We start from the raw sequence: 57671 nt of genomic DNA, 5'->3' as shown, positions 1-57671 counted from the left end.
AAACACTGACCATGATCGCGCGCACCATCAGCCCGCCGCTGAACAGCGTCTCGTACGCCTTGAACGTCGGGTGCGACGGCCAGAGCACGTACCCGCCGGCCTTGATGATGTCCTGGTCGCTGGCCAGCGAGGTCGAGATCACCACCATGATCGGGACGATGATCGCGACCGCGAAACCACCGAGCACGAGCGCCTTGATGATCTGGTACGCCGGTGCCGGCCGCTCCTTCCAGATCGGCCTCACGACTCTCCTCCTCTTTTCTGGAAGATCCCTGGTTCGCCGAGCCGATGAGCGAGCGCGTTCGCACCCCACAGCAGCAGCGCGCCGATGACCCCCTTGGCCAGCCCGGCCGCGGCTCCACTGCTCCAGTCACCACCGACCACGCCGGCGTAGTACGTGAAGGTGTCCAGTACTTCGGCAGCACCCGGCCCGACCGAGTCGCGTTGCAGGATGAACTGCTCGAACCCGACGCTGAGGATGTCGCCGATGCGCAGGATCAGCAGCAACACGATGACGGTGCGCATCGACGGCAGGGTGATGTGCCAGAGCCGCCGCCAACGACCCGCGCCGTCCGCCGCGGCAGCCTCGTACAGGGAGACGTCCACCGCCGACAGCGCGGCGAGGAAGATGATCATCGCCCAGCCGGCGTCCTTCCAGACCAGTTGCGCGACGACGAGCAGCGGGAAGGTGTCCGGGTTCGTCATGAACGGGATCGGGTCGAACCCGGCCTGCCGGAGCAGGTTGTTGACGAACCCGGCACCACCGAGCGACTGCTGGAACAGCGCGATCACGAGCACCCAGGACAGGAAGTGCGGCAGGTACGCGATGGTCTGGAAAGCACGCCGGATCCTGTTGCTGACCAGGGAATCCACGATCAGCGCCATCGCGAGCGGTACCGGGAAGAACAGCACCAGCTGCACACCGGCCAGGATCAAGGTGTTGCGCAGCGCGTCCCAGAAGTCCGGGTTGCCGTACAGGTTGATGAAGTTCTGTACGCCGTTCCACTCGCTGTGCATGATGCCGAGGTACGGCTGGAAGTCCTGGAAGGCCACTACGTTGCCGAGCACCGGCACGTAGAAGAACACCAGCAGGAACAGCACCCCGGGCACCATCAGGACCAGCATCTGCCAGTCCCGCCTGAGGCGGATCTTGAACGGCAACTGCTGTGCCATACTGCGCTGTTTTTTGGGTGAGCGTGGTGGCGCTCCCACTGGTTGCTTGCGTTCCTCGGTAACTGCTGTCATCGGCGGACTCAGGATCCGGTGACCGGCGCGCCGGCCGGGAGTACGGCTTCGAACTCACCACGCATCTTGTCGCCGCCGCCGCTCTTCCAGCGCTTCAGCGCCTCGTCGTACGCGCCGATCTTCTGCCGGCCGGTGACGATGTCGACGATCGTGTCGCGGAACGCCGCGGTCAGCTTCGTGCCGACCTTGCTGCTGGTATCGGAGTACGTGCCCGCGGTCGGGTTGCGCATCGCGAACTCGAGCAGCTTCTGCTCGGTGGCGTGGATCTTCTTGGTGTCCTCGGGGAACGCCGGGTTGAAGATCACGCTCTCCGGCGCGGTCATGATCTGCAGCGCGCTGACCAGGCCAGGCGCCTGCTGGTTGCCGGCCGCGTTGAGCACCGGGTTCTTCTTGGCGTCCAGGGTGTACTGCTGGCCCGCGGTACCGAAGTTCTTCTGCAGGTACTCCTTGGTGCCGAACGGCGCGGACAGGTAGTTGATCAAGGCAAGGAGTTCGCGGATGCGGCCCTCGTCGGTCTTCTTGAACGGGGTGAAGCCGACCGTGCCGTAGCCCATGTCGTAGACCGGCTTGGCCTTGCCGTCGTGGCCGAACGGGATCAGCGTGTCGACGAACAGGGTCGGGTCGGCGGCGCGGAAGTCGGCGGTGGCGCGCGGACCGACGGTGACCTGGGCCGCAATCTGGCCGTTGGCGGTCTTCGGCGTCGCGTCGGCGAGGTTGAGGTCGGGGTAGAAGACCTTCGCCGCCCAGAGCTTGGCGGCGTACTCGACGGCGGCCCGGTAGTTGTCCGTCTCGTACAGGTGGGTCAGCGACCGGTCCTGGTTGACCCGCCACACGTTCGGGGCGCCGAACCACTCACCGAACATGTGCAGCATGTTGATGATCGCGGGCTCGAGCGCGTAGTTGGTACCGCGCGTGAGTTCCTTGCACTTGGCAAAGAACTCGTCGGCCGTCTTGCACTGCAGGCCGCCGACCTTGGCCCAGGTCTTCGGGTTGCCCATCATCACCTGGCCGAACGGGGTGGACGGGATCGGCGCGCCCCAGATCTTGCCGTTCACGACCGCGGTCCGCCAGGAGGCCGGCTTGAGCGCGGCGAGGTTCGGGTACTCCAGCACGGCGTCGCCGGACAGGTACTTGGTTAGGTCCTGGAACTTGGCTTCGAGCATCGGGCCGACGTTGGGGATGCCCTGGTTCGGGGGCAGCCACATCAGGTCGGGCAGCGAGTCGCCGGCCAGCAGGGTGGCGAACTTCTCCGGGTAGCCGGGGTCGGTGCCGATGGTCAGCTTGAGTTCGCCACCGAGCGACTGGTTTAGCGCCTGCCACATCGGGTTGCTGCCCATCGGGGGCGGCGGCGTCGCGAAGGTCTCCGTCAGCGCGGTCACCGCACTCTTCAGCGGCGGGCTCTGGACGCTGGCGATCGCGTTCTCGGGGAACTGCAGGAAGCCTGGTTCGAGCCCGGACTCGGCACCCGGCAGGTCCGGGGTCAGCCCCTCGAACGCCTTGTACGTCGGCAGCTTCACGTCGCCCGACGCCTTCGCGCCGCCACCGGTCGACCCGCCGTCACCACACGCCGCCAGCGTCGACCCGAGGGCCACCGCCCCCACCGCGGCACCACCCAGCTCCAGGAACCTCCGCCGCCCGAACCTGCTCTCCATAGCCTGCCCTCACCTCTACTCGGCACCTGCTTGACGATTGCACTCTGACCGTTTGTGATCTGTCTTTGCGTAAACCACTCACTAACGATCACTTAAACGTTAACCGGGACCGTAAACCCCACACCCGCCCTCCCGCAACCCCCAACTCGCTTCCCACCATCCGCCACTTTGAGCACCGGCCAGGCAGCCGCCGCCGCAAACCGTGGCCGGGCGGTGCCCAAAGTCCGCTCGGAGCCGACGGACCGGGCTGCGGCGACCTTGGGCACCGGGTGGGCGGCTGGGGCCGTGAAGTGTGACTGGGCCGTGCTCAAGGTGGGGCGGGGAGGATTTACGGAGTGGCAACAGGGCGGCAATGTGGGGTGAGTGGGGCGGCATCAGGCTGGGGACCATGGATCAGCTCCGCAGGGCGAGTGGGCACGGCGGCGCAGGCGCGCCCCGCGGGGCGGGTGGGCTTGGTGGCGCGGGTGGGCTAGGTGGTCCGGGCGCGTCCCGCAGGGCGGGCGGACTCGGTGGGGCGGGTGCGCGTCGCAAGGCGGGTGGGCTTGGTGGGGCGGATGCGCGTCGCAAGGCGGGTGGGCTTGGCGGGGCGGGCGTGCTTCGCAAGGCGGGTGGGCTTGGTGGGGCGGGGGCGCTTCGGAGTACGGTTTCGGCTGGTACTGCGTGTGACGTGTGTGGGCGGATGCCGCATCCGGCGCGGCTTCGGTTGACGCTGGCCAAGCTCGCGGCGATCTTTCCGGTGGAGCTGGCTCTGCATGCGGCGATCATCGCTATCCATCCGCCGTACCTGGTCACGGTGAGCCTGCTGGCGATCACCACCACCGCGCTGGCGATCTGGGTGATCGAGCCGTCGACGATGCGGCTGCTGCGAACCTGGCTGCACGCGCCCGGTCATCGGCTCCGGCGGCACACCCACGCGGGACTGGAGCAAGCGCCGTCGCTCTGGCGGATCCGGGTCACGCTCGACGACCGGGCCGGTGACCTGGAGCAGCTCACCCACGGGCTTGCCGAGCTGGATGCCAACATCCTGGGGCTGCACGTCCACCCGGTGCACGACGGCGTACGGGATGAGCTGGTCGTCTCCACGCCGGAGGGCGTCGGGCCGGACGAGTTGCTGGAGATCGTCGCGGCGGCGGGTGGGCGCGAGGTGCACGTGTGGGCGACTACGACGCTGGCCCTGGTCGATGGGCAGACGACGGCGTTGAGTTTGTCAGCGCAGGTCGTCGCGGATCCGGCGGAGCTTCCGCACGCGGTGGCCGAGTTGCTCGGTGCTCAGCTGATCACTGACCCGAAGGAGTACGAGGGCAAGGCGCTGCCGCCAGACGGGACGATCCTCAAGATCCCGTCACCGTGGAGCGGGCTCTATGTCTTCACGCGCCCCGGCGAACCGTTCACGCCAGCCGAATCAGCCCGCGCCCACCGCCTCGCCCAAGTCGCCGAGACAGCCCGAGCGCTCAGCGCCGGCAAGGGCTAGAACCCGCCGGGACCGCAGTCGGGTGCAGCCGCGGGACCGGATCAACCTGCCGATCGCGCTAGACGTTGTCAGCCGCGGTCGGTGACCTCAGCGGTGTCAGCCGCGGTCGGTGACCTCAGCGGCGTCAATCGCGGTTGGTGACCTCAGCGGTGTCAGTCGCGGTTGGTGACCTCGAAGGCGACGATGGCGGCGGCTACGGCGACGTTCAGGGACTCGACGCCCGCGTGCAGCGGGATCTGGAGGTCCTCGTCGGTGCCGACCGTGATGCCGTTCGTCTCGCCGCCGAGCACGAACACCGAGCGTGGCGCCAGCTCAGCCTTGAACAGCGACTTCCGCGAGCGGGCCGAGAGGCCGTAGACGCGGTACCCCGCCTCGGTGAGGAGGTTGACGGCTGCCTTGGCCGTGGCGACGTTGACGATCGGCGCCTGGAACGCGACTCCGGCGGAGGCCTTGATCACGAGCGGGCCGACGTGCGGAGTACCGGCTCGGGGGAGGATGACGCCGTCGATGCCAGCGCCCGTCGCGGTGCGCAGGATCATGCCGACGTTGCCGGGGTTGGTGACGCCGTCGAGCAGGAACACGTTCGTCGGCCGCTTGCCGCGGGCGCGAACGAACTCGGCCAGGGGTGTCATCCGGGGCGCGTCGACGTCGGCGACCACGCCCTGGTCGTGCTTGCCGTTGCCGGCCAGCCACTTCACCCGGGACGCCGTCGCGCGCTCGACCGGCGTACCGGTTCGCTTCGCGGCTTTCAGGATGTCGTCCAGCGTCTGGCCGCCCGAGTTGTCCGCGACCACCACCTTCGCCACCGACAAGGCGGGATCGTTCAGCGCCTCGAGCACCGGCTTGCGCCCGAAGATGGTGATCCACTTGTCCCGGGGAGAGAGCTTCTCCCGCGCCTCCTGATCCACCGTCGTACCGTACCGCCGCGCCTCCCCGGCCCTAACGCCCCGGTCGGCAGGGCTGCTCAGTCGACGCCCGGCCGGGCACTGCGGAAGAGAGCCAGACCAGCCACGCTGAGGATCAGGAACCAGCCGCCCAGCACCCAGGTCAGTACGGTCAACCAGCCCGGCGAGCCATGGATGCCATCGGCCGTGAAGCCCAGCAACAGGATCGAGGCCAGCAGACCGAGTCCTGGGCCGCTCTCACTGCGCACCCTGCTGAGAAAGCAGGCCACCAGACACGGGCCGGCCAGCACCACGCCCGCAAAGACGACGAAGATCGTCAGGAACCCGTGCGGATTACAAGCCGTCCCTGGATCGCACTCGGCCCCTCTGGTGTGCTGGACGATGATCAGCAGCAGCACGATGAAGACCGCCATCACCGCCGAGCTGATGGTATGCAGCCGCCAGATCCAGGTGCGCATGGCTGTCAGCCGAGGACCGGGCGCATGAAGCTCCGGTCGTAGCGGATCACGCAACCGGTGTCGGCGCGGAACTTGTCGAGCTCGATGAAGTCCGGATGGGTGCCGAACAGCGTCCGGTACTGCTCGTACGCGGCCAGGCTCGGGAAGCTGAACAGCGCGAGCGCCTTGTCGCTGGACCCCTCGGACGGCAGGAAGTACCCGTGATGGCTGCCGCCGTGCTCGTTGACCAGCGCGATCCAGCGGGTGGCGAACTCCTCGAAGGCGTCGAGCTTGCCCGAGTCGACGACGTACTCCACAACACAGGTGATCATGGTCAGCAGCCTGTCACGCCGAGGGGGGCCAGGCAGGTGTGTTTCAAAGCACGTGGCTCAGCTCTTGCGAGCGGGATCGCTGGCCTTGCCGTCCAGCCACAGGGTGTCCGACGCATCGCGGTGCACCCCGGTCGACCCGACGTGCTTGGCGCTGATCTTCGGCCCGTTCTTGATCACGTGCACGAGCGCCATCGCATGCCCGCGCCCCAGGTCGTAGTCCTCCTTCAGCCAGTCCGCGACCGCTCCCGCCTTCGTGTCCGGCCCCTCGAACCCACGCTCCCGCGCCAGCTCGACCAGCGCCCGCGGGGTCAGCCCGGTCTTCTCCTCGATCTTGTCCAGGTACGCCTGAAACGACATCTCGTTCACCTCTCGCCTGAGCGGCCCGATCGGCCGCCACACCCCAGCGTCGAACTTCCCACCCCGAAATCGACACGACTCACAAAACGGCTCACAACAACGTTCAACCGAGGTGAAAGACCCCACGGACGCAGTACTGCGAATGCTCACCCAGCGAGCAGCCAACTCGGTCGTCGTCGGCTCGTCGCGCGACGAATTCTCGCTGGCCTCAGCCGCCAAGATCGCCGACGCCTGGGAGGCGGCGGACGGCGTAGTACTCGACGTGGTCGACTGGCCTGAGCACGCAGCCTCTTGGCTGCGGCAGGCCCGCCGGTTCCTCGCCGGCGGTCCCGACGCCTGGGTAGTGATCACCGACTCGCCAACCGGCTGGCTCCAACTCACCCGCCGACTCGACTCAACCACCTGGGATCCGGCCAGGACCATCGTCGTCGAGGCGAGTCAGAGGCGCGTCAGCCGGGTGAGCTGGCTCGCGTAGTCGCCGGTCAACTCAAGGGTGAGGCCGTAGGCGAAGCCGGTCGCCTCCCCAGGAGTTGAACAGCACCGGCCGCTGATCCGTTGCCCGTGGCAACACTTACCCCAACGCATACGCGTGCCACGTCCGGCTCGCACCACCGAACCCGCCGGCGCTGAGCAACCCCGAGCTCACCGGCGTCTCCGCTCCCCAGGCTCCAGCCGACGCGGCCCGAACCCCTCGTGCCCCCACCCGAAGAGCAGCTGCGCCGGCTCGTCCAACGCCCGCTGAGCCAGCAATCGCCACGACCCACTTTGAGCACCGCCCAGCCGTCGTACGGACGGGCAGGTGACTGGCCGGTGCCCAAGATCCGGGCCTTCGGGGTACATCGCCAGGGCGGGCGGCCGTGGGTCACCCAGTAACGGCGGTTCGCTTCTAATCGAGTTCGGGGTTCAGGCGGGCGGCGGGGCCGCACCACGCTGCCGCCCAGCAACTTTGAGCACCCGCCAGTCACCCGATCGCCCGGTAGGCGACTGGTCTGTGCTCTAAGTCGGCTCGAGGTCCGCAGGGGCTCGACTTTGGGCGCGCGGCAGTCGGCCGATCGCTCGGTAGGCGACTGGCGGGTGCTCAAGGTTGGCGTTGGCTCGGAGTTTGGGGTGGCTTGGGGGTGTGGGGTGGCTTGGGGGGGTGGCGAATGAGAGGGTTGCTGAATGACGGAAATCACCGGAATCCGGCCTGAGGTCACGCCTTCGGGGCCGGGGTGTGTCGAGTGCACGGACGCCGGCGGCTGGTGGTTCCATCTTCGCCGCTGCGCGGAGTGCGGACACATCGGCTGCTGCGACAGTTCGCCTGAGCAGCACGCCAGCGCCCATGCCGCGGCGGCGAACCACCCGATCATCCAGTCCTACGAGCCGGGCGAAGACTGGTTCTGGGACTACACCACAGAGCAAATGGTCGACGGCCCGGAACTGGCTCCCCCGGGACACCACCCGGTCGACCAGCCGGCCCCCGGCGGCGCTGTTCCGGCCGACTGGGTGCAACACATTCACCAGTAGCTGACGAATTGCCTGATCTTCGGTAGCTGGTCGTGGTCGATGATGTGACCGCCCGCGAAGCCCAGTACTTCGACCTCGGCGCTTCGCCGCCGTAGATTGGCGGCGAGCGTCTGGGTCTGCTCGGCTGTGGCCATCGGGTCGCGGTTGCCGTTGACGATCAGCACGCGTTTGCCATTCAGCGCCTGATCCTCGGGACCTTCGTCGGCGAACGGGACCATTGCCGCCAGCAACACAGCTCCAGCCAGCGACTCCGGGTGCTGCAGCAACATGGCCGATGCCATGTTCGCCCCGTTCGAGAAGCCGACCGCAACCCAAGAGCCGGCCGGTACGCCGTACTTCTGCTCGGCCGCCGACAAGAAGGCGGCCAGCTCGTCCGTACGAGCACGCAGGTCGTCCTCGTCGAAGATGCCTTCGCGATGTCTGTGGAAGAAGCGTGCCATCCCGTGCTCCAGCACCGTGCCGCGTGGCGACAGCACCGGCGAGTCGGGGGCGATGTGCTCGCGAAGCGGCAGGAGGTCGCGCTCGTTGCCGCCGGTGCCATGCAGGAGCAGCAGCGGCGGAGTACCGGCTCCTGGTTGCCAGACGTGTGGCCGGTCGAGTGTGGCGTTCATCGGGATGGGACGCGGAGGGCCGGCAGGGAGTTCTGGATCTGCTCGCGATTCGGCTCGAGCCACGGCGGCAGTTTGAGGTGCTGGCCGAGTTCGAGCAGCGGCTCGTCGATGGTGAAGCCGGGCTGATCGGTGGCGATCTCCAGCAGGACTCCGCCGGGTTCGCGGAAGTAGATCGAGGTGAAGTACTGCCGGTCGATGATCTCGGTGACGTTCACGCCGGCCTCCAGCAACTCCAGCCGCCAGCGCGCCTGCGTCTCCCGGTCCGGTGCACGGAAGGCGATGTGGTGCACGGTCCCGGCCGCCTGCAGGCCGCGAGAATCCTTACTGGGAAGGACATCCACCGCAGTACCGTCCTGACCGCCGGACATCACCAGCCGGGTGCGGTCCGAGGTGTTGTGCCCGTACGCCATCCCCAGCATCCCGGCCAGCATCTCCGCGGTCGGCTCCAGCTCGCGCTCGGTCAGCGTCACCGAATACAGCCCACGAATCGCCTGATCACCCGGTACTGCGGACGCGCCGTCCCAGCCGGATCGCGAGTCGCCGTCGGAGGCGACCAGCTCGATCACCAAGCCGTCGGGATCGCGCAGCCGGAGTACCTCTTCATCGGCGCGTGCGACCGGGTCGTCCGCGTCGACGCCCAGCTCCTTGAGCCGCGTCTGCCACCAGCCGAGCGCCTCCGGCGGAATGCTGAACGCGGTGGCCGTGGTCAGCCCGGTGCCCTGCCGGCCCGCGTCGGCACCCGGCCACGGGAAGAACGTCAGCAGCGTCGACGGCCGGCCGGACTCGTCGCCGTAGTACAGGTGGTAGGTGTCGGGCGCATCGAAGTTGACGGTCCGCTTGACCAACCGCAACCCGAGGACCACGGTGTAGAAGTCGACGTTGCGTTGCGGGTCTTCCGCGATGGCGGTGACGTGGTGCAGTCCGTGCGGTGCGAGTGCGGCAGTCATCTGCGATTCCTCTCTCCGGGACGCCTCTCCAGCTTGCCTGCTGAGCGCCCCGAAAAGTAGTGGGAGATTTGATGTCATCGCATGGATGACGGAAACGCTTGTCGTCGATCCGTTGACGCGTCTAGACTCGGCTGTCACTTCGAAACGACTGCTACCTTCGAACGAGGTCCGATGGCCGCGGACAGCCCCAGAAACGACGTCGCCTGGTCGCTCGCGTCGGTGCACGCGACGATGAGCCGGCTCGACACCGGCGCCGATCCGGCCGAGCTGATCGAGGCGCTGGCCCGGCTGCGCGAGCTGAGGGACGAGTTGACCGGCTGGGAGCCGACCCTGATCCACGCCGCGCGGGCCCGGGGAGCGAGCTGGGCCCAGTTGGCGCCCGCGCTCGGAGTCGCCAGCCGCCAGGCCGCGGAGCGCCGCTACCTCCGGCTCAAACCCAACGAGGGCGACCCCGCGATGACCGGCGAGCAACGGGTTCAGGCCGCTCGCGACGAACGCGCGAGTGAGCGGGCCCTCGCGGACTGGGCCCGCGACAACGCCGCGAACCTGCGCGCGCTGGCCGGCCAGGTCGCCGCGCTCGATGGGCTCGACGACCCGACCAAGGCGAGCGTGCAGCGGATTCACGACGCCCTCGGCAAGGACGACACCACCGCACTCCTCGATCCGCTGACCCGGGCCGGCGAAGGCCTGGGCCAGGATCACCCCCGCTTGGCCCGGCTGATCTCCGACCTCGGCGAGCAGGCGACCGCAGTACGGCATGCCATCCAGCGCCGGACCGGCGCCCGCCGGCCGGCAGCACAGCCGTCAGAGGAGGAAGGCTGATGAGCGCACAGCGCCCAACGGCCGATGCGTTCGCGCAACTGGCCGTCGAACTCCATGAGTCCGGCGGCATCGGAGAGACCGTTGACACCGTGGTGCAGTTCGCCTTGCACGCGCTGTCCTGCAAGTACGCCGGGGTGGTGCTGATCGAGCACGGCCAGCCGGTGATCGCGGCGGCGACGGATCCCGTGCTCGCGGCGCTCTACCAACTGCAGATCGATACCTGCGAAGGTCCGTTGCTGGCCACCCTGCACGACCGGCTGCCGGTCATCGTGGCAGATGCCGCGACCGATGATCGATGGTCACCCCAGTGGGCGGCGATGGCTTGCGCGATCGGGATCCGCAGCGTTCTGCACCTCCCGCTGATGCCGGCTCAGCCGGTCGGCGTGCTCAGCTTCTTCAGCGAGCAGCCGGACGGCTTCGACTCCGACGACCTGGCGGTCGGGCACATCCTGGCCCGGCACGCCTCGATCGCGGTCGCCAACGCGCGCAGCGAGGCGACGATGGCGCAGGCGGTCGACGCCCGCAAGCTGGTCGGACAGGCGATGGGCATCCTGATGGAGCGCTTCGATCTGGACGGCGACCACGCGTTCGGAGTACTGCGGCGCTATTCGCAGGACACCAACACCAAGCTCCGCGACGTGGCCCAGCGACTGATCGACACTCGGCAGCTTCCCACCGGTTAGAAGCGGTATGTGGAAGGGATGGTGAAGTTGATCAGCGAACCGTCCCGCTCCGCCGTCGCGGTCGGCCAGCGGTGGCGGACCATCCGCAGTACTTTGTCGTTCATCGCGCTGACCATGACGAGGAGCTGAGCGGCGCCCGCGGCCAGCGCGTGCTGCGCGGCCTCACTCGCCATCCGTACGCCGAGCCCGCGCCGCTGCTCCGACTCCGCGATGATCAACGCCAGCTCGGCGGTCGGCACGGTCGCGCCTTTGACCCACGCCCACATCGCGTGCCCGACCACCTCGCAGTCGCGCTCGGCCACCCATGCGGCGCCGTTCGGGTCGAGCATCCCTTCCAGCAGGGTCGGCCGCGGCGGCCGCCCGACGGCTGTCTGGAACCGCATGTACAGGCTCCAGTCAGACAGCTCGCACAGCATCCCGGACAGCGACTCCGCGTCGGCATGGCCCGCCCGCCGAAGGATCAGCCCACCCGTCCGTACCCCACCGACCGGCTCAACTACCTGAGTCTGATTCACGGATTCAGACTCCGTCACTTGGCTGAGTCTGTCAAGTAGACTTATCCTCGCATCATGAGCGCTACCCAGGCGGTACCGGAGGCCATGCACTGGTCCACCGACAACTGCACGATCTCCCGCACGATGGAGATCCTCGGCGAGAAGTGGACGTTCCATGTCCTGCGTGAGGTGTTCGTCGGTGTTCGCCGTTTCGAAGACATCCGTGCCCGCGCGGTCATCCCCCGCCAGGTCCTCACCGACCGCTTGACTGCTCTGATCGACCGCGGCCTGCTCCGCCGCGAGGCCTACCGGATCCCCGGCCAGCGCGAACGCTACGAGTACCGCCTGACCCAGGCCGGCCTCGACCTCTACCCGGTCCTGGTGGCGTTGGTCCAGTGGGGCGACCAGTACCTCCCGCTGGACAACGGCCCACCGCTGATGCCCGAACACCGGGGCTGCGGCGCGAAAGTCAGCGTCACCATGCAGTGCGCCGCCGGCCACACCCCCACCCCGCGCGAGGTCGCCTTCCGCCCGGGCCCGGGCGCAACTCCCCGCAAGGTCAGCTGACCAACACCCCGCGAAGTCAGCTGACCGGAACGCGGGCGGGTTCGGCCGTCGAGTCGCGCGGGATCAAGCGGGTGGCCAGTTCGACGTGGTGGGAGTCGACCTTCTCGCCGGCCGCCAACTGCAGGGCCGTACGGAGTGCGACGGCGCCCATCTCCCGAAGGGGCTGGCGGATCGTGGTCAGCTGCGGGGAGGCCAGGCGGGCCACCTGGGTGTCGTCGAAACCGACGATGCTGAGGTCTTCGGGGACTCGGAGGCCGCGTGCCCGGGCGGCTTCCATCACGCCCAGGGCCACCTCGTCGCTGCCGGCGAAGATCGCGGTCGGGGGTTCGGGGAGGTCCAGCAGGGCGGCTCCGCCGGCCAGGCCGTCGTCGTACAGGAACTCGCGGAGCCAGACGTAGTCCTTGGGGATCGGGGCGCCGGCGGCTTCCATCGCGCCGCGGAAGCCGTTCATCCGGGCCTGGTTGCAGCCTGAGCTCGGCGGGCCGCCGAGGTACGCGATCCGCCGATGGCCCAGCGACAGCAGGTGCTCGGTGGCGGCCATCCCGCCGGCGAAGTTCGTCGAGCCCACGCTCGTCACGTCCGGTTGCGCGATGCTGATCGGGTCGACGACGACCAACGGAAGCCTCGCCCTGGACAGCGCCGCGAGATCGGCCTCGGTCAGTTCGCAGGTGATCCCGATGGCCGCGCGCCGCCCGGTCGCGGTCAGCTCGCGGATCCACTGCGCCGCCCGCCCGGTACTGCGAGACGCCGGCGGGTGCGGGTGCGAACCCAGGACGACGTCCACGCCGGCCACCTGGCCGGCCTCGACCACGCCCTGGATCACCTCGACCGAGTAGCTGTTGAGGAAGCCCTGGTAGAACAACTCGATCGTGATCCGCTCGACCTGCTCCGGCCGGCGTCCGACGTACTCGTGTTCGCGGAGGATCTCCTGCACCCGGGCGCGCGTCGACTCGGACACGTCGCTGCGCCCGTTGAGAACCTTGGAGACCGTGGCGATCGACACCCCAGCCGTGGCGGCGACGGTGGCCAACGTGACCCGGCCGGTCAAACGCAACACCCCCTCACGATGCTTGGCCTGCCGTCAGGACCTCGACAGGCGTGACCATCGTACGATCGTGCCCGACCGCCCGCGTCTCGCCGGTGACCCGCACGGTCGCGCGGCACGGCAAGTCGGCCGACGAGGTCCCCACCAGTACTTCGATGTCGCCGGCTTCGACGATGCGGCGCAGATCGGACCCACTGTAAGCGAACCGGTCGGCATGCACCCGGAACGCGATCTCCACCGCCGCGCCTGGCTCGAGCGACACCCGGGCGAAGCCGGTCAGCAGCTTCAACGGCCGCGCGACCTGCGCCACGACGTCATGCAGATAGAGCTGCACCACCTCGTCGCCCGCCCGAGAACCCGTGTTGCGCACCCGGACGCTCGCCGTGAACTCACCATCGGTCGCGATCTCGGCAGTGTCCAGCCGCAAGTCGCTCACCTCGAAAGTCGTGTACGACGCCCCGTACCCGAAGGGGAACAGCGGCACCGCTTCCAGCCCGCTGATGCCCGCGCTCTCGACACTTCCGAGCGGCGGCTGCAAATAGGTCCCCGGCTGACCGCCCACCTGTCGAGGGATCTGCACCGGCAACTTGCCACCGGGCACCACTCGCCCACTCAGCACTCCGGCGATCGCGGCCGCGCCTTCCTGCCCGGGCATGAAGGCTTGAACCAATCCAGCGGCCCGCCCGGCGATCTCACCCAGTGCGTAAGGCCGGCCGGAGACGACCACCACGACGACCGGCGTACCGGTGTCGAACAACGCCGCCAGCAACGCGTCCTGTACGCCGGGCAGTCGCAGGTCCTCGGCATCGCAGCCTTCTCCGGAAGAGCCTTCACCGAACAGACCGGACAGGTCGCCGACGCAAGCGATCACCACGTCGGCATCGCGGGCCGCGTCGACCGCCGCCGCGAAACCCGATCGATCGTCCCCGAGCACAGCGCTCCCGTGCTCGTGGACGAGCTCCACCCCCTCCAGTTCGTTGCCCAAGGCATCAAGCAGAGAGGGCACCGAGATGCCCAGTCCGAGCTCCGGATAGCGCGGCAGGACGTGATTGGGGAAGGCATAGCAGCCCATCAAGGTCCGTGGGTCGGACGCACACGGCCCGACGACCGCAATCTTCCGCGGGGCAAGGCGATCCAGCGGCAGCGAAGTCCCGGCGTCGAGCAGCACGATCGAGCGTTCCGCGACCTCCAGCGCCAGTGCTCGATTGCCCGCGGAGTCGAGCTCGACGGGCTTGACCGAGCCTTCGGGAGTCCAGTCAGGATCGAGCAGGCCCAGTTGCACCTTCTGCAGCAGGATTCTGCGCGCGGCGCGATCGACCAGCTCCTCCGAGATCTCCCCCGACTCCACCCGCTCGATCAGCCCGGCGCCGAAGCCGATTGCGTCCGGCAACTCGACATCGGTGCCTGCGGCAAGCGCCATCGCGCCGGCGGCATCGGCGGAGGCGGCGACCCGATGCATCTTGGCCAGGAACGGCACTGCCCAGTAGTCCGACACGACCGTGCCGGTGAAGCCCCATTCTTCTCGCAGTACTTGGGTGAACAGCCAGGGATCCGCGCTGGCCGGCAGGCCGTCCAGGTCGGAGTACGAACTCATCACCGAGCCGGCCCCGGCGGTCGAGATCGCCAGCTCGAAGGTCGGCAGGATGATGTCGAGCAGCTCGCGCCGCCCGATCGACACCGGCCCGTGGTTGCGGCCCGCCCTCGACGCGGAGTAGCCCGCGAAGTGTTTGAGCGTTGCGATCACGCCCGCACTCTGCAGCCCGCGAACGTACGCCGAGCCCAACATCCCTACTAGATAAGGGTCTTCACCGAGAGTCTCCTCGACCCGCCCCCAGCGATAGTCGCGGACGACGTCGAGCACCGGCGACAGTCCCTGGTGAACTCCGGCGGCTGCCATGTCGCGACCGATCGCCGCGGCCATCCGCTCGACCAGCCCGGGATCGAAGGTCGCACCCCAGGCTAGTGCCGTCGGATAAACCGTTGCCCCGTACGCCGTAAATCCGGTCAGACACTCCTCATGAACCAGAGCCGGTACGCCGAGCCGCGACCCGTCCAGAACCACACGATGCTGGCGAATCACCTCGGCCGTGCCCTCCTCCACGGAGAGTGGAACGCTTCCCCAGACCCGGGTGAGATGGCCGAGTCCGTGCTTGCTCGCTTCCTCCAATGAGGCGGATCCACCCGCGGCGAAGACGTCCTGCAGCGGCGCGACGTTGAGCTGCTCCTCGGCCGGCCGCTCGTTCTCGGCCATGTCGTTGCCGGCCCAACGGCTGCCGAGCTGGGCCACCTTCTCCGCCAGCGTCATCGCTTGCAGCAGCCGCTCGGCCCGCTCCTCGGCTGTTAGCGAGAGATCTTGCCAGGCAGAGTTTTCGAAATGTTTCGGCATTGATCGGCCATCCATAGGAGTCAATCTCACTCAGAAATGCGTCGTATTCAAGATCTTGACAGCGACACCCTCGAAATCTACGTTACGAAACATGATGACATCTCGGCGCAATTTCCTTCGCCTGACCGCCGGCAGCGCCGCAATGGCGGCCGGCCTCGCCGCCTGTGGCTCCTCCGGCCCGAAGAGCACGCCCGGCTCGACCACCGGCGGCGCGACCGGTACCGGCGCGACGTACTGGTTCCTCACCGGCCAGCCCCAGCAGGCCATCCGCGAAGCCCAGGTCAAGCGGTTCAACGACGCGAACTCGGGCACCCAGCTGAAGACCACCGAGTTCCAGAACGACGCGTTCAAGCAGAAGATCAAGACCGCGATCGGGGCCGGCCAGGGCCCGACGCTGATCTGGGGCTGGGGCGGCGGCGGCCTGAAGAGTTACGTCGATGCCAACCAGGTCGAGGATCTGACCAGCTGGTTCGACCAGAACGCCGAGCTGAAGAACTCGATCTTCCCGTCCGCCTTCGGCGCGGCCACGGTGGGCGGCAAGATCTACGCGATGCCGGTCGAGACGACGACGCCGATCGTGTTGTTCTACAACAAGACCGCGTTCGAGAAGATCGGCGCCGAACCGCCGAAGTCGTGGGGCGACATCCTGGATCTGGTGCCCAAGTTCAACGACAAGGGCATCGCGCCGTTCTCGCTCGGCGGCCAGTCGCGCTGGACCAACATGATGTGGCTGGAGTTCCTGTTCGACCGGATCGGCGGCAGCGAGGTCTTCCAGAACATCTTCGACGGCAAGCCGAACAGCTGGTCGGATCCGTCCGCGCTGAAGGCGCTCGAGGAGATGCAGAAGCTGATCAAGGCAAACGGCTTCATCAAGGGCTTCTCGTCCATCACCGCCGACTCGAACGCCGACCAGGCGCTGCTCTTCACCGGCAAGGCCGCGATGATGGTGCACGGCGCCTGGACCTACGGCAACATGAAGACCTCCGGTGGCAAGTTCGTCACCGACGGCCATCTCGGCTACATGAACTTCCCGCCGGTCGACGGCGGCAAGGGCGACCCGTCCGACACCGTCGGCAACCCGGGGCAGTACCTGTCGATCTCCTCCAAGGCGAGCCAGGCCGACAAGGACGTCGCGAAGAAGTTCCTGTCCACCTCCACGCTGGACGACGCATCGGTCGACGCCTGGGTGAAGTCCGGCAACATCCCGGTCGTGAAGAGCGCCAAGGACAAGCTCTCTTCGGTGACCGACACGAACGACGCCGAGTGGCTCAAGTTCGTCTACGACACCTCGGCGAACGCGAGGAACTTCGCCCAGTCCTGGGACCAGGCGCTCAGTCCGGCCGCCGCCGAGGCGTTGCTCGACAACATCGCCAAGCTGTTCCAGCTCTCGATCTCACCCCAGCAGTTCGCCGACAGCATGAACGGGGTGATCGGCAAGTGACTGCCGCTCCGTCCGCCGCACCGGTCGCCGGGCGGACGACCACCCGCGCCGGACGGAGCGGCTCGGTCGCATGGATGGCCCTTCCCGCCCTCGCGATCTTCGTGGTGTTCGGGGTCGTCCCGCTGGCCGGCGTGCTGCTGCTCAGCTTCGCCCAATGGGACGGCCTCGGCTCCATCCACACCGCCGGGCTGTCCAACTGGCGCTCGGTGCTCAGCGATCCCGGCCTGCCGCACTCGCTGTTCGTGACCTTCGAGATCATGATCCTGTCCTGGGCGGTCCAGACACCGATCAGCTTGCTGCTCGGCGTCTTCCTGGCCGGCCGGCAGCGGTACCGCGCCCTGCTCGCCGTCCTGTACTTCGTCCCGCTCCTGCTCAGCTCGGCCGCGATCGCCATCACCTACAAGGCTTTGCTCGACCCGAACTTCGGGCTCGGCGCCGGTCTGCACCTGGACTTCCTCGCCCAGGACTGGCTCGGCAAGAGCAACCTCGCGCTCGGCGTGGTGATCTTCGTCGTCTCCTGGCAGTTCATCCCGTTCCACTCGCTGATCTACCAAGCCGGCGTCCGGCAGATCCCGGCCACGATGTACGAGGCCGCCTCGATCGACGGCGCCGACCGGCTCCAGCAGTTCTTCAGCATCACCGTCCCGCAGCTGAAGTACACGATCATCACCTCGTCGACACTGATGGTGGTCGGCTCACTGACCTTCTTCGACCTGATCTTCGTCCTCACCGCGGGCGGCCCCGGCGACGCGACCCGGGTGCTGGCACTGGACATGTACAAACGCGGCTTCCAGGCCAATCTGATGGGCCCCGCCAGCGTGATCGCGGTACTGCTCGTCCTGATCGGTCTCGGACTGGCTCTCCTGCTCCGCCGGCTCGGCGGCAGTACGACGGCCAGCCAGCAGGAAGGTGTGTGAGATGCGGCTGATCCGGCGGAACTGGCTCGGTGGTACGGCGGGCTGGCTGTGGCTCGTCATCGTCCTCATCCCGCTGTACTGGATCGTCATCACCAGCTTCAAGGACCAGGCCGGCTTCTTCACCCAGAACCCGTTCGCACTGCCGGCCGACCCGACGATCCAGAACTACAAACTGGTGATCGAGTCCGACTTCCCGCGGTACTTCCTGAACAGCGTGATCGTCACGGCCGGCACGATCCTGCCCGCGGTCGCGATCTCGTTCATGGCGGCGTACGCGATCGTCCGTGGCGCAGGCGGCCGGTTCCTGGCCGGCGTCAACGGGCTCTTCCTGATGGGTCTGGCGATTCCGCTGCAGGCCACCATCATCCCGGTCTACCTGCTGATCATCCGGATGCAGCTGTACGACAGCCTGCTCGCGATCATCCTGCCGTCGATCGCGTTCTCCATCCCGCTGTCCGTGCTGGTCCTGACGAACTTCATCCGCGACGTGCCCAAGGAGCTGTTCGAAGCGATGTGGGCCGACGGCGCCACCGAGTGGGGCATGCTGCGCGGCCTCGCGCTGCCGCTGACCCGGCCGGCGCTCGTGACCGTCAGCATCTACAACGGCCTCGGCGTCTGGAACGGCTTCCTGCTGCCGCTGATCCTGACCCAGAGCCCGGAGAAGCGGACCCTGCCGCTGGCCCTGTGGACCTTCCAGGGCCAGTACTCCGTGAACGTCCCGGCAGTACTCGCCTCCGTCGTCCTCACCACGCTGCCCATCGTCATCCTCTACGCACTCGGCCGCCGCCAGCTCCTCAGCGGCCTCACCGCCGGTTTCAGCCGCTGATCCAGAAACCTTTCGCCGCCGTGCAACCTGACCCGGTGCTCAAAGCATTGTTAGGGGGACGACGGCGAAAGGAACCAGGCTGGTGGGCGACTCGGAGCAGGAGTACATCGACTTCGTGACCCATCACGCCAACGCGCTGTGCAGGACCGCGTACCTGCTGTGCGGGGACTGGCGCCGGGCGGAAGACGCGACCCAGGAAGCACTGATCCGGATGTACCGGCTGTGGCCCAGGATGCAGAACCAGCCGGGACTGAAGGCCTACGCCCGCAAGGTCGTGGTGACGACAACGCTGGAGGCGCTGCGCCGCAAGTCGAGCCGCGAGGTGGTCAGCGACAGCAGCCAGTTCCTCGCCACCGCCGACCCGGCCGACCCGCTCGGCCGGCTGGAAAGCCGGATGGTGATCCGCGAGGCCCTCGCCGGGCTGCCACCCCGGCAGCGGGCGTGCGTCGTCCTGCGGTACTTCGACCAGCTCTCCGTCGAGGAGACCGCCGATGCGCTCGGCGTCCGCCCGGGCACGGTGAAGAGCCAGACCCTGCGCGCCCTCGACAAACTGCGAGCCCATCCGGGCCTCGCCGACCTCGACGACCTCACCGCCATCGGAAGGGGGACCGCATGACGACTCGTGATCTCCACGACCTGCTCGACTCGGCCTCGGAACGCCGGGACCCGTTCACTCCGGACCCGGCCGCCCTGGCCACGGCCGGCCGCCGGCGGGCCAGGACCCATCGCGCCATGACCTCCGGCGCCATCGCGCTGGTGGCGGCGTCGGCACTCGTCGTCGCCAGTCTCGTCGGCGCCGCCCTCAAGGAGACTTCACCTCCGGCTGCCGATGCGCCCGCGCCGGACCGGGCGGCGCCGGCCCACACCGACCTGTGCTCGCTGTCGGACAACTACGCCGGCACCGCGCGGAACCACCCCTGGACCCGTCAGGTAGCGACGTACTGGACCACCAAGGTGCTCGAAGTAGCCGACGAGGACGGCACGATGACCGTCCGCCAGTCGCCCGACGGAACGCAGTACGCGTACTGCGTGGCCGGCGTACCGGTCGACGGCGTACCCACTGGCGGGACCGGCTCCGCGGTGGTGAACGAGGGGATCATCACGCGCGAGACGGAGATCGTCCAGTACTGGGCCCACGGCTGTCGCACGGCGTCTCCACGGACCTACCGCAACGGTTACGGGAACGACTACGGAAAAGTCGACACCTGTTTTGGACTGCGCTACAGCTATGCCGGCAAGCTCCCGCCGGGAGTCACCCGGGTCCGGCTCAAGGGCCTCGGTCAGGACAGCGATGCCCGGCAGGCCGGCGGTTTCTGGGCGGCTCGCGTCTACACACCCGACCGCCTCCGCGGCCTCAAGGATCCGATCACCCTCACCATGTACGACGCCGAGGGCAGGCAGGTCTTCACCAAAAGGTACAGCTGAGCAACTTTTCCAACTTGTTGCCTGGTCGAGCCAACATTTTGCACCCCCTAGGACATCTATCCCCATAGAGACGCAACGCCTGGCGACTCTTGGGGGAACCCGGTACCGCGTGCGGACACCTACCGGCTGAAAACCACAACCAACAGCTTCCGGGGCAACGCCCGCCCTCATTACCGGTCTAGACCGTAATTGTCAAGACCTGAGCTCGCTAAGTGAGGACGGAAATGACGCCCGGACGCCACAGTCCCAGTCACGGCCCGGCTCGGCTCACCCGCCGGCAGTGGTTGCCCTTCGCAACGGCCGCGGCCGTCGTCGCGATCATCGTGCTGATCACCGCGATCGTGTCGCCCCAGAACGCCTGGAGCCCGGCGGCCGCGCCGCCACCGAAGGTCGGGAGCAAGGCGATCCCCGGCGCGACGAAACCCACCACCCCGGCCAAGCCCGGGCAGGTGGTCCAGGCCAAGTACGAATGCCCCGGCTACAGCGGCATCAACGCCGACAACCCCGTGTCGCGGCTCTACGAGGACACCTTCCAGTGGGGCAAGGTGCTCCCGGCGTACCAGGTGGGCAACGGCAAGGGCGACATCAACTGGCGCGCGAACCCGTACGACCAGCCCAGCTGGTACATGTGGCTGCACTCCCTGCGCTGGCTCGGCCAGGGCGTCGAGGCCGCCCGGGCGGGGAACAAGAAGGCGATGGCCCGGGTGACCGCGATCGTCCACGACTGGGTGAAGGACAACCCGTACGACTGGAAGCCCGACGTCGGCGCCCACGAGGCGACGATGCATCGCACCAACGTCCTGATCTGCACCCGGCAGGCGATCCTGGCCGGGCTGAAGGTGAAGACGCTGCCGGCCGGCTACGGCTGGCTGGACCAGGCGCTGCTGGACCACGCCAGGTTCCTCGAGAAGAACTGGAGCGGCGCCGGCAACCACGGTACGGACGAGAGCATCGCGATGTTCGGGATCGGCTGCACCCTCGGCCGCGAACCACTCAAGCAGCTCGCGCAGCGGCGGCTGCTGTTGGCGGTCACCGAGTCGATCGACAAGCAGGGCTCGACCAACGAGCAGTCGACCGCGTATGCCCAGTTCAACTACTCGCTGTGGGGCCGTGCGATCAAGGCGCTGCAGGAGTGCGGCGCCGATCCCGGTACGACGATCGCGGCCCGCCGTACGGCGCTCGCGAACTGGCTCGCGCTGGCCACCGACCCCACCGGCAAGCTCCCCCAGCTCGGCGACTCCGAGGAGGTCCGGACCACCAGAGTCCCCGGTACGCCGCTCGACTACGCCGGATCGCTGGGGCGCTACGGGAAGCGGCCGACCCAGCGGATCGGGATCTTCGACGCCGGGTACGTCTTCGGCCGGACCGGCTGGGGAGAGAAGCGGCCGTTCGCCCTCGAATCGACGTACAGCATCAGGTACGGGCCGGCGCGCACCCTGCACGGGCACGACGACCACATGGCGATCAGCTACACCTCGCACGGCCGGCCGATCCTGATCGACGGCGGCCATGCCGGGTACAAGGTCGACAAGTGGCGCAACTGGGTGAAGAGCGAGTACGCGCACAACGTGATGGCCAGCCCGCTGATGCTCGGCCGGGCGACCGAGACCAAGCTGGTCCGCTCGAAGCTCGAAGCGACGTCGGAGTTCTACGAGCTCGCCGACCAGCCCGGGCCGGGGATCACCCGCAAGCGCTCGATCCTAGTGCTGAAGGACCCGGACCTGATCGTCGCGCTCGACCGCGCCACCTCCGAGCGGGACCAGCCGTTCCAGACGATGTGGCACCTGCCGGCCGGCCAGACCGTCACGAACCCTTCGCCGACCACCGTGGTCGCGCAGAAGCCCGGCGACAAGGTGAAGACGGTGCTGCTGCAGATCCCTTACCAGCAAGAGCTTTCGGCTGACGCGACCAAGGTGACTCAGGGCAGCGAGTACCCGATCCAGGGCTGGCAGTACCCGAAGACCACTCAGAAGCTGCCTGCGCCGACCGTGGCCTTCAACCGGAACGGCAAGTCCGCCACGATCCTGTCCGTCATCGTCCCGGTCGACTCGGCAGCCGGGGTCAGCTACCAGGTCCGCTCGACCGGCTCGACGTTCCTGATCGATCTCACCGTCGGCACCACCCGCAGCACGATCGCAGTACAGGCTGACGGCACTCTGTCCCGGCTGAAGTAGCTCCCTGCCCAACTTCTTCTGGCTGGGTGGTGTCTAAGCGTGTGACGGAGGCCACAGGGGGCCTTCGGCACAAGGGGAGGCACACATGTTTCGCAAGACCGTCAGTCTGGCCGGCGCCGCGGTACTAGCCGTGGCGCTCGGTTCGTCTCCAACGCCGGCGCACGCGGAGACCTCGGCCGCCAGCGCGCCCTGCACGCTCGACCTCGGCTCGGTCACCGCCGACGGGGCCCACACCTTCCAGACGCTCAGGGCCACCACACCGGTGATCGCCGGCACCGTGCGGACCGCGCCCGGCGTATTCCAGCCCGGTCAGCCGCAGCACACCACCAACTTCAGGAACTATCCGGCACCGCCCGACGACGTCAGGTCCGGCCTGGTGGTGCTGGGCGGCGCCCTGTACGACTCCGGGTACCGGGCCACGGCCACCGGGCAGATCAACCCGAAGTACCCGGTCGTCAACCGGCGGATCGGCGGTGGCTGGTCGAACCACCGCTGGATCGAGCAGTCCGTCCTGACCGAGCTGATGACCGGTAACCCGCTCCGGACGAATCTCTACACCCAGAAGACCGATGGCACCTTCTACCGCTACACCAAGGTCGGCAACAGCTGGCGCAACTCCGGCGGGATGGGCGGTCTGACCACGATGAAGTCGATGACGCTGATCGACCGCGAGGCCGGCCACGAAACCTTCCTGGCCAACAACCGCGCCGGCGGCCTCTACACGGTCCGGATCCCCACAGCCGAGCCGATGCGGGCCAGCAGCAAGGCGCTGCGCACCACCACCTGGCAGGTCTTCGAGCAGTTGATCGCGACCGGCTGCGGCAACGACACCGTCGTCCTCGGCATCGACCGCGACACCAAGTCCGCCTACCTGTACCTCATGCGCCACGCCAACGGCGCCTCGACAGTGATCCAAGGCCTCGGCAAGGTCCCCGGCACGTTCGCCGACCCGCACTACTTCCGCTGGGCCCCCGGGGTCGACCTCCTCAACGGCGAGTGAGCTCCGTGACCCCCGCCCGGGTTCGGGCGGGGGTCTGGGGTGCCGGCCGCAACTTTCCGGGTCGCTCGGTATCAAGGTGAGAGGGCCACAACAGCCGCGTCATCACCGCCACCACGCCGCCCTCACGGAGATGCTCACCCGGATGTCCAGCGCCATCGCCTGACCCTTCAGGCGGCGGACAGCGACGGGCCGAGGCGGGTGCGTAGGTCGGCCAGGATCTGCCGTAGTACGCGGGAGACCTGCATCTGGCTGACGCCGATGTCCTTGCCGATCTCGGCCTGGGTCCAACCCTCCACGAAGCGGAGTTCGAGAACTCGCCGCTCCCGCGGGCCGAGGTACTCCAGCACGGGCTGCAGCAGGTCGACGGCCTCCAGCTGGTCGATCGAGTTGTCCTCATGGTCCGCGACCAGCTCGCTGAGTGCCAGCCCGTCCTCGGTGGGCGGGCGATCCAGCGACAACACGGTGAAGCAGCCACTGGCGGTCCGGGCCTGGTCGATCTCCTCCTCGTCCACACCGAGCGCATTGGCCAACTCGGCTGAGGTCGGCTCCCGGCCCAGTTCCTGCTGCAGTACCGGCAGTTTCGTGCCGATCAGGCCCTGCAGCTCCTGGAGCCGGCGCGGGATCCGGACCGTCCACGCGCAGTCGCGGAAGTACCTCTTCACCTCGCCACGGATGGTCGGTACGGCGTACCCGATGAAGGGCGTCTCGGCGTCCGGCCGGTAGTGGTGCGCGGCCTTGACCAGCCCGAGGTAGGCGACCTGCTGCAGGTCGTCGCACTCGGGGCCGCGGTTGCGGAACCGCTGCGCGATGCCGCGGGCGATCTCGATGTTCAGCTCGACGACCTGCGCGAGCAGCCGCTGCCGCTCGGCCTCGTCGGTACTGCGGGCCCTGCGTTCCAGCAGCTCCTGGGTGGCTGCTTCGCGGGTCGCTCGCTCTTCGGGGGAATGACACTGCGTCAAAGCCGCCTGAGTGGCGGTGAGAACGGAAGCCATGGCTTGACCTCGCGACGATGAGTCACGGCGTGGCCTCATCTCTGGACCACGGTCAGGTTCGTGCACCCTCCGTACCCGCTTTCGGCACCGCCATGCACATCAACCGGCCCATCAACCGGCACAGCGGTCAGCGCATCGATCGGGGACGGCGGGGCACCGGGGTGGCACCGACCGCGACGAGATCATGGAGGCGACAGTGAAGATCGGCTACTTCCTGTCCAGCGAGGAGTACACCCCGGCGCAGCTGATCGAGCAGGCGCGGCTGGCCGAGGAATCCGGCTTCGACAGCCTGTGGATCAGCGATCACTACCACCCGTGGAACGACGAGCAGGGGCAGAGCGCGTTCGTCTGGTCGACGATCGGGGCGATCTCGCAGGTCTGTGAGCTCCCTGTGACGACGGCTGTCACCTGCCCGACCGTACGGATCCACCCAGCCGTCATCGCCCAGGCGGCGGCCACCAGCGCAGTACTGCTCAACGGCCGGTTCACGCTCGGAATCGGCAGTGGGGAGGCACTCAACGAGCATGTCCTCGGTGACGTCTGGCCGACGGTCGACGTACGGCTGGAGATGCTGGAGGAGGCCGTCGAGATCATGCGCAGGCTGTGGACCGAGGACGACTTCGTGTCGCACCGCGGCAAGCACTACACGGTGGACACGGCGCGGATCTACACCCGGCCCGACTCGCCGCTGCCGATCTACATGTCCGGGTTCGGCCCGGAGGCGACCGATGTCGCGGCGCGGATCGCGGACGGCTACATCACCACGTCGCCCGACCAGGACCTGCTTCAGCGGTTCCGTGAGCACGGCGGCGGGGACAAGCCGGCCCAGGCGGGCTTCAAGGTGAGCTACGCGCCGACCCAGGAGGAAGGCATCGAGCAAGCCCACCGCATCTGGCGGAACTCCGGTCTGCCGGGCGAGCTCGCTCAGGTCCTGCCCTCACCGCGGCACTTCGAGCAGGCGAGCGAGCTGGTTACCAAGGAGCAGACGGCCGGCTCGGTGGCCGCGGGGCCGAAGGCGGACGACCACTTGGAGGCCTTCAAGCCGTACGTCGAGGCGGGGTTCGACGAGATCTACGTGGCGAACATGGGACCGCACTCGGTGGACATGATGCAGCTGTACCGCGACGACGTACTGCCCGAACTGCGCAGGTCAGGAAAGTAGGGCGGCCGCGGCGCGGAGATCGTCGACGAAGAGGCCGAAGTCGCGGCGGTACTCGTCGGAGCGCACCACCGCGGACGGATGAACTGTCGCCACGGCCGCAGTCCCGTCCGGCAGTTCCACCGGCTCGCCGCGATGCTCGGTCACCTTGAACCCGGTGCCGATCAACGCCCGGGCGGCGACCGCGCCGAGCACGACCACCAGCGCCGGTTTGACGATCTCCAGCTCCCGCGTCAACCAGGGGCCGCAGGCAACGATGTGCCCGACCGCCGGGGTCTTGTGGATGCGTCGTTTGCCCCGCCGCTCAAACCGGAAATGCTTGACGGCATTGGTGACATAGAGATCATCGCGATCGATTCCGGCCGCCACCAGCGCTTTGTCGAGCACCCGCCCGGCCGGGCCGACGAACACCCGCCCCGCCTTGTCCTCGACATCCCCCGGCTGCTCCCCGACCAGCATCATCCGCGCCTTCGCCGGCCCATCCCCAGGCACCACCTGCTCCGCGTTCTCCCACAGATCGCACCCCCGACAATCCGCCAGCCCGGCCTCGACCTTGGGCAGCCCACCCCGCGAAGGCACCCACGCCTCCGCCCCGGCAAACTTCTCGTCCATACGGCTGCCGGTACCCCGAACGGGTACAGGCTGCACATGTTCGATGGGTTTCAGCTGGATCGGGTCAATGTCGGCGAGGTCAGTCTCCGGGTGCGTCATGGCGGCTCCGGTCCACCCGTCGTACTCCTGCACGGGCATCCACGGACCCACACCACGTGGTACCAGGTAGCGCCTGCGCTGGCGGCGGACTTCACCGTGGTCTGTCCTGACCTGCGCGGCTACGGCGAGTCTGGCAAGCCGGCTTCGGACGAGGCGCATACGCAGTACTCGAAGCGGGCGATGGCGGGCGACGTCGTACGGCTGATGGCAGAACTCGGCCACGAACGCTTCGCCGTCGTCGGCCACGACCGCGGCTCGTACGTCGCCTACCGGACCGCGCTGGACCATCCGGAGCGGGTCACCAAGCTGGTCGTGATGGACGGGGTGCCGGTGGTCGAGGCGCTGGAACGGTGCGACGACAAGTTCGCCGCGGAGTGGTGGCACTGGTGGTTCTTCGCCCAGACCGAGAAGCCGGCCGAGCGGGTGATCTGTGCCGATCCCGAGAGCTGGTACGGCGCTTGGACCTCGAACGGGCCCGACCACCTGGGTCCGGAGAACCACGGCGACTTCCTCGCGGCCATCCGCAATCCGGCCACCGTGCAAGCGATGGTCGAGGACTACCGGGCCGGGCTCGGTGTCGACCGCCAAGCGGACGAGGACGACCGTGCGGCAGGCCGCCAGATCACCTGCCCGACGATGATGCTGTGGTCGACGCGCGACGACATGGAGCAGATCTACGGTGACCCACTCGAAGTCTGGCGCCCGTGGTGCCCGCAAATCAGCGGCCACGGCATCGACTCTTCCCACCACATCGCCGAGAACGCCCCCACCCAGCTGACCCAATCCCTACAAACCTTCCTGCGCTGACCACGGAACCCTGTCCGCGGGGGTTGGGGAGGTTTGTTGCCGAACCTGGGGTGGAAACTCGGGCTCTCCTGACGCTTCCGTGGGTGCCTGGGCGAGCCTGCTCGCGGGTATGACGTCATCCGAGCTTCCTCGTCTTCCTGCCGGTTGAAGCACGAACTGGTGAGACTGTGAGCGGCATCCCCGGACCGCCACCACTCACCAACCAGCCGTTGTGTCCGGGACGCACGCCCACCCACGCCTGCGCACGCCTGGCCGGATGCCACCAGCCGAGGTTGGTGTGTGCTGGCGGTCCGGCCCCCCAGCACAACCCGGCCCCCATCCATTGCCCGGTCTTGCCCAGGTCGGTTCGAACCGGAGGTCCAGCCCATCAATCCCCTGCCGATCCGGGGCCGGCAAGCCCAACCCACCCGCCAAGGCGGTGGCTTTGATGGCATGGAGCTCCGCACCCGCCCACACAGGCGACCGGCACGGGGCGAACTGCTGGGTGTCGAGGAGGTTGCCGGGCCCGAGCTCGTGAGCTAGCCGGGGGAAGGGGTGGGTTGGAGTTCGGCGGTGACGTTGGCGCCGGCGAGGAGCCGTACTACGGCTGGGTCGGTGGTGGCGACTACGAGGCGTCTGCCCTTGGCCTGGAATCTGGCTTGCGCGTCACGCAGGATCTGGGCGAGCAACTCGGCGCCGTTGAGCGGGATGTCGAGCTGGAGGCGCAGTGCTCCCGCGCGCCAGTCGACCGCCTCCGCAAGCAGCTTCCGCAGCGCCATCGCGACCGGGACGTCCATCATCCCAGCCACGGCGACCACCGCGCCGCCGTCGACCACGGACAAGAGGATCCGGGCCGACCAGTCCGCCGGCCGATCCCGTCTTCCGCCCATTGGTCATCCCCCTGGCCAGGTAGTCACCTCCACACTCCCGGCTGCCTTCGTTAGCGTCAACTCGAGAGCAGGGAGGTCGTCGTCGAGGCGGCGCACCTCCCGTTCGTCCAGGATGCCCCGGGCCACCAACTGGGTCGCGACCAGTCGAGCGACCTCGATGGCGCCGGGCGGGCTGAAGTGCGTGTCGATTGCTGGGTGGCGGTCCAGAGGAAGTACTTCTTCGTCTTCTCGACACCCAGCTACTGCCACAACTGCACGGAGAGTGCCTGGATGTCGAGCAAGGCGACCTCGCTGCCCTGGGCAAGGGCCCGCATCGCAGCCGGGTAGTCACCGTGGGTCGTCACGACGGTGCCGACGGAGTCGAAGTTGCGCCGTTCCACCGGGGTGGCGAATAGTCGCCTGGCCGGATCGCGGACGCGATCCGGGCGAGACCGCCGATTGCGATGAAGCTTTTGGAGCTGGCGCCCGAGATCGCCTCGTCGACGACTCGCGCCTTGTGGTTGAGGAAGAGCGGGAGAGCTTGCCCCCATCCGGTCCGGGGCCACGAGCACAAGAAGGATCCACCGCCGTACCGCGTCACGCTGGAATCGCATGTCGAGTCCTTTCACCGATGGGCAGGCCCCGGGAGCACCGGAGCCTGCCCAGAAACGTCAACTGAGCCAGGGGGTCCAGCCGTCAGTGCCGGTCAGGTACGTCGTACGCGTGTGCGCCTTGACCTGCTCGCCGTCGAGTTGGGGCCGGCCATCGACCGGCTCTACCACCGCGCCTGGGCCGGTGTTGCCGTGCTCGAAGAACTCCGCATCCCGCCAGGAGTAGCCGCTCATGTCGGTCCAGGCCGGGGTGCCGACATGGGCTCCGAGCCACGAGTCACGGACCACCACCGCCGGATCGACCAACGGATCGCTGCTCGGGTGCCAGGGCCGGCCCAGGAACACCGTGCCCGGAGCCGCCTCGAAGACGAAACGGCTGCCTGTGAACAGGAACCCGAGCCGTCCCTCGGGAGTCGAAGCAGCCGTGACGTAGCCGTTGACCGTCGAGGCGCGATCGAGCGAGCGAATGGTCGACCGCTCGAACACCGCGGTGGCACGGCCGTAGATGAAGTCCACATCACCCTCGATGAAGGAGTTACGGACATAGACCCGCGACACCACGGCTTTGCTCGGCGTATCGGCCAGATACGTGTCCTGGTTGCCGAGTAGCCGGACGTTGTCGAGCATGGTGCGGTCCCCCGTGGTTCGCAGGGCCAGCGCCTGACTCGATCCATTCGCCTTCTCGTCGTAGTCGTTGACGATCGTCAGGTCCTCGAACCGCACGTTCGAGGACTGGCTGCCGAGGGTGGCGGACAGATTCGCGCCATACGTTCCGCCGTAGAACTTCGCACCGCCGGCCGGCAGGTCATACCGCAGTACTACGTCAGCCGGCTTGCCCGTCTCGCCCCGGATGGTGACGCCGTCCGCGCCAGGCCAGAGCCGGACGATCTCCCGATAGTTGCCTGGCGCAACGACAACCGTGACCCGGGTGGTTTGCGCGGGCCGCCGCGCCGACCGCCGCGCTGATGCTTGCCGTGTCACCCGATCCGTCGAGCGCCACGCGTACCTGGCTGCCGACCACTTCATCCGTGGTCGTCGGGCCTGCTTGCGCCGTCACCAGGCCGGCCAAGCTGTCCACGGAATCCGCTGTGTAGATGTAGAAAGAGGTTGGGTCGAAGGTCGGGCCGGTGTTGTCGCGACGTCCGCGAGTGCCGGTGAAACGGTTGCCCCGGGAGTCCACCTTCGACTCCGGGTCCTTGGCAAGGATCGGATTCTCGGCGTTCGCGTACACGCTGTTCTCCACCACCAACCGTGACGCTCCCCGCGACATCGTTCCGTACTGGCCGATGCCGTCGAGGTAATTGTTGTAGAGGCCTAGCCACCAACCAATCCCTCAGAACAGGCGCCCCTGCGCGGATCACCGCCCCTGGCCTGATCGAGAACGAGGTCGCCTAGCCGGCCTGTTCCCGGTCGAGTTGGGTGGTGAGTTTGTCGACCTTCGCTTCCAGGCGTTCCAGGTCTTCGGCATCGACCCGGAAGATGATGTGCTTGGCGCCGAGCAGCAGGATCGTCTGGAAGACCAGCTGGAACCACTCGCTCTGCCAGCTCTCGAACGTGCTGGCCAGGAAGTTCATCCAGTAGTCGGCCCACTGGAACGACTGCCCATGCTCCTGCTGATCGGTCCGGAACTCACTCAGCTGGGTGAAGAACTACCCCAGCCACGACCCGATGAACAACACAGCAAGCACGTAGACGGCGCCCCACCGCCGCGCATGACTCTCAGGCTTACGCTTCGGCCGGGGGCCCGGCGCCAACTGGTCACTTGGGTTCATGACCACCCGGTACCCAACCCCCGGCCTTCACACAAGCCTTTTTGTTGCTCAGCGCATCTTGTCGGCAGGACCGGCCTGGCCGTCGCAGAGCACGTCCTCGAGGAGTTTCTTCAGGGCCTTCGGGAAATCTGTTACCACGTCGATCGCGGCGTCCCCGGTGGTCACTGAGGCGGTCAGCGTCCTGCTGCCGTCTGGCGAGCTGTACATCAACGCCCCGTACCCCCCGGGCGGGCTGCCGTTGTGGTGGAAGACGGTGCCGCCGCAGTTCGGGCCCAGATCCTGCACGAACACACCAAGGCCGTAGTGGAAGTCCCCGCTCTTCGGGTGCGGCTTGCGCATCTCGGCCAGCAGCGCGGCCGGCAGGAGCTTTCCGCCGTTCAGCGCGGAGAAGAACGTGTGGAGATCCTCGGTGGTCGAGATCATGTCACCGGCACCAGCCAGGAGAGACAGGTTCTGGCGGGCGACGTCGACCGTCTTCCATTCGCCGGCGTCCTGGTACCGGTAGTACCCGTGGGCGTGCGGCCCAGGGAGCTGGGACCGATTGCCCGGTACTACGGTGCCGCGCAACCCGAGCGGCCGTAGGATCCGCCGTTGCATCTCCGCGGAGTACGAGCGGCCGGTGACCTTCTCGATCAGCAACTGTGCCACCGTGTAGTTGGTGTTGGCGTAGCGCCAGTCCGTCCCCGGCGCGAACCGCGGCGGCTTGGACAACGCCAGCCGCACCAACTGCTCCGGCTGGTATGTGGCGAACCGGTTATCCACCCAGTCCTTGCCGGCCGCGGGGATCCCTGGCACGAAGGTCCCGTCGGCGTCGAAGTCGCCGGTGTAGTTGAACAACCCGCTGGTGTGCTGCAGCAGCATCCGCGGGGTGATCCGCCGGTCCAGTCCGAGCTGGGGCAGATAGCCGGCCACCGAGGCGTCCAGCCCGATCTTGCCTTCGGCAACCAACTGCAACACCACGGTCGCGGTGAACGTCTTGGTGACACTGCCCACCCAGAACCGCCCGTTCGTGGGCGGCTTCGCGGGCTCGCCCAGCTTGCGTACTCCGGCGCTGCCCACCCACTCGCCTTGCTGATCGTGCACACGCAGTTGGATCCCGGCGAAGCCGGCATCGACGAAGTCCTGGATGGCTGCCTCCAACTCCGGGCGATCCCGCCCGTCCTTCGGCTCTGCACCGTAGGCAATCCCTGGTGCGGCCACCCCTGCCAGCACTGTGACCGCCAGTGCCGTGACTCCTACTCGCTGGAATATCCGGTGAACTCTGCTGCTCGCTGAACTCTTCATGACGACAACATTGATCCGCTGCCCTGACACCGAGCAGCCACCGCCCTGACACCGCGTCACCGGCGAACTGTTCTTTGCCTCTAGCAACGATCTGGTCTACCAGTTCGATTACCGCGGTGATCCTGCCACGGTCGTCATCGATCTCACCGACTCGCACATCTGGGACGCGTCCACCGTGGCTACGCTGGACGCGATCACCACCAAGTACGCCCGGGACGGGAAGACCGTCCAGATCGTCGGCCTCAACGTCGCCAGTGCCGAACGCCACGAACGCCTCGCCGGAAAGCTCGGCGGATCGGGTAGTTAGGGTGGGCTCGATGGACAGCTGGCGTATCCGTATCCGACAAGGGCCGGTCAGGGCCCTGATCGCGGTCTGCCTGCTGGCAGGCGTCTTCGCCATGCACGGCCTCACCGGCAGCCACGACGCGGCGATGGCACTCATCCATCAGCCACCGACCGCGGCAATCCGCAGCGCTCCCACCGTCCCCGTAGCGCCGGCGGGCCACGGGGCCCACGCCATCGCCGTACCGGCGACGGACCTCGGCGTGTCGCCTGCGGTGCACGTGCAAGCGGGGTCGGAGGTGATCGTGCGAGCCGGGCATGACGGGCACCTTCACGCGATGGGTGATGTGTGCCTGGCGATGCTCGCGGCGCTCATGCTCGCTCTCGTCGTCGCCCTGGCACTGCGCAGCCTGACCGTGGCGCACCCCGTCGTACTGGCCGCTGCCGCGATTCGGGTGGCCACCGATGGGCCGTCACCACCATGGCGCCGGCGGACCTTGTCAAAGCTCTGCGTACTGCGGACCTAGGCCGAACTCTGCCTACAACCGGGCGACTCACGCGCCCGGTGTCCGAAGTGCTCCGCTTAAGAAGACAAGGACTTTTCATGCGACATCACCTATGGAAGACCGCTGCCCTGATCGCGCTCTCCGGCCTGGCGCTGGCCGGTTGCGGCGACGACGGTTCCGCGCCTGGATCGAGCGCCGGCACACCCTCCAGCAGTTCGGGTACTCCGGCCGGGGACTTCAACGACGTCGACGTCACCTTCGCGACCCACATGATTCCCCACCATCAGCAGGCCGTGCAGATGGCGATGATGGGGGCCCGCAAGGCGACCACAGCCGAGGTCAAGAAGCTCTCCGCGGCGATCAAGGCCGCGCAGGACCCCGAGATCAAGATCCTGTCGGGGTGGCTGACCAGCTGGGGCAAGCCTTTGCCGGTCGCCAACCACCACGACCACAGCATGGAAGCGCTGCCCGGCATGATGACTGAGGACGAGATGTCCGACCTCGGCAACGCCACGGGCTCGATGTTCGACCGGATGTGGGTCCAGATGATGATCGAGCACCACCAGGGCGCGGTCGCCATGGCCAAGACCGAACAGACCACGGGCAGGAACGCCGAGGCGATCGCCCTGGCCAAGAAGATCGAGACCGGCCAGAACCGCGAGATCGCCACCATGCAACGCCTACTCGGCAGAATCCCGGCCAACTAACCGAAAGGCCCGGACGGCCACCACTACCGAACCTCGCCAGCAACCGCTTCCCACCGGCGTGTCGAGGCACCTGCACCGGGTTCCGTAGTGGTGGCGGTCCGCAGCCACCTGGCCGGGTCGAAAGCGTCGGGGGTTTGGGTGGGTCAGGAGGCTGCGGCTGAGGGGTTGGGGTGGGTGTTGAGGGCGGTCAGGAGTTCTCTGGCTGTGGTTGTTGCTGCTGGGTCGTGGAGCATGTGCAGGGCGCGGTTCAGGTGTTTGGTTGCGTCGGTGGGTGCTCCGAATTCGGCTTCGGCCATGGCCAGGTTGACCAGGACGATGCCTTCCGCGTCTCGGTCGCCGGCTGCGGCGGCGAGGCCGAGGGCGATGGTGAATTCTCCGCAGGCGTCGGGTGTCCGGCCAGCCTGGGTGTAGGCGATGCCGAGGATGTTGCGCACCACCAGCTCGCCATAGCGGTCACCGGCGGTCCGGGTAGCGGTGGCGACTCTGACCAGTAGCTGCGGCCAGCCGTCTAGTTGGCCGCCGGCCTCCAGATAGTCGTGTACTGCGCTGCAGAGCCGCCAAGCGGGCTCCACTCGGTTGTTCGCCACGAAGTAGCTGATGGCGGCGGTGAGGTTGCCCTGCTCGGCGTCGAACCAGCGGAGAGCGGCAGTCGGGTCAGCAAACGCGGCGCTTCGTTCTCGCCCGGTGAGCACGTCGGCGGCATCGACCGCAGCTCGAAGGTAGTCGTCCGGCGCCACCGTAGGAGACGAGGCGTCCGCACCGCCCGGCCGGTTCCGCCTGACCGCCGCAGGCTGCGGAATCAGATCGGACAAACTCAACTCCGGCGGCAAGTGCTCCCCAGTTCGCGCAACCTGCGTTCCCTGAACCGCCACCGGCGCGGATTCCGGCGCGGACGCTGGTACAGACGCCGCCGCAGTCGCGGGCTGCACGGGTGCAGGCCGTTCGGGTGCGGGCCGTACCGGTGCAGGCTGTGCGGGTGCAGGCTGCACGGATGTGGGCCGTACGGGTGCGGGCTGCACAGTTGCGGGCTGTGCGGGTGTGGGCTGCACGGCTGTGGGTGCCGGTGTGTTGGGCTGGGGGCGGCTGCCTTCGAGGATGGCCTGGTGGAGGCGTTGCAGTTCGGGGCCGGGTTCCGTGCCGAGTTCTTTGACTAGCGCAGTACGGGCTCGCCGGTACGCCGCGAGCGCGTCGGTGATGCGCCCCGAGTCGCGGAGGGCAACCAGCAGCCGGGTCCAGGCGCCTTCACGCAGCGGGTCCTCGGTGGTGAGGCTGATGCAGAGCGCGATCGCTTCCGGCAGTCGGGCAGTCGCGAGGAACGCATCGGCGAGCCGCTCCCGCACCGCCCAGTGCAACTCGACGAGCCGCGCGATCTGCGGTTGATCCGTCGCCGTGACCAGCCCTTCGAACGGCTCGCCACGCCACAACGACAACGCGGACTTGAGTCGCTCGACCGCCGCCACCGGATCACCGGAATCGAGTGCCGCGGATCCGGCGCCCAGCAGCGACTCGAACTGATTCGTGTCCAGCTCGCCGGGTTCGACGCGGATCCGGTACGCGCCCGACCGGCTCTCGATCCGCTGGCCGTCCTCACCCACCGGCGGCAACAGCTTGCGGAGCTGCCAGATGTACGTCCCCACGTTGCGCTCGGCCGACGCCGGGAGCTGCTGATCCGCCCACAGCGCGTCGATCAACTCCCCGACGCTGACCCAGCCGTTGGCTTTCAGCAGCAGTACGGCGAGCAGGGTGCGGGGCTTGCGGGCGCCGATGTAGTTGACCGCCACGGATCCGTCGATCTCCACCGGCCCCAGCACACGGAACAGCACGTCGGGTTCCCCTCCCATCGCATGAACAGCTCTGATGCCGAGCAGCACCGGTCGTCGCGACCGTCGATCGAACTCTAGGGACACTTTGCTCGGACGCGACAGTCAACGGTGAGGTTCCGTCACGCCGACCAATCCCCAGGCCCGAATTCTTCAGAGCCACCGCCGCGAAGTTCAACGGCCCGATGGTCACAGTGAGGCATCACCTACAGTCGCCTCCCTGATCCTCAGCATCGCCGCAGTGTCACGGGCGGAGGATCAGGGTCAGTGATCAGGCAGGCGGCTTGCGGCGGGCAGCGATCAGGAGAACCGCGCCACCTGCGGCTGCGATCCCCGCGGCCAACAGCAGACCCCACCCGAACGGACCACCGGTGTCTCCGAGATCGCCACCCGGCGGCGTCGGCGGCACAGTCGGGGTCGGCGTCGGCACAGTCGGGGTCGGCACAGACGGCGTCGTGGGAGGAGGCGTCGTGGGAGGAGGCGTGGTCGGCGGAGGTGTGGTGGGTGGGGTCGGCGGAGCTGTGACGGTTCCGGTGACAGTGTCTTCGTTGTTGTCTACGACCGGGTCGAGGGTGTCCGCTCCGACCCGGGCCGCGTTCTCAAGCGCGCCCCGGAACCCGGTATCGATCCGCCCCACGACCTGCACCGTCCCGGTCTCGTCCAGGGTGAAGGTCCCGGCCCGGCAGGTCACCTGTTCGGTTCGAGGATCGTCAGGCCCACGCCCAGGCGTATCCTCCACGACGCACGTCATCCCGGTCGCCGACACCCGCAGCGCGGTCACCGCCCGCGGCAACTCGTCGGTGACGATCACGTCGCGCGCGTTCGACGGCCCGAAGTTCTGCACCTTCAGCGTGTACGTGACCTCGCCACCCGCGACCGGATTGGCCGGGGCCATCGCCTTAGTGATCCCGAGGTCGGCCTGCGGTACGACGGGCGACGTCACGGTCGAAGTGTTGTTGTCCGGCGTCGGGTCCGGCGTACTGCTGGTGGCGCGCGCCGTGTTCTTCACCGTCGTCGCGTCGTACCCGGCGTCCAGGCGCACACTCAGGTCGATCGCAGCCTGTCCCAACGGCAGGTCGCCGAGTTCACACCGGACGTTCGGCCCGCTGATCTCACACTCGTTCGTACCCCACGTCGCCGACACAACCGTCACCCCGTCCGGTACGGCGTCGGTGACAACCACCGAGCGCGCCACTGACGGCCCTTCGTTGGCCACGGTGATCGCGTAGTCGAACGGACGTCCCGGTACCAACTGTTGCGGCTCCGCGTACTTCCGTACGACAAGGTCAGCCGACGTCACCACCGGCACAGTGACCGTACTGCTGTCGTTCTCCGGCTTCGGGTCGTCCACCTCCGACCCAACGGTCGCCGTGTTCGTCAACGAGGTCCCGGTGGACGTTCCGGCCAGCGTGCCCGTGATCCGTACCGTCGCCGACGCGCCCGGCTCGAGCGTGCCGAGGTCGCAGCCGACGGTTTGCTCGTTGAGGGTGCAGCCGCCCTGCGACGGCTCCATCGTCAGCACGGTCAGCCCAGCCGGCAGTACGTCGGTCAGCCCGGTACCGGTCGCCGTCGAGGGACCATGATTGACGATCGTGAGCAGATAGGTGAGACCGCTGCCGGCCACCGCGGGCGATGGATCGGCGGTCTTCACCACCTCGAGATCCGCCGCCTGGTCGACCTTCGTAACGATCGTCGACGTGTCGCCGCCCGGGTCCGGGTCAGGTGTCTCACTGGTCACGGTCGCCGTGTTGGTTACCGCGCCGGTCTGCGCCGCAGGGACGGCAACCCGGATCAGTACGGTAGCCGTGGCCTCGGGCGAGAGGCTGCCCAGCCCGCAGGTGACGACCTGGCCGTTGACCGTGCAGGAGCCCTCCGGTGTGATCGCGTCGATCGCAGTGAGCCCGGCCGGCAAGGTATCGGTAACGGCCACCTGCCGAGCGGTCGAGGGCCCACTATTCTTGATCGTCAGCGTGTACTGCGCCTCCGCGCCCGCCACGACCGGAGACGGCTCGACCGACTTGGTGATCGAGACGTCAGCGCTCGTGACGACTCGGGTGTCGGCCGTACCGGTGTCGTTGCCGTCGTTCGGGTCCGGAGTACGGGAACTGGCCGTGGCGGTGTTCGTGATCGTCCCGGCAGGCTGACCGGGGTCTACCTTTCCACTGATCGTGATGACCTGCGAACCGCCGGGCACCAACCGGCCGACCGGGCAGCGCACCACTGGCTCGGACGCACCGGGCGCCTGGGTGCATGCTCCACCCGGCCCGCTTCCGCTGACGAACGTGACGCCGTCCGGCAGGCTGTCGGCCACCGCGGTGTCGACCGCATCGGACGGACCCGCGTTGCGGACCGTCAGCCGGTAGGTGATCTCGTTGCCTGCGACAACAGTCGCGGGCGCGTCCTTGCCCACCGAGAGGTCCGCGGCGGTAGTCACCGTGGTCGGCGTCTTCGCCGTGTTGTCGGAATCGGTGGGATCCTCGGGGGTTCTCGAGGTCGCCGTCGCGGCGTTGACGATCGGCCCGAGCTCGGTGCTCCGGGCAACCGTCCCCGTCACTGTGACGACGAAGCTGGCGCCCGCGGCGAGGGTCGCCCGATCACAGGTCACGACCTGATCGGACACGTCGCAGGTCGCACCGTTGGTGGCTGTCGCAGTCACCCCGGTAACGGCCGACGGCACGGTGTCGGTGACCTGCACGCCCTGGGCGCCGGATGGTCCCGCGTTGCTGACGGTCAGGGTCCAGGTGACCTGCTCACCGGCCAGTACCGGGTCTGGATCGACGGTCTTGGACAATGTGATGTTGGCCTGAGCACCGGTCAGCAGCGTGTACGTCGCGGTGTTGTTGGACTCGACCGGGTCGGGTGTCGGCGAAGCGACCGTGGCGGTGTTGTCGATCCCGCTCGGCGGTGCGCCCGAGGGCACGTTCGCGACAACAGTCACCGTGACGGTGACGCCGACGCCGACCGTGCCGACTGCACAGCGCACGGTGCCGTCGTCGAAGGCGCAGGTGCCCTGCGAGACACTCGATGACGCGTAGGTGAGCGGAGCCGGTACTGGATCGGTGACGACGACCTCGCGGGCGGCCGATGGGCCGGAGTTCGTGACTTTGAGGGTGTAGGTGACCGGCCTGCCTGCGATGACGGGTACCGGCGAGGCTGTCTTGGTGACGGCGAGATCGGCCGACGCGGTGATCGGGTCAGTCGTCTTCCCGGTGTTGTCGTCGGGGTCCGGGTCGTTTGTCGGCGAGGTCACTGTGGCGCTGTTGGCCAACGTGCCAGTGGCGGTCTCGGAGACGGTCGCGGTGACGAACACAGTCGCCGTCGAGCCTGCCGTCAGCATGCCGAGCGCACAGCTCACGGCCCCATCGGTGACGGTGCAGCTGCCCTGGCCCGGCTCTGCGCCGACCCCGGTCAGGGTCGCCGGGGTGTCGTCGGAAATGGTGACGTTCCGCGCGTCCGACGGGCCGTCGTTGCGAACCGTGATCCGGTAGCTGATCGGCCGGCCCGCGACGACCGGGTCGGTCAGCGTCTCCTTCTTGACGCTGAGGTCAGCGGCCGGTGCCGCCGGGGTGACGGTCGCAGTGTCCTTGTTGTTGGCGTCATTCGGATCCGGTGTCTCGCTCACGGCCTGGGCCGTGTTGGTCAGCGGGCCACCTGTGTACCCGGCGTCGAGGGTGGCTGTGACGGTCACTGTGATCGACGCGCCAGGCGCGAGGCTGCCCGCCGTACAGGTGATGTCGTTGCCTGCCACCTCGCAGCTCCCGCTCGTCGCGGTCGCCGTACCGATGGTCAGGGCAGCCGGGAGAGAGTCACTGATCCGTACCGCGTCGGCGGTCGACGGTCCGTCGTTGATCACGATCAGCTGGTAGCCGACAGACTGGCCAGGGAGCGGAGACTCAGCGCTGACCGACTTGGTGAGCCGCAGGTCGGCGGACCGCTTGATCGTCGAACCAACGGAGTCGTTGTTGTTGTCCAGGTTCGGATCCGAAGTACTCGTCGTCACTGAGGCGACGTTGGTGATGCCGCCCGCAGCCGTGGTCGCCGGCACTCTGACGACCACCGTCAGCGTCTTCGTGCTGTTCACTGCCAGCTCTCCGAGCGCACAGCTCAGCGTCTGACCGGACCTGGTGCATCCCTCGGCCGACACCAGCTCGACGCCATCCGGCAGGGTGTCGGTGACCTCGACGTCCCGCGCGGCGCTCGGCCCGGTGTTGCCGATCGTGAGGGTGTACGTGAAATTCTGGCCGGCCGCGACCGGCTCCGGCGAAGCGGTCTTGGTGATCGACACGTCCGCGGACTCGGCGACCGGCGTCGAGACCGGCGGGGTCTCGTAGCTGAAGGGCTTGTTGAGCGTCTCGCCCCGGTAGTCCAGGAAGCCCGTGTTGACGATCGCCGTACCGGCCGCGGCCTGGTCGACGGTCACCCGGAACCGCACGGTGGTGGAGGCATTCGTCGTCAGCCGTCCACCGTTGGTGACGTTCGCCCCCGTACCGACCCGGAACCGCACCGTCCGCGAGCCGCCGACGTACTCCGCCTGGTCATCGCCGGCACTATCGGTCTTCGCCCCGGCGTTGGCGCCCGCGATCACCCGCAACGACCCCGGCAGGTACGTCGTGTTCTGCGGAAGTACGTCGCGGACCACGGAACCGAGCGCGTCGTCGTCACCGGTATTGGAGTAGGTGAGCGTGTACTCGAGCGTGTCCCCGACCTTCGCCGGGTTGTTGCCGGACAGGTTCGTCACGGTCTTGTCGCCGTGGATCGTCGGCGCGTACAGATCGATGCTGGTGGTCAGCGCGGCCGGGTAGTACGCGTCGCCGCGGGTTGCGAAGGTGACCTCGGCCGAGGTCGCGCCGTTCGGAATCACGCCGGGCGCGTCGACCACCTTCGCGTCCGGGCCGAGGTTGTTCACGTGTGCCGGGTCGCGGTCGGTGAGGTTCACGCCGCCGGCGGTGATCCGGCTGCTGAAGAAGTTCGCCGACGGGCTGAGGGTGTCCGCGAGCCGGGTCCCGTTCACCGCGAAGTAGTCGCCGGTGATGCCGACGTCGCCCTCGTAGACGACCATCCCGAACCGCGCGTTCACCGCGCCGGCCGGGGGCGCCAGGAACCCCGAGAGCGTGGTCTGGTTGACATCGGAGCCGGTGATCCGCGCGTACCCGCCGAACACGGTGAGGTCCCGCAGGGGGGCGGTCGGGTCCTGGTAGCTGATGACGAGACTCCACCCGGCGTACCGGTCGCCGCCGGTACCGGTCGGCACGTCAGCGCCCCAGTAGGTACCGCTGCCCGCCGACCGCACCTGCTCGGTCACGTCAACGTACGACGAGTAGTCCCGGTTGCTGCCCGACAGATAGTCGGTCTGGCTCGAAGTGACAGCCGTGTACGCCGCGGCTCCGGGCACCCGGAGCTTCATCGTGGTCCCGTCGGAGGTCGTCCCCGAACCACCATTGCCGGCGGACCGCGCGGCGCCCCAGAACAGCCCGGCGTACAGGACCCGGGCTCCGGCGGGCAGCGTGACCCCGGCACTGGAGGACGACTTGGTGTCCGCGTCGCTGTCGGTGTCGACCAGTTGCATCGTCCAGGAGTTGTTACTCGCCCCGTTGCTGGTATCGCTGCCGTTCTGCACGTTGCCGCAGCCCGATTTGCCCTGGTCACAACTGAGCAGGGTGTTGCCGGTGATCAGGTTCGCACCGTTCACCTGAGCCTTGAACAGCGGCTCGAAATCCCGCACGGTCGCGGCCTGCGCCTGCTGGGGAAACGCCATCAGCGTCGTCCCGGACAGCAGCACCGATGCCACCATGATGCGCACGGCAACCACCGCGCGCCGACGTACCCGAGCCCCGTGAACCGCCATTCCCGTTGCACCCTATCCGATCAGTGACCGTAAGTATGCCCATGTGCACGATACGTGATGGCTTGGGCCAAAGAGCGGAGGACTTGCCGATCGGCGACGGCTCGCCGCGTTGTTAGTGATACCGGAAGTGCTGCCAGCGCAGATCCTGGTCGATCAGAGTGGCTTCGACGACCCGTGCCGCCAGCCGCACGGAGATCTCGTACTCCCGCTCACCGACCTGGCCCATCCGCGCGCCGAGGAACCCACGCAACACCAGCTCCGCCTCGACCCGCAGCGCAGGGGTGATGCGCCCTTGGTCCAGGGGAGAGGTCGCCCAGAACAGGGCCTCCATAGGAGCGTTCCCCTCGCCAGGCTGAGGAACACCACGCCGTACCCTGCCGCCGTCGACGGCCACCGTGTTGACCAAGGCAGCCACAGCCGCGAGTTCGAGCCAACCGCACCGAGCGGCGTACCGCCTGTCCAGATCGAGGCTCAGCCGATCCGACACCGTGATGGCCGGATCCAGTGACCCGGGTTCGAAACTGACTCTCGAATACATCCCTTCGGGAAGCCGCCCCAACCCGACGGTCACCGCAAAAGTGTGACCGGACAACTTGACCCTGAAACGATCCGCACCAGGACCTGGATCGGCAACCAAGACCTCCACCTTCGACGTATGCTCCCGCAGCCACTCCCCGGCCCACCCGGCGACCTTTCGGGCAACCGGCGCCTCGGTTGCCGGCGACAACGCAGTTCGTGCCGGCCCGGCTGGCGTCGGCTCCAGCCGGGCCGCGCGTACGTTGTCCGGCGCGTCTGCTGGGATGCTGGCCGTCCAGTCGGTGCGTTCGTCCTGGATGACCTCGATTGCTCGTAGGGCGGTGTCGGGGCGGCGTTCGTCGATGGTGAAGGCCACCGCGGCTTTTGCGAGCAGGCGGGCCGAGCGCATGTAGTCGGCGGCTCGGATGCGCAGTACTGCTTCCACCAGTTCGGTGCCGGGTGCCGTCGCCCGAAGCGCGACGAGTGCTTCCTGAGCCGTGTTCTGGATGTCGTGCTGCTCACTGATCAGCAGGAGGTGCTGGAGTGCGTGATCGGCTCGCATCCGCAGCGGGTCCTGATCCGGACCGTTCTTGCCGAGCAGGTAGGCCTGGAAGGTGTCGAAGGCGCGCTGGGCCGCGTCTGTCACCGGACTGATCCAGCCCGAGGCAGCTTCGGCTTGTATTTGCTGCAACTGCGGGCCGTCGCTCGCCCAGCTGGTCATCGCCTCAGTGATCGCGCGAGTAGCCCGCTGCTGGGCCGGTTCAGTGCTGTCGCCGTACCAGGTGGCAACGCTGTCGAACGCCTCAGCCGCCAGCCGGCTGGCAGCACCGAGTCCCACGGCCGGAGCAGCAGCTAGTACCGCGCGCAGGGTGGTCAAAGCCGGATCGGACTCAGTCGCCGCAAGCACTGTGGACGCCCAGATCAGCAGCGACGCCGCCTCGGTCATGGTGCGTTCGCCCGACCAGAACGACACGATCTGCCAGGCAGTCTCCGCCGCTGCGCCCTCTGCCCTGGCCGGTTCGTCAGTGGACCAGACCTGCGCCGCCGCGGTCACCACCAGCTGGATCCATCGCGCTGAAGCCGCCCGGTCGCGCGCAGACGCGGCCATCAGGTCCAGGGACAGCACTGCCGCGGCATCGGCGGCAGCCCTGGACGTGGCCTCTTCGTCTGGTCCGAGGCCGAGGTCCATCGCCTTCTCCAGGCTCGTCACCGCGGCCTGGTCCAATCGATCGCCCAGCGACCGGGCCGCCAGCAAACGGTCCACCGCATGGTCGATCGCCCGCGGGCGTTGCTCCTGCTCGGCCAGGAACACGACTGTGAGGGCGGCCACTGCCTTCTGCATCGCAGTACCGTCGGTTTCGGCGGCAGGGCTGAGGCGTGGGGCAGGAGCGATCTGGTGTCGGGACTGGTCGCTGTCCGGAGTGGTCGATCCTGACCAGGTCTTCAGAGCGTCGTGCACGAGCGCGATCGCCTGCTCGGACTCGTACCCGAAGCGCGGTGCGTACGTGGCGAAGATCAACCGCTCCTCCGCCTCAGTGCGAGCCACCCGCGCCCGCTCGGCGGTCCTGGCTCTCAAGAAGGTGGCCACCGCGGCGACCGCCACCTCCACCTCGCCACCGGCCTGGGTGTTCTCGATGCCCCGTACGCCGGCAGCACGCGCGGCCAGCCGGATGGCACGGCCGGCCCGCAGCCTCATCGTTTCGCTGTCCAGGCGCTCCGCGCGGGTAAGCAGGAACAGCTGCAGCGCGCGGTCAGCTCGTCGGCGCAACAGCTGGTTGGCTGGGACGGTCTCGTCGAGCAGGTAGGCGTCGATAGTATCCGCTGCCCGTTGTGCCGCTGCGGCGACCGAACCCGACTCTCGCGCTATGTCGAGTACCTCACGGTGGACGACTGCCTCAAGCGGGCGAGCCTGCTGCAATATCTCCCCGGCCAACTGCTGGGCCCAGGCCAGGATCGCTCCGCCGGCGGCAGGTACAGACCGCCGGGCCAGCTCCCACCACCCGCGCTCGGCGAATTCGTCCAGCTCCTCCACGGGCATGGACAGACCTGTTCGAACCACGGCCGCCGCCAGACCCCGTACCGGCTGCTCGCCGGGCGCTTCCGGTCCGGCGGCGATCATGGCCAGTGCCAATGCGTCCCGCGCGTCGGCCACGGCCGCGGCCCTGGCGGTTCGGTCCGGCCGAGAGGCGACCCGCAAGGCGTCGAGCGAGCTGCCCACCGCGGCGGCCATCTGCTCCTGGCCGACGGCAGGCGCCTGCTCGACCAGGCCCGAGATCCGGTCCGCGTCGCCGGTGACGCTGGACATCCAAGTGCGGATGCGCGCCGCGACAGACTGGTCCAGCATCGCCAAGCGCTGGTCCGCGCCCTCGGTCCCCGGAAGCAAGCCGAGATGGGTCACTGCGTCCAGCAACGCGAGATCAGCCCGGACCCCGGCGGCCGGTTCCGACTCCGGCACACGATCGGCTGCCCACCCCAGCAACGCCAACTGGGTCTCCCGGCCCCAATCATGCGCCGACGGCCGTGCGCCGTCCGCACGGGCCGGCCCCGGAACAAACACATCCGCCCCAGACGTCCGCAACTCGCTGAGCTCCCGTAGCTCGTGACCGACCGCAGACAACACCTCGGCATCCCCGACCAACAACGGCGACACCGTCACTGTCGTACCGACCCCACCCTCAGTCGGCGCGAACCCAGCCAACGCATGATCAGCCACCACCCCGACCCCGAACACCACCTCGTGGGACTGCCCGGCCCGCCACACTCGCCAAGCCATCGCGTCGATCGGCTCGATCCGCTCGAGCCCGGCAGTACGAGCGAACTCGGCCAGCTCGATCAGGTCGCCGGCCAACAGGTTCCGCAGCGACCGCTCGACGTCGGCGACACGATGCTGGGTCCGGCCCTCGGTGGTGGCCATCCGGCCCAGTGCCGCCGCGTTACCGGAACCGCCGTCGTGGCCAGCGGGAAGCGCTGGCGGTGCCGACGGGCCAGTGGCAGGCGTTTGGGCCAGCCAGCTCAGGCGGGCTGGGACTGCTCGGGCGTGATCCGCGGTGAGCGTTCGATAGAACTCCACCTTGGCCCGCAACGCCCGCGCACGGACAGTGTCACGAGCCATCCACGACGGCACCCGGCGCCGCTGCAGCTCGTAGACCAGGTCAGCCGCAATATCGACCAACCGACGACCGGCCTCAGCCTTGGCCCGGACGTCGGCGGCGGAAATCGGCCCGTACCGGCCAGAGGTCGCCTGCTCGACCTTGGCAGCGATCAGAGCCGCATTCTCAGCCTCCACACCGGGCCGGTGATGGCGTCCCGGCCCCCAGGTCAGATCCATCAGGTTCCGGGCATGCAACGGATCGTGATGCAAAACCGAATCACTCACCGGATAGCCACTCGGCCCACTCAGCCGCACCTGCGGGTCGACCCCATGCCGCTGAGCTGCCGTGGCGTACTGCGACAGGGCGTCCGAGATCGCGATCAAAGTCTCAGCCAACGGCGCGATGTCGTGGTGGCCGCCATCGTCGAGCAGCCCCTGCAACCGATCACGCTCCCCGTCGAGCCCGCTCAGCTCTTCCAGCAACCGCAGCAGTTCCGGGCTTTGCCGGTACCTCTCCTCGACATTGCCGGCGAGATGATCGTCAAGGTCGCGATACGCGCCCTCGATGAAGGCCGCCAGCGGAGTACCGGCCGGCAGGTCGCGGGATCTCGGTCGTCTGCCGTCGACCAGGTCCTGGAACCGGCCGACGTGATGGGTGAGGTAGTTCGCCGCGGCCCGATCGCGCTCGACCTCGTCCGCGGAGCGGCGTTCAGTGCTGCGATCCCGCTCGGCGAAGTCCTCCTGGACCCGCATCCGTCTGCGCAGGTACTTGGTGTAGTAGCTGACCGGCTGCCAGAGCCCGGCCACCCACGCCAGGTCGAGATAGACAGGATCGAGGTCGTAGGCATGCACCATGGCAGCGGCCACTCCGATGCCGGCACCACCAATCGCCACGGAGCCGAGCACGTACCACCGCCGGCCAGTGCTGGCCTCCCTCTCCGGGTGCAGGACAGGGCTCCACGGTTGCTCCGGCGGGATCTGGGGAGCCACCATCGCAGGCAGCGACGTCGCCTGTCCTTCCTCGGCGGCGCGCTTTGCCCGCAGCGTCTCGAGAATCTCGTCGAACCGCGCTAGGACGGGGTCGGTGATCAGGTCGGACTGCGCCTGGATCTCGGTCCGCAGCAACTCCACCCAGTTGTGCATGCGCCGGTCGACCGCGTGCCGGTTCGCTTCGGCAAGCAGCGCCTCGATCACCCCGGACACCACTCCGATGGCACCCAGCCGGACCAGTGCCTCCAGCAGCGCCGCGCCAGCCGAAGCGAGCTGCTGCTGAACATAGATGCTGGCGGTCCGTTGGGCGAACGGTACGGCGCTCATCAGTAGCTCGCGCGCGGCGAACACCGCCTTGGCAGGCACATCGCGTCCCGCCTGCCCGATCGGCCCTTCGAGATCCCAGACCGGCTCCAGCAGGTGCGCTCCGCCGGCCGGTAACTCGTTGCTCAGGGCCCGTAGCCGCTCGAGGGCATCTGCCGCGAGACGCATGTCGCTGACCAGTTGCCGCCAGCTCCGCCATTCGTAGTCGCGGGCACGACGCTCGTCGTCCAACCGCGCCTGCAGACGAGCGAACCGGTACTGCGCGGTGCCGGCGACCGCCGCCGCAAGCCCGATGATGGCACCAACGGCGACCGGTGGCACGACTATGGCCAGTGGAAGTGCCGCGGCGGCAACCGGTACCGCGGTGCGCAGCGGAAAGGTCCACCAGGGCGCGGTTGCCGGCGGAACAGTGATACCGGGTGGCGTGAGCGGTGCCCGCCGCGGATTCGGCCCCTCCGGTTGCCATCCCGCCTGACCGGACACGGTTTCGAGCAGTCGCTGGTACGGCGTAAGGACCGAGTCGACGAGGCCCGCTCGTTTGCGCGACCTGGTGATGTCCTCCAAGTCACGCCGATAGCTGCGACGGTCGGACTTCGCTCGCTCGTCCGCGGCGTCGGTGTACCGGTTCACCAGGGCGCGGGCGGGCCAGGCGAGCGCGGTACCGCCGAGGACCGCGGCCGCCAGCCCCACCCGACCGCTCTGTACGAGCACGACGGCGGAGACCACGCCGGGTGGCGCCGTCTCGACGAAGCCGAGGACGAGCTCGCTGCGGATGCTCGGCAAAGCCGTGACGCCGTTCTCGATGACGTTTTGCAGGCGTTGCGCGAGCCCGGGCTTGAGCGCGGCCACCGCCGCGCTGAGCTCCGACGGCAGCGCCGCCCGCAGGTTGCCGTCGACGGATTGCAGACCGAGCGTAGCCGCCAGCTCGGCGAAATCGCTGGCAGCTGCTCGCCGCTGCCACCACGATGCGGCCTGATCGCGTTGCGCGACGAGGCTGGCCAGCTGAGCGAAGACGTCGGCCACGGCCTGCCGGTCTTCGGTGTCCATCCAGAAGGCGAAGTCCTCCGGGCCCAGCCGACCGAGCTCGATGGCCTCGCCCGCGCCGTACCGGTCGACGAGATGCCGCAGCAGCGGCTGCTCGCGAAGGAGTTTCAGCCGCGCTGGGGAGTCGCCATGTCCGGCCAGCGAGGCCGGCTGGGCGGCGAACTGCTGGAACAACCGGTGCAGGAAGGCGTCCACCGCGCGGTGCTCGGACGGAATGACCTCGCCTGCGGTGACGTCGGCGTTCGACGGCTTGAGCCGGCGGACGGCCGGCGTCCCCTCGATAACCAAGTCTTCGATCCCGTTGAGCCAGGGCAGGAGATTGTCGGCCACCCAGACTCGAGCCGGGTCCCGGCGCAGTACCTGCTCGACCCTGTGACGAAGGTCGGGCGGCAGCGGTGGAAGGCCGTGAGGTTGCTTCTCGTCCTTGTTCATGTGATGCAGCAGGAGCCGCAGCTCGCTGCGCAGGTTCGACAGATCGTACGGCCTGGAAGACAGCCCAGAGCCGAGGCCTTCCACCTCGAGCTGGGCCACCAGGAAGGCGACTTCGGCTCGCCGGCCGGCCCAGGCCTGGTCACGGCGCGACTCACCCTGGTACGCCGCCACCACCTGCGCCGCGGCGTTGGCAAGGGCCCGTCCGATGATGTCGTCCTGCGCTCGTGGCGACAGGGTGATACTGGCCCACGCCGCGGAGCCGTCGAGTTGTTCCCAGCGGATCGGGCCGGCATTCGTGAAGTCGCCGGTCACCTCGAACTGGGTGCTGATCACTTCGCCGGAGCTCAAGCCGATCGTGAACCGGTCCCCAGTGATGGCGACCCTGCGTACCGTGGCCTCTGACCGGCCTTCCTGCGCACGCGCCACCGCCGCTGCGATCTCAGCCGGCAGACCGTGTGCCGTCGCTCGCACAGCCGCCGGGGCAGGCTCTGTCCGGCCGTCTCCGCGGAACCTGCTGCGATGGATACTGCCCGGACCACCTCTCGCCTGCTCGCGGTACGTGCGAGCCGGCCGCCCGACTTGGGCGACAGCCGTTCGTTCGATTGCTCGGCCGAGCCGGTCGGCCGCATCGTTCCGGTTGCCGATGGTGAGTCCAGACTCGCTCAGCGCCGGGCGCAGTTCCTCGAGCAGCAAGGTGGCCCACCACGCTCGCAGTACCTCCGGCTGACGCTTGGACAGGAGGGCGAAGGCGGCTTCGGGCTCGGACAGCCCGGCCAACTTCGCGGTGGATCTGGCGAGCAGATGCGGGTAGAAGGCCTCCTCTCGCAGGGCGGTGACCCGGTCGAGCACGGCCTGCCAGTCTCCGGCCTGCAGTACCCGCGGCCCGAAGTGCTCGAGGAGTGCCTGGCTGACCGCGGTCAACGCGGCTTCCTCGGTCGGGTAGCGATCGCCCGCCAGCGCCACGACCGCCCGGCCGTCCTCTTGTTCCCCGACGTACACGCCCTCGACAAGGTCGTGCACAGCTGCCCTGGAGATCTCGACCAATTCCTCTTCGACCTGCACGACGTGGAGTTCGACGTCGATCGGCCACTGCGCGCGTTGACGATCCAGGAGTCGCCACAGGTGCGCGGCGGTCAACCCCGTCGGTGCCTCGGCACCTCTCGACGGACCGGCAACGCGATAGTGCGGGTCGGTGCCTGCGCCCTGCCGCGGTGCTTGGCCTGTCTGCATCACGGCGGCTGCCTGTTCGTGGCCGGCGACAGGCGTGTGGTGGACCGTGCCTGCGATCTGGCCTGCATCGTCGGTGACCCAGGACATCCAGCTTCGCAGGCGTGCCTCAACAGCCGGATCAAGCATCGCCAGACGCTGGTCCGCGCCCTCCGCCCCCGGCAGCAGGCCGAGATCGATCACCGCATCCAGCAAAGCCAGATCAGCCCGAACCCCCGCAGCCGACTCCGACGCCGGCACCCGATCAGCAACCCAACCCAGTAACGCCAGCTGGGCTTCCCGGCCACGATCATGCGGCGAAGGCAGCACGCCATCGGCGCGGGCAGGCCCAGGCACCAACACATCCGGCCCCGCGTTGAGCGCGCTTTGTTCAGAAGGAGGTAGCTCGCTGAGTTCGCGGAGTTCGTGGCCTACCGCGGACAGCACCTCCGCGTCGCCGATCAGCAGCGGCGACACCGTTACCGTCGTACCGAATCCGTCCGGGGCCGGCGCGAAGCCGGCCAGCGCGTGACGAGCAACCGGCCCGACGCGGAACGCCACGTCGTGCGACCGCCCGCCGCGCCACACCCGCCAGGACATCGCGTCGATCCGATCGACACGGTCGAGCCCGGCGACGGAGGCGAACTCGGCCGGTCCGATCAGTACGCCGGCCAGCAGGCCACGCAAGGAGGTCTCGACCTCGGCCACGCGTTCCTGTGTGCGGCCCTCGGTCGTCGCCATCCGGCCCAACGCCGCCGCATTGCCCGAAGCGCCACCATCGGTGACCGGAATGACGGGCGGAGTGGACGGACCCGACGCCTGGTGGGACTGTCCGGTCGGCGCCTGCCCCGGTCGCGGACGCTCCTCGGTCGGGAAACGCAGCCCCGCGGAGAGGTCCGTCGACACCTTCAACTCTTTCAGAGCATCCCGGATGGTTTCGCTGAAGGACTTCCCGGTACTACGAGACGCGTGCAGCGCCCGGAGATCGATCCCGTTCTCCTCAGCCAGTTGGACCAGTCGTGGATGCACTGTCGCGAAGTCCTCGGCGAACCCGCCGTCCCGCTCGTCGCCGTGCAGTCGACCGTCCGGCGACACCACGTAGGAGCGATCCGTGCCATCGGCCTCCGTCACCGTCAGCCGCAGTTCGACGCGGCGCTCGTGAGCTCTCGTCAGCGCGTCGGTGAGCACCCGCGACGGTTGGCGCGGATCGGCTATCACCCACGGACGCATCGTGAGGTACTGCGAAACCCCACTCCGGCCGGCCGGCCCGGATCCTAGAGACTCCTGCTCGGCGCGCATCGCGTCGTACTGGTGTTTGAACATGGTCACGTAGGCCTCGCCCGTCGCGGCCCACGGCTTCTTGACCTCATCGCGGATGCGCCGCTCGCCACCGTCGTTCAGCAGCCGCTTCTTCTCGAACCACAGGTTGTAGCCGACCCGCAGCCGGACGATGACGACGTCGTCCCCCTTCTCGAACCGGGACCGTTCACGGCGTACCCCTGACGTGTCGCTCACCCGGTCGGTGACCTGTTCGCCGACGGAGACACCCCCGTTCAGGCCTTCCCTTTGGAGCGGGCTCCCCTCACTGCCGTTGGTGGACAACCCACCGGACAGCGGCAGCGCCCGGCCGAGAGAGACCGCCGTCGAGGTCGTGTGCTGGCTCCGGTTGACCTGCCCGATCTCCGAGTCCCCCATCGGCCCGGCGACCAGTTCGGCGTCGTAGACCTGCGCCTGAACCCTGACCTGAACGACCTGGCGAGGACGCCCCGGAACCGGCAGCGGCACGAGTCGGTAGCCGTCCTCCGTCGCCATCGCCGGGAACTTCGCCTTCCGGCCCGACGCGGAGAACAGGTTCTCCAGCTCCACCCGGTGCACCCGTCCTCCGAGCTCCTTGGCAAGCGCGTCGACGAGTTCGTTCTTGCGCGCGTTCCCCCGCCCGAACGCGACAGTTCCCGCGACCTTGTAGTTGCTGGGCAACCTGACCTTGCGGTGATCGACCAGCGAGGTCCGCGGAAGCACGGAAGTCTCGTGGCTGACCAGAGCCGCCGGGATCAGCTGGACCACTTGGCCCGACAACTCCACCGACTCCGTCTGGTCTACCGCGTCAGCGCGGCGTACGGCACTCTCGATTCCCCGGCGCAACTGGCCACTGGTTTCGACGGGCTCCCCGACCACCTCGATCTCCAGCAACAGCTCGCGCTGGATCCTGGCCATCGCGCCGAAACTGCCCTTGCGCTTGAGCTCGGTCAGCTGTGTACCCACAGTCGCCCGAACGCCACCGGAGCGGTCGGTCCCGACCGTGCTGGATCCGCCGTGCCCTGTCGAGTAGCTGCCGCGGACGCCTGTCGCCTGGCCGCCCGCCTCGGCGTGGGAGGCTTCCTTGTATTCGTAGTCCTGAGCCAGGGCGACCACTTCGGCGGTCTCCCCGAGGCTCTGCGCCGTGTCTTCCTTGAACCACGCCTTGATCCGGACGGTGATCTTCTGCTGAGTGCTGCCGTCCGTCGAGGTCGACAGGTAACTCCGGACGAACCCGCCGGGATCGAGCATGTCGTCGATCCGGCCCCACCAGCGCTTACCGGCCAGGTCGACGTACAGGCTCTCCGCGAGGACCAGGTCCGAGTCGGCCGGGTGGCCGAGGACCTGTGACACCAGTCTCGTCACGCTGTCCAGCAGCCGCACCGGCCCCTTCTGGTCGGAGAGCCCGGCACTCTCGACAAGGCTGTCCCCCATCGTCGTCTCGTCGTACTCGGGCAGGCTGACCTTCTGGACGGTGGCGACCACCTCCTCGGCCTGTACCAGCACCTCGTCCAACCTCTGCTCTGCCACCGCGAGTCCCACGGCCTTGCCGAGTTCCGCGGCCATCACCTGTGCGCTGTGCTTCTCGGACAAAACAGGGATCGGCTCACCTGCGGCTACCGCGGCGGTCCGCGCGGAATGGTACCGGCGAATGAGGGAGGTCAGGGTTCCGCGGTCGATCGACACCTTGCGGTTGATGAACCGTTCCACCACATCCGCCACCTGATGCAGCGGCAGGTCGAGCTCATTGCTGGCATAGAAGCGCAGGGCATCCCGCTCCGGTAGCTGGAACAGGGCCATCCCGTCCGCCGATTCGGCCGCGATCCTGGTCGCCAGATTGCCCAGCACCGGGCCGTCGGTGACCGCGAGCTGGAAGTCCACCGCGGCCTGGAAGACGTACTGCCGGCCGACCTCGATCGTCAGCCGTTCGTCACCCCAGATCTGCAGGCTGCCGCGGGATTGCGACACGTTGCTCGACCTGCTGCCACCAAGCTCGCCCGCCCGGCCCCCCGCCCCACCGCCCAGAGAACCACTTAGCCCACTGCCCGAGTTCGTCCCGCGGTCCGAGCCGTGACTGCCCATAGCGAAGTTGATGTCACCGCCCACTCCGTCGGTGACGGCGACGAACTTCGCATCGTGGATCTCGCCTGTCACCGAAACGCCGGCCACCCGGGGCACCACTCCGCCACGGACCACGGTCCGGGTCCGGTACGCCGTCTGCGTCCACTCCGGATGCGCGATCAGGTTCCGCGGATTCAGGAAGGTCGCGACATGCCGGCGCGCGATCGGATCAGCACTGATTGCCGCCGGCAACTCCTTCTGCAGGTCGCCGGCACTCAGCCCGAGCAGGATCCCCCGATCGAGAATGTTCGACTTCACCTCGCCCTTGATTGCCACGGACGGCGTACCGGCCGGCGTCTCGTCGGACGGGAGGAGGTCGCTGTCCATCGAGACGCGTGCGCCGAAGCCCTGGGCGCCATGGTGGACTTCGTGCCCACTCTCCACCTCGGTCACGGTGAGCGTGTGCGGAACGTGGAACACCGCTACGGGTGAAGTGCTTTCCACCAAGGTCACCTGGTTGGCCGTGCCGCCGCTGGACCAGCCGGCCGAGCGGCCCCGGAGCGACCAGTCGCGAGCGAATCCGGCCTTCCCGAAGCCCGACGGGCTCCCGAGCTGTGCCGCGACTCTGGCGGCCAGCCCGACCGATGTCGATCCTCCTCCCGACCGGCCGGCCGTGTTCGACCCGATGCTGAGGATCACCACCGACTCGCTGGTCGTCACCTTCGGCCGACCAGCCTTGCCGAAGTCCCGCGCGACGTCGATCCGCAGGGTCCGGCTCTCCGCCGCGTGGCCGAGCCGAGTCCGGACCACCGTGAACTCCAGGCCGGTCTGGGCCGCGATGTCGTACCCGGTCTCCAGCCGCAGGGCGCTGAACTGCGCCCGGAGCTCGGTCAGGTTGGCGAGCTGCCCCCGCCATTCCACCGGATCTGTCCCGGCCGGCCGGGACAGATCCGGTACGTCGTCGACGTCGAGCCGCGGCAGGTAGCCCTGCTGGCTCAGATACCTCATCACGTCCCGCAGGGCCTCGTCACCGCCGGTGAAGGCCTGGACCGCCCACGGCCCTGCTCCCCCGAGCTCCTTTGCCCAGTCCGGAAACTCCAGCCGACGGCCGGGGACGATTGCCTTGGGCGACGGATCGCCGTCGATGGACTGCCGGCCGTCGACCAGCAGTGGCTCGCCGTTCTCGTCCTTTCGCAGGACTTTCGGGTCCACTGCGAGCCCGTGGCGATACGCTTCGTTGGCCTTGAAGCGGAGCAGCGCCTCACTGTTCCCCTTCACCACCGTCACCACTTCATCGCGCAGGACAACTTTGACTTCGTGGTGGATGAAGGTGTGATAGCCCTGCGTCGGTCCGGTGAACCGCTGGACGCCGACGTGGATGCCCACCCCGCCGGCGCTCTGCGACGCCGACCGCCCGGTCCGGTAGCTGGCGCTGACCGTCGGCGGTTTGAGGTCGAGCCCGAACCCGAAGAGGTTGTGGCCGGCCAGGCCGGCGATCCCACCGTCGACGGAAGCCGAGCGACCGCGACCGAACGACTGGTTCCCAGAGGCTCCGCTGAAGCCGACCCGCAGGGCCTCCTGCCAGTGTTCCCGGCCGGCGGCGCCGAGCGGTTCGGCGGATCGCACCTCGGACCTGAGCTCCAGGTGACCGATGACCTCGCCGTCGACCAGCAGCGGCCGGATCAGGGCCGTGCCGGTCGACTCGCGGAGCTCACCGGGCAGCTCGTAGGTGATGGCGTTGTGGATCTGGTCCCGGACCACCGTGCCGAGCTTCGCATCGACCAGGCCCTGGACCCGGTCGCTGATCGCCTCCAGGCCGGAGATCGCTCCGACCACATGCTCGGGCAGCTGGGGGTTCCGCTCCGCGGCCGGAAGCTGCACGGTCTGCTCGGGTGCGGGGACCGTGTAGGAGTGCGCGATGTACACCTTCAACTCGGACTCGTCCCGCGCCGCTCCGGTGTTGACCGTCCCCGCGTCGATCCAGCCGCCGCGGTCGGTACGGACCTCCAACTCCCAAGCGGCCGAACCGCCGAACAGCACCGACTCGTCACGGTTGTCCTCGACACCGCCGCCCAGCGCGTACTCGATTACATTCGCGATCACCGACCTGACCCGGCTGACAGACCACCCCAGCTTGAGAATCAGGAACTTCCCGAGCTGCCACACCCACGATCCCTCGGACGCCCGGGCCAGCAACTTGGCCACGTCGAATCCGCCCTCGGCCCCCACCTTGGTGGTAGCGGTGATGGACAGCGATCGCCCACCCTGCGGCAGCTGCCCGATCATCGTCTCCGACGCCTTCGCCGGTGGGTCGAGCACCTCGGTCAGGCCGGCCGTCCGCAACCTGATCCGCAGCTCGCCCGCGCCGTGGCCGACCCGCAGTACGGCGCCGTCGCGGCCGGCCAACTGGCCGAACTCGGCCAGCAGCCGGCTCTGCAACGTGTCGGCGGTGAACGTCTCCTTGATGCCCTGGGCAACCAAGGTTTCGTTGATCTGCTTGGTCAAGGTCGTCAGCCAAGGGAGCCGGCCGGTAGCCATCCCGGTCGTCAGGGTGATGTCAGGCGGCGCGATTTTCGCCATCGTGTCCAGGTACTGGCTGACGTGACCGGCCGCCTCGCGCGCACGCGCCTCCAGGCCGGCGGGCAACGATCGCAGTGCCAGATAGCCGGCCGTGGCTGCCTCCAACTGCCGAAGCGCTTCCTCGTACGACGCCGCGACCGCGGCGTGCCGGTCGCGGGTCACCGCCGCCTTGGCCGCATCCCGCTCCGCAGCACGCCGACGCGCATGCCGGCCGGAGTCCTTGGCATCCTCCTCGTCTGCCAGTGTCTTGCGCGCTGTGACGATGGCTGCTTTGGACGCCTCCACACTGGCCCGCTTGGCTTCCAGCCGCTTGGCCACGCCTTCGATGACAGGAGCCAGCAGCTTTAGCTGCACGTTGAGCTTGGCAGTCAGATCGGCCGACGGACCGTGCGCCCGAGCCGCGTCGACAACCGCCTCCGCCCTGGCGGTCAAGTGCTTGCTCCGAAGCCCGTTCCCGTTGTCTGGTACTGCGGCAGCGGGTAGGTGGGTGTCCGGAACCGTGATGGTCGCAGGAGGCAGTGCCGCGCGGTACTGCTGACCGGACTGGGCCAGCCAGGTCAGGCGAGCTGGTGCTGCTTGGTCGTGCTCCGCACCGAGATATCGATAGAAGTCCACCTGCGCCCGCAGCGCCCGCGCGTGGATCGTGTCGCGGGCCATCCACGACGGTGTGCGACGTTGTTCCAGGTCATAGACCAGCTCGGCGGCGATTTCGACCAGGCGCCGGCCTGTCTCGGCCTTCCCCCGGATCAGGGTTGCGGACAGTTGCCCGTAGCGACCGGAGGTGGCCTGTTCGATCTTGGCTGCGACGAGTGCGGCATTCTCGGCGTCGACGCCTGGTCTGTGGGGGCGCCCCGGCGACCAACTCAGGTCGGCGAGGTTACGGGCATGCAGTGGATCGTGGTGCAGGACGGAATCGCTGACCAGGGTGCCATTCGGCCCACTCAGCCGCGCATGCGGATCCAGCCCGTGCCGCTCCAGCGCCGCGGCGTATTGCGACAGCGCCGCCGAGATCGCGACCAGCGACCCGGCCAGCGGCGCGATGTCTTGAGCGCCGCCGTCGAGCAGTCCCTGCAACCGGACACTTTCGCCGTCGAGTCTGGTCAGCTCTTCCAGCAACTGGTCCAGTTCCGCGCGACGATTCCCGTCCTCGAGGATGACGGCGAGTTGCTCGTCGAGGTCGCGATAGGCGGTCTCCAGGAAGGCCGCCAGCGGAGTACCGGTCGGCAGTACGCGAGACGCCGGTGTGCCGCTGGCGATCAGTTGCCGCGCGCTGCGCTCCGCGTAGTCGCCGGCGCGACGCACGTCGTCCAGCCTCGCCCGCCGAAGATGCAGCCCGTACTGCGCACTGCCGACGACCGCCGCTCCAAGCCCGATCGCAACCCCGACGACAGCCGGTGGCGCCACGATGGCCAAGGCCATGGTGCCCGCGGCAACCGGTACTGCGTTGCGCAACGGAAAGGTCCACCACGCCGCGACCGACCGCGGCGCGGTGAGCTGAGCCAGCGCGAGCGGCGCCCGCGGTTGGACCGCCTGGTCCGCTGCGAGCGGTGCCCCCGGCGGAGTCGGTCGGCCTGCTTGCTGTCCACTGTTCACTCGTCGCCAGACGGTGGCGCGGTCCTCCACCACGCGCCGGTGATCGGCCCAGCCGGTCTTCGCGCGCCGGTCGGCAGCGTCGGCGTACCGGTTGATCAGGGCGCGGGCCGGCAAGGCGATCGCAGTACCGCCGAGGACTGCGGCGGCCAACCCCACCTGACCGCTCCCAGCCAGTGCTCCGGCGGAAACCGCTCCGGGCAGCGCGGTGTAGACCGAGCCGCCAAGGTTCGGCAGGGACGCCAACCCGTCGATGAACCGTTGCATACGCTGTGCGACCCCACCGGTCGGCCCGGGCCGGTTCGCTGGCGCGCCACCTCTCGACGGACCGGCGGCGCGGTAGTGGGGATCGGCATCGGCGCCCTGCCGTGGCGCCTGGCCGGATCGCATGGCGACCGCGATCCGACGGGCAGTGTCGTGGAGCATAGCCAGGCCGACCGTGCTGGGCCAGACTCGTGTCCTCCAGAGCGCGGGACCCAGGACGTTCGACAGGAACCCATGCCATAAGGTCCGCACCGGCCCGGCTGGCGGTACGGTCAGCGCGAATTCGATGTAGGCGTGTTCGGCCAACTCGCGGACCTGTGCCAGCTCCTCGGGAGAGAGAGTGGCCCCGGCTCGGCCGCCGTCGAGAAACGACCGTTGGACGGCGGTCAGTTCGCCGAAGAACGGCGCGATCCGGGCATCGTCGTACCGATCGACCAACCAGGCCAGCACCCTGTCGTGGTCCGCCCGCGGCAGCACGCGGAGCCCGCCATGCTGCAGTTCGTGGTGGATGGTCGTGTCGACCTGCTGCCGACTGTCGAGGTGTTCGGCCACCAGATACACCACATGGCGGCCGTTCTCGTTGCGGTAGAGGCCAGCAACCGGATGCCCCGGCGCGAGCCCGGCCGACTGTAAGGCTGCTATGTCCGGCACTACCCGGATCTCGACCGACTCCGACACCCGCAGCTTCGCCCGCACGTCCGCCGCCAAGCGCTCGACCTCTGCCACCGGAAGGCCTGCTGGTGAAGAGTGAGGCCGCTGCGGCTCGGTCGCGGCAGCGACGCCGTTGCGGGCCCAAGCGATCCAGGCGTCGAGGACTTCGAACCCGGTGTTTGCCAGACCATCCAGCCTGCGAATGCCGTTGATGTCATAGGCAACGAATCGTCCGGCCCGGTCGATTCCGAACTGCAGATCGAGAGGTAGCACGCGGTTCTCGGCGCAGAACGCCCGGAAGGCTATCAGACTGTCCAGGCTGGCCCTCGTCGGGAGACCCTGACGGCTAACCGGCGAGTCCTGATCGGGCCCCCAGATGTCCCGGCTGATGGCCTGATAACGATCGGCCACGAAGGCCGGGCTGCCGAACAGTGTGGTCCTGCCATGGATCGGCGCGATGACCTCCCGCCCGCCAGGCATTTCGTACAAGCGGTTCGTCCAGCCGATCTGCTCGTCCAGCGCCGCTTCCGCGTTCGGCAGGGCGACGAGAACGACCTTGTCATAGAGCGCGAAGGCCGCCTTCGAACCGCCGAAGCCGAGGAGCGTGCCCAGATGCTGCTCGGTCAGTTCGATCTGCCGCGCCGTCGTGCCGGTTCTCAGGATGACCTTGCCGCCCTCGATCCCGATCTGGCCCTCGTGCTGCAACGTGGAATCCTCGACGGCCATCACCACCTGCCAAGGCGAGGTCTCGTCCGTTGTGCGGACGACAATGTCCAACTGCGCGATGTTCGCGAATCTCTGCGCCAACTCCGTAGCCGCAGTGCTCGGCCGATCGACGTCCAGCACGTTCACCCAGTCGGGCCACAACCCGCTCAACGCCGCGAGCTGATGCGGCGACACTCTTCTGCCCCCGACCAGGAAGTGCTGCTCCTCCGCGGCCGTGATCCGGATCCGTTTCACGGCCAGACCTTGGGTGCTTCGCCCCAAGTCCCGATCGATCAGCTCGGCGAGCGCCCGATCATTCGGGCTCCCCAGCAGC

40 protein-coding genes and 1 pseudogene (2 of these 41 cut by a window edge) are annotated in these 57671 nt (G+C 68.2%); 19 read left to right on the top strand and 22 right to left on the bottom strand.

The features are described 5' to 3' along the window. The 3 genes from A3ES_RS0111205 to A3ES_RS0111195 all read right to left on the bottom strand — a co-directional run. On the bottom strand, nucleotides 1–244 hold the beginning of the coding sequence (locus tag A3ES_RS0111205) for a carbohydrate ABC transporter permease (RefSeq protein WP_020386899.1). Its footprint begins 632 nt before the window's first position; 244 of the gene's 876 nt are visible here — the first part of the coding sequence; it begins with the start codon at nucleotides 242–244; its stop codon lies beyond the left edge, outside the window. Then, on the bottom strand, nucleotides 241–1173 hold the full coding sequence (locus A3ES_RS46920) for an ABC transporter permease (protein WP_020386898.1): 933 nt from the start codon (nucleotides 1171–1173) through the stop codon (nucleotides 241–243). Before A3ES_RS46920 ends, A3ES_RS0111205 begins: the two co-directional genes overlap by 4 nt. 80 nt (nucleotides 1174–1253) lie before the next feature. Further along, on the bottom strand, nucleotides 1254–2897 hold the full coding sequence (locus A3ES_RS0111195; RefSeq protein WP_020386897.1) for a type 2 periplasmic-binding domain-containing protein: 1644 nt from the start codon (nucleotides 2895–2897) through the stop codon (nucleotides 1254–1256). Nucleotides 2898–3576: 679 nt separating this feature from the next. Between A3ES_RS0111195 and A3ES_RS46915 the strand changes: the two genes are divergently transcribed. After that, a complete protein-coding gene (locus tag A3ES_RS46915) occupies nucleotides 3577–4368 on the top strand; it encodes an ACT domain-containing protein (RefSeq protein ID WP_020386896.1) in 792 nt (263 codons plus the stop codon). A gap of 152 nt (nucleotides 4369–4520) precedes the next feature. On the opposite strand, the gene A3ES_RS0111185 is transcribed toward A3ES_RS46915, so the two are convergent. From A3ES_RS0111185 to A3ES_RS0111170, 4 genes are read right to left on the bottom strand one after another with little or no spacing between them, the layout of a single operon-like run. Further along, entirely contained in the window at nucleotides 4521–5276 is a 756-nt protein-coding gene (locus tag A3ES_RS0111185; RefSeq protein ID WP_020386895.1) for a TrmH family RNA methyltransferase, read from the bottom strand. Nucleotides 5277–5332: 56 nt separating this feature from the next. Continuing rightward, entirely contained in the window at nucleotides 5333–5731 is a 399-nt protein-coding gene (locus A3ES_RS0111180; protein WP_020386894.1) for a hypothetical protein, read from the bottom strand. 5 nt (nucleotides 5732–5736) lie between these two features. Continuing rightward, a complete protein-coding gene (locus A3ES_RS0111175; RefSeq protein WP_026162765.1) occupies nucleotides 5737–6042 on the bottom strand; it encodes an NIPSNAP family protein in 306 nt (101 codons plus the stop codon). A 57-nt stretch (nucleotides 6043–6099) separates the two neighbouring features. Continuing rightward, nucleotides 6100–6399, bottom strand: coding sequence for a DUF4287 domain-containing protein (locus A3ES_RS0111170; protein ID WP_026162764.1), 300 nt, complete (start codon nucleotides 6397–6399; stop codon nucleotides 6100–6102). A gap of 112 nt (nucleotides 6400–6511) precedes the next feature. Here A3ES_RS0111170 and A3ES_RS46910 point away from each other — a divergent pair, with 112 nt between their 5' ends. Both A3ES_RS46910 and A3ES_RS0111160 read left to right on the top strand, forming a co-directional pair. After that, nucleotides 6512–6874, top strand: coding sequence for a hypothetical protein (locus tag A3ES_RS46910; RefSeq protein WP_157630455.1), 363 nt, complete (start codon nucleotides 6512–6514; stop codon nucleotides 6872–6874). Between the two features lie 686 nt (nucleotides 6875–7560). Next, nucleotides 7561–7905, top strand: coding sequence for a UBP-type zinc finger domain-containing protein (locus A3ES_RS0111160; protein ID WP_020386890.1), 345 nt, complete (start codon nucleotides 7561–7563; stop codon nucleotides 7903–7905). On the opposite strand, the gene A3ES_RS0111155 is transcribed toward A3ES_RS0111160, so the two are convergent. Both A3ES_RS0111155 and A3ES_RS0111150 read right to left on the bottom strand, forming a co-directional pair. After that, on the bottom strand, nucleotides 7896–8516 hold the full coding sequence (locus A3ES_RS0111155) for an alpha/beta hydrolase (protein ID WP_020386889.1): 621 nt from the start codon (nucleotides 8514–8516) through the stop codon (nucleotides 7896–7898). The two genes, A3ES_RS0111160 and A3ES_RS0111155, sit on opposite strands and share 10 nt — an antisense overlap. After that, on the bottom strand, nucleotides 8513–9463 hold the full coding sequence (locus tag A3ES_RS0111150) for a ring-cleaving dioxygenase (RefSeq protein WP_020386888.1): 951 nt from the start codon (nucleotides 9461–9463) through the stop codon (nucleotides 8513–8515). Before A3ES_RS0111150 ends, A3ES_RS0111155 begins: the two co-directional genes overlap by 4 nt. 171 nt (nucleotides 9464–9634) lie before the next feature. Between A3ES_RS0111150 and A3ES_RS0111145 the strand changes: the two genes are divergently transcribed. Together A3ES_RS0111145 and A3ES_RS0111140 are read left to right on the top strand one after the other, a co-directional pair. Next, on the top strand, nucleotides 9635–10285 hold the full coding sequence (locus A3ES_RS0111145; RefSeq protein WP_020386887.1) for a hypothetical protein: 651 nt from the start codon (nucleotides 9635–9637) through the stop codon (nucleotides 10283–10285). After that, nucleotides 10285–10968, top strand: coding sequence for a GAF and ANTAR domain-containing protein (locus tag A3ES_RS0111140; protein WP_020386886.1), 684 nt, complete (start codon nucleotides 10285–10287; stop codon nucleotides 10966–10968). Before A3ES_RS0111145 ends, A3ES_RS0111140 begins: the two co-directional genes overlap by 1 nt. Here A3ES_RS0111140 and A3ES_RS0111135 read toward each other — a convergent pair. Further along, complete coding sequence (locus A3ES_RS0111135; RefSeq protein ID WP_237744915.1) at nucleotides 10965–11483, bottom strand: GNAT family N-acetyltransferase; 519 nt, start codon at nucleotides 11481–11483, stop codon at nucleotides 10965–10967. The genes A3ES_RS0111140 and A3ES_RS0111135 overlap by 4 nt on opposite strands. Nucleotides 11484–11537: 54 nt before the next feature. Here A3ES_RS0111135 and A3ES_RS0111130 point away from each other — a divergent pair, with 54 nt between their 5' ends. After that, on the top strand, nucleotides 11538–12029 hold the full coding sequence (locus A3ES_RS0111130; RefSeq protein WP_020386884.1) for a winged helix-turn-helix transcriptional regulator: 492 nt from the start codon (nucleotides 11538–11540) through the stop codon (nucleotides 12027–12029). A 16-nt stretch (nucleotides 12030–12045) separates the two neighbouring features. Here A3ES_RS0111130 and A3ES_RS0111125 read toward each other — a convergent pair whose 3' ends face one another. Both A3ES_RS0111125 and A3ES_RS0111120 read right to left on the bottom strand, forming a co-directional pair. Beyond that, entirely contained in the window at nucleotides 12046–13086 is a 1041-nt protein-coding gene (locus tag A3ES_RS0111125) for a LacI family DNA-binding transcriptional regulator (RefSeq protein ID WP_020386883.1), read from the bottom strand. A gap of 4 nt (nucleotides 13087–13090) precedes the next feature. Then, the gene (locus A3ES_RS0111120; RefSeq protein ID WP_020386882.1) at nucleotides 13091–15460 is read right to left on the bottom strand and encodes a glycoside hydrolase family 3 N-terminal domain-containing protein; all 2370 of its coding nucleotides are present in this window, start codon (nucleotides 15458–15460) and stop codon (nucleotides 13091–13093) included. Nucleotides 15461–15551: 91 nt separating this feature from the next. Between A3ES_RS0111120 and A3ES_RS0111115 the strand changes: the two genes are divergently transcribed. The 7 genes from A3ES_RS0111115 (at nucleotide 15552) to A3ES_RS0111085 (ending at nucleotide 23243) form a co-directional block, all read left to right on the top strand. Beyond that, entirely contained in the window at nucleotides 15552–16901 is a 1350-nt protein-coding gene (locus A3ES_RS0111115) for an extracellular solute-binding protein (RefSeq protein ID WP_026162763.1), read from the top strand. Then, nucleotides 16898–17818, top strand: coding sequence for a carbohydrate ABC transporter permease (locus tag A3ES_RS0111110; RefSeq protein ID WP_020386880.1), 921 nt, complete (start codon nucleotides 16898–16900; stop codon nucleotides 17816–17818). Before A3ES_RS0111115 ends, A3ES_RS0111110 begins: the two co-directional genes overlap by 4 nt. Nucleotide 17819: 1 nt before the next feature. Then, nucleotides 17820–18644 carry a carbohydrate ABC transporter permease gene (locus tag A3ES_RS0111105; protein ID WP_020386879.1) on the top strand — a complete coding sequence of 275 codons (825 nt, stop codon included), beginning with the start codon at nucleotides 17820–17822 and terminating at the stop codon, nucleotides 18642–18644. A gap of 82 nt (nucleotides 18645–18726) precedes the next feature. Next, nucleotides 18727–19260 carry a SigE family RNA polymerase sigma factor gene (locus tag A3ES_RS0111100; protein WP_020386878.1) on the top strand — a complete coding sequence of 178 codons (534 nt, stop codon included), beginning with the start codon at nucleotides 18727–18729 and terminating at the stop codon, nucleotides 19258–19260. Continuing rightward, on the top strand, nucleotides 19257–20069 hold the full coding sequence (locus tag A3ES_RS0111095) for a DUF2721 domain-containing protein (protein WP_020386877.1): 813 nt from the start codon (nucleotides 19257–19259) through the stop codon (nucleotides 20067–20069). Before A3ES_RS0111100 ends, A3ES_RS0111095 begins: the two co-directional genes overlap by 4 nt. A gap of 224 nt (nucleotides 20070–20293) precedes the next feature. After that, nucleotides 20294–22243, top strand: coding sequence for a heparinase II/III domain-containing protein (locus A3ES_RS0111090; protein ID WP_020386876.1), 1950 nt, complete (start codon nucleotides 20294–20296; stop codon nucleotides 22241–22243). A gap of 85 nt (nucleotides 22244–22328) precedes the next feature. After that, nucleotides 22329–23243 (top strand): hypothetical protein, encoded by a 915-nt coding sequence (locus A3ES_RS0111085; RefSeq protein WP_020386875.1) that lies wholly within the window; start codon nucleotides 22329–22331, stop codon nucleotides 23241–23243. Between the two features lie 167 nt (nucleotides 23244–23410). Here A3ES_RS0111085 and A3ES_RS0111080 read toward each other — a convergent pair whose 3' ends face one another. Further along, nucleotides 23411–24235, bottom strand: a complete 825-nt coding sequence (locus A3ES_RS0111080; RefSeq protein ID WP_020386874.1) for a sigma-70 family RNA polymerase sigma factor — start codon at nucleotides 24233–24235, stop codon at nucleotides 23411–23413. A gap of 184 nt (nucleotides 24236–24419) precedes the next feature. Here A3ES_RS0111080 and A3ES_RS0111075 point away from each other — a divergent pair, with 184 nt between their 5' ends. Further along, entirely contained in the window at nucleotides 24420–25397 is a 978-nt protein-coding gene (locus A3ES_RS0111075) for a TIGR03557 family F420-dependent LLM class oxidoreductase (protein WP_020386873.1), read from the top strand. Here the strand turns inward: A3ES_RS0111075 and A3ES_RS0111070 are convergent. After that, entirely contained in the window at nucleotides 25386–26138 is a 753-nt protein-coding gene (locus tag A3ES_RS0111070; protein WP_237744914.1) for a UdgX family uracil-DNA binding protein, read from the bottom strand. The genes A3ES_RS0111075 and A3ES_RS0111070 overlap by 12 nt on opposite strands. Between A3ES_RS0111070 and A3ES_RS0111065 the strand changes: the two genes are divergently transcribed. Further along, nucleotides 26043–26912 carry an alpha/beta fold hydrolase gene (locus tag A3ES_RS0111065; RefSeq protein ID WP_026162759.1) on the top strand — a complete coding sequence of 290 codons (870 nt, stop codon included), beginning with the start codon at nucleotides 26043–26045 and terminating at the stop codon, nucleotides 26910–26912. The two genes, A3ES_RS0111070 and A3ES_RS0111065, sit on opposite strands and share 96 nt — an antisense overlap. 518 nt (nucleotides 26913–27430) lie before the next feature. Here A3ES_RS0111065 and A3ES_RS0111060 read toward each other — a convergent pair. From A3ES_RS0111060 to A3ES_RS46900, 3 genes are all read right to left on the bottom strand, one after another. Beyond that, nucleotides 27431–27781 carry a hypothetical protein gene (locus tag A3ES_RS0111060; protein WP_020386870.1) on the bottom strand — a complete coding sequence of 117 codons (351 nt, stop codon included), beginning with the start codon at nucleotides 27779–27781 and terminating at the stop codon, nucleotides 27431–27433. A gap of 239 nt (nucleotides 27782–28020) precedes the next feature. Further along, nucleotides 28021–28161, bottom strand: coding sequence for an SGNH/GDSL hydrolase family protein (locus tag A3ES_RS55475; protein ID WP_020386869.1), 141 nt, complete (start codon nucleotides 28159–28161; stop codon nucleotides 28021–28023). A 270-nt stretch (nucleotides 28162–28431) separates the two neighbouring features. Continuing rightward, nucleotides 28432–29397 carry a pectinesterase family protein gene (locus tag A3ES_RS46900; RefSeq protein WP_051084685.1) on the bottom strand — a complete coding sequence of 322 codons (966 nt, stop codon included), beginning with the start codon at nucleotides 29395–29397 and terminating at the stop codon, nucleotides 28432–28434. 128 nt (nucleotides 29398–29525) lie between these two features. Here A3ES_RS46900 and A3ES_RS53945 point away from each other — a divergent pair, with 128 nt between their 5' ends. Beyond that, nucleotides 29526–29672, top strand: coding sequence for a hypothetical protein (locus A3ES_RS53945; RefSeq protein WP_157630454.1), 147 nt, complete (start codon nucleotides 29526–29528; stop codon nucleotides 29670–29672). Between the two features lie 90 nt (nucleotides 29673–29762). Here A3ES_RS53945 and A3ES_RS55470 read toward each other — a convergent pair whose 3' ends face one another. Beyond that, complete coding sequence (locus tag A3ES_RS55470) at nucleotides 29763–29945, bottom strand: hypothetical protein (RefSeq protein WP_020386867.1); 183 nt, start codon at nucleotides 29943–29945, stop codon at nucleotides 29763–29765. A gap of 246 nt (nucleotides 29946–30191) precedes the next feature. Beyond that, entirely contained in the window at nucleotides 30192–31427 is a 1236-nt protein-coding gene (locus A3ES_RS0111040; RefSeq protein ID WP_026162758.1) for a serine hydrolase domain-containing protein, read from the bottom strand. A 64-nt stretch (nucleotides 31428–31491) separates the two neighbouring features. Here A3ES_RS0111040 and A3ES_RS52500 point away from each other — a divergent pair. From A3ES_RS52500 to A3ES_RS0111025, 3 genes and pseudogenes are all read left to right on the top strand, one after another. Continuing rightward, nucleotides 31492–31734 (top strand): annotated as a pseudogene (locus A3ES_RS52500) (STAS domain-containing protein); the annotation flags it as partial. A gap of 10 nt (nucleotides 31735–31744) precedes the next feature. Next, a complete protein-coding gene (locus tag A3ES_RS0111030; RefSeq protein ID WP_026162757.1) occupies nucleotides 31745–32236 on the top strand; it encodes a DUF6153 family protein in 492 nt (163 codons plus the stop codon). A gap of 77 nt (nucleotides 32237–32313) precedes the next feature. Next, entirely contained in the window at nucleotides 32314–32922 is a 609-nt protein-coding gene (locus tag A3ES_RS0111025) for a DUF305 domain-containing protein (protein ID WP_020386863.1), read from the top strand. A 143-nt stretch (nucleotides 32923–33065) separates the two neighbouring features. On the opposite strand, the gene A3ES_RS51190 is transcribed toward A3ES_RS0111025, so the two are convergent. The 3 genes from A3ES_RS51190 to A3ES_RS0111010 all read right to left on the bottom strand — a co-directional run. After that, a complete protein-coding gene (locus A3ES_RS51190; RefSeq protein WP_020386862.1) occupies nucleotides 33066–34745 on the bottom strand; it encodes an AfsR/SARP family transcriptional regulator in 1680 nt (559 codons plus the stop codon). A gap of 268 nt (nucleotides 34746–35013) precedes the next feature. Continuing rightward, nucleotides 35014–40533, bottom strand: coding sequence for a DUF7507 domain-containing protein (locus A3ES_RS0111015; RefSeq protein ID WP_237744919.1), 5520 nt, complete (start codon nucleotides 40531–40533; stop codon nucleotides 35014–35016). Nucleotides 40534–40699: 166 nt separating this feature from the next. Then, on the bottom strand, nucleotides 40700–57671 hold the 3' portion of the coding sequence (locus A3ES_RS0111010) for a WXG100-like domain-containing protein (RefSeq protein ID WP_020386860.1). Its footprint extends 5600 nt past the window's final position; only the last 16972 of its 22572 coding nucleotides appear in the window; its start codon lies beyond the right edge, outside the window; it ends in the stop codon at nucleotides 40700–40702.

Source organism: Kribbella catacumbae DSM 19601 (assembly GCF_000372465.1).
GTDB classification, from domain to species: Bacteria; Actinomycetota; Actinomycetes; order Propionibacteriales; family Kribbellaceae; genus Kribbella; species Kribbella catacumbae.
This window is presented reverse-complemented; position numbering and strand designations above follow the sequence as displayed.

What these genes read in the sequence shown, in the direction of transcription:
- A3ES_RS0111155 (WP_020386889.1), bottom strand. Translation starts at nt 8,516, where the DNA reads ATGAACGCCACACTCGACCGGCCACACGTCTGGCAACCAGGAGCCGGT.
- A3ES_RS0111145 (WP_020386887.1), top strand. Translation starts at nt 9,635, where the DNA reads ATGGCCGCGGACAGCCCCAGAAACGACGTCGCCTGGTCGCTCGCGTCG.
- A3ES_RS0111115 (WP_026162763.1), top strand. Translation starts at nt 15,552, where the DNA reads ATGATGACATCTCGGCGCAATTTCCTTCGCCTGACCGCCGGCAGCGCC.
- A3ES_RS0111065 (WP_026162759.1), top strand. Translation starts at nt 26,043, where the DNA reads ATGTTCGATGGGTTTCAGCTGGATCGGGTCAATGTCGGCGAGGTCAGT.
- A3ES_RS0111085 (WP_020386875.1), top strand. Translation starts at nt 22,329, where the DNA reads ATGTTTCGCAAGACCGTCAGTCTGGCCGGCGCCGCGGTACTAGCCGTG.
- A3ES_RS46920 (WP_020386898.1), bottom strand. Translation starts at nt 1,173, where the DNA reads ATGGCACAGCAGTTGCCGTTCAAGATCCGCCTCAGGCGGGACTGGCAG.
- A3ES_RS0111015 (WP_237744919.1), bottom strand. Translation starts at nt 40,533, where the DNA reads ATGGTGGCATCGGTGCTGCTGTCCGGGACGACGCTGATGGCGTTTCCC.
- A3ES_RS0111130 (WP_020386884.1), top strand. Translation starts at nt 11,538, where the DNA reads ATGAGCGCTACCCAGGCGGTACCGGAGGCCATGCACTGGTCCACCGAC.
- A3ES_RS0111120 (WP_020386882.1), bottom strand. Translation starts at nt 15,460, where the DNA reads ATGCCGAAACATTTCGAAAACTCTGCCTGGCAAGATCTCTCGCTAACA.
- A3ES_RS0111195 (WP_020386897.1), bottom strand. Translation starts at nt 2,897, where the DNA reads ATGGAGAGCAGGTTCGGGCGGCGGAGGTTCCTGGAGCTGGGTGGTGCC.
- A3ES_RS0111160 (WP_020386890.1), top strand. Translation starts at nt 7,561, where the DNA reads ATGACGGAAATCACCGGAATCCGGCCTGAGGTCACGCCTTCGGGGCCG.
- A3ES_RS0111175 (WP_026162765.1), bottom strand. Translation starts at nt 6,042, where the DNA reads ATGATCACCTGTGTTGTGGAGTACGTCGTCGACTCGGGCAAGCTCGAC.
- A3ES_RS0111180 (WP_020386894.1), bottom strand. Translation starts at nt 5,731, where the DNA reads ATGCGCACCTGGATCTGGCGGCTGCATACCATCAGCTCGGCGGTGATG.
- A3ES_RS55470 (WP_020386867.1), bottom strand. Translation starts at nt 29,945, where the DNA reads ATGAACTTCCTGGCCAGCACGTTCGAGAGCTGGCAGAGCGAGTGGTTC.
- A3ES_RS46900 (WP_051084685.1), bottom strand. Translation starts at nt 29,397, where the DNA reads ATGAAGTGGTCGGCAGCCAGGTACGCGTGGCGCTCGACGGATCGGGTG.
- A3ES_RS0111025 (WP_020386863.1), top strand. Translation starts at nt 32,314, where the DNA reads ATGCGACATCACCTATGGAAGACCGCTGCCCTGATCGCGCTCTCCGGC.
- A3ES_RS0111140 (WP_020386886.1), top strand. Translation starts at nt 10,285, where the DNA reads ATGAGCGCACAGCGCCCAACGGCCGATGCGTTCGCGCAACTGGCCGTC.
- A3ES_RS0111030 (WP_026162757.1), top strand. Translation starts at nt 31,745, where the DNA reads ATGGACAGCTGGCGTATCCGTATCCGACAAGGGCCGGTCAGGGCCCTG.
- A3ES_RS0111170 (WP_026162764.1), bottom strand. Translation starts at nt 6,399, where the DNA reads ATGTCGTTTCAGGCGTACCTGGACAAGATCGAGGAGAAGACCGGGCTG.
- A3ES_RS0111105 (WP_020386879.1), top strand. Translation starts at nt 17,820, where the DNA reads ATGCGGCTGATCCGGCGGAACTGGCTCGGTGGTACGGCGGGCTGGCTG.
- A3ES_RS0111095 (WP_020386877.1), top strand. Translation starts at nt 19,257, where the DNA reads ATGACGACTCGTGATCTCCACGACCTGCTCGACTCGGCCTCGGAACGC.
- A3ES_RS0111075 (WP_020386873.1), top strand. Translation starts at nt 24,420, where the DNA reads ATGGAGGCGACAGTGAAGATCGGCTACTTCCTGTCCAGCGAGGAGTAC.
- A3ES_RS0111060 (WP_020386870.1), bottom strand. Translation starts at nt 27,781, where the DNA reads ATGGGCGGAAGACGGGATCGGCCGGCGGACTGGTCGGCCCGGATCCTC.
- A3ES_RS0111080 (WP_020386874.1), bottom strand. Translation starts at nt 24,235, where the DNA reads ATGGCTTCCGTTCTCACCGCCACTCAGGCGGCTTTGACGCAGTGTCAT.
- A3ES_RS0111040 (WP_026162758.1), bottom strand. Translation starts at nt 31,427, where the DNA reads ATGAAGAGTTCAGCGAGCAGCAGAGTTCACCGGATATTCCAGCGAGTA.
- A3ES_RS0111090 (WP_020386876.1), top strand. Translation starts at nt 20,294, where the DNA reads ATGACGCCCGGACGCCACAGTCCCAGTCACGGCCCGGCTCGGCTCACC.
- A3ES_RS0111150 (WP_020386888.1), bottom strand. Translation starts at nt 9,463, where the DNA reads ATGACTGCCGCACTCGCACCGCACGGACTGCACCACGTCACCGCCATC.
- A3ES_RS46915 (WP_020386896.1), top strand. Translation starts at nt 3,577, where the DNA reads ATGCCGCATCCGGCGCGGCTTCGGTTGACGCTGGCCAAGCTCGCGGCG.